The 56,981-nt window shown below is 71.6% G+C and carries 54 protein-coding genes (1 of these 54 running past the window's edge); 35 read left to right on the top strand and 19 right to left on the bottom strand.

From position 1 onward, the window contains the following. From DI005_RS19785 to DI005_RS19765, 5 genes are all read left to right on the top strand, one after another. Positions 1-81 carry the 3' portion of a hypothetical protein gene (locus DI005_RS19785; protein WP_112274411.1) on the top strand. 600 nt of this gene lie to the left of the window's left edge, so the window shows 81 of its 681 coding nt (coding positions 601-681); the start codon falls outside the window, past its left edge; the stop codon is at positions 79-81. Positions 82-126: 45 nt separating this feature from the next. Next, positions 127-1,680 carry a phosphatase PAP2 family protein gene (locus DI005_RS19780; RefSeq protein WP_113643067.1) on the top strand — a complete coding sequence of 518 codons (1,554 nt, stop codon included), beginning with the start codon at positions 127-129 and terminating at the stop codon, positions 1,678-1,680. Further along, on the top strand, positions 1,673-2,002 hold the full coding sequence (locus tag DI005_RS19775) for a hypothetical protein (protein ID WP_113643066.1): 330 nt from the start codon (positions 1,673-1,675) through the stop codon (positions 2,000-2,002). Before DI005_RS19780 ends, DI005_RS19775 begins: the two co-directional genes overlap by 8 nt. Next, positions 1,999-2,874 (top strand): RimK family alpha-L-glutamate ligase, encoded by an 876-nt coding sequence (locus DI005_RS19770; RefSeq protein ID WP_113643065.1) that lies wholly within the window; start codon positions 1,999-2,001, stop codon positions 2,872-2,874. The genes DI005_RS19775 and DI005_RS19770 overlap by 4 nt, the downstream gene beginning before the upstream one ends. Before the next feature lie 65 nt (positions 2,875-2,939). Next, complete coding sequence (locus DI005_RS19765) at positions 2,940-3,908, top strand: DUF6528 family protein (RefSeq protein ID WP_113643064.1); 969 nt, start codon at positions 2,940-2,942, stop codon at positions 3,906-3,908. A 61-nt stretch (positions 3,909-3,969) separates the two neighbouring features. Here DI005_RS19765 and DI005_RS19760 read toward each other — a convergent pair whose 3' ends face one another. The 5 genes from DI005_RS19760 to mptB all read right to left on the bottom strand — a co-directional run bounded on the left by DI005_RS19760 (position 3,970) and on the right by mptB (position 9,613). Next, positions 3,970-4,911 (bottom strand): acyl-CoA desaturase, encoded by a 942-nt coding sequence (locus DI005_RS19760; protein WP_113643063.1) that lies wholly within the window; start codon positions 4,909-4,911, stop codon positions 3,970-3,972. A 154-nt stretch (positions 4,912-5,065) separates the two neighbouring features. Continuing rightward, positions 5,066-6,040 (bottom strand): heme A synthase, encoded by a 975-nt coding sequence (locus DI005_RS19755; protein ID WP_113643062.1) that lies wholly within the window; start codon positions 6,038-6,040, stop codon positions 5,066-5,068. Positions 6,041-6,212: 172 nt separating this feature from the next. Then, complete coding sequence (locus DI005_RS19750; RefSeq protein WP_112274861.1) at positions 6,213-6,938, bottom strand: ABC transporter permease; 726 nt, start codon at positions 6,936-6,938, stop codon at positions 6,213-6,215. A 68-nt stretch (positions 6,939-7,006) separates the two neighbouring features. Beyond that, a complete protein-coding gene (locus DI005_RS19745; protein ID WP_113643061.1) occupies positions 7,007-7,930 on the bottom strand; it encodes an ABC transporter ATP-binding protein in 924 nt (307 codons plus the stop codon). 24 nt (positions 7,931-7,954) lie between these two features. Further along, on the bottom strand, positions 7,955-9,613 hold the full coding sequence (mptB, locus tag DI005_RS19740; RefSeq protein WP_113643089.1) for a polyprenol phosphomannose-dependent alpha 1,6 mannosyltransferase MptB: 1,659 nt from the start codon (positions 9,611-9,613) through the stop codon (positions 7,955-7,957). Between the two features lie 102 nt (positions 9,614-9,715). Here mptB and DI005_RS19735 point away from each other — a divergent pair, with 102 nt between their 5' ends. Genes DI005_RS19735 through DI005_RS19705 form a run of 7 tightly spaced genes read left to right on the top strand, consistent with a single transcriptional unit; the run spans position 9,716 to position 16,058 of the window. Beyond that, positions 9,716-10,468, top strand: a complete 753-nt coding sequence (locus DI005_RS19735; protein WP_199543013.1) for a metalloregulator ArsR/SmtB family transcription factor — start codon at positions 9,716-9,718, stop codon at positions 10,466-10,468. Further along, positions 10,465-11,913 (top strand): Fe-S cluster assembly protein SufB, encoded by a 1,449-nt coding sequence (gene sufB, locus DI005_RS19730; protein ID WP_113643060.1) that lies wholly within the window; start codon positions 10,465-10,467, stop codon positions 11,911-11,913. The genes DI005_RS19735 and sufB overlap by 4 nt, the downstream gene beginning before the upstream one ends. A gap of 1 nt (position 11,914) precedes the next feature. Beyond that, positions 11,915-13,090, top strand: a complete 1,176-nt coding sequence (gene sufD, locus DI005_RS19725; RefSeq protein WP_112274394.1) for a Fe-S cluster assembly protein SufD — start codon at positions 11,915-11,917, stop codon at positions 13,088-13,090. A gap of 34 nt (positions 13,091-13,124) precedes the next feature. Beyond that, positions 13,125-13,895 carry a Fe-S cluster assembly ATPase SufC gene (gene sufC / locus DI005_RS19720; protein ID WP_112274392.1) on the top strand — a complete coding sequence of 257 codons (771 nt, stop codon included), beginning with the start codon at positions 13,125-13,127 and terminating at the stop codon, positions 13,893-13,895. 40 nt (positions 13,896-13,935) lie between these two features. Then, positions 13,936-15,222 (top strand): cysteine desulfurase, encoded by a 1,287-nt coding sequence (locus DI005_RS19715; protein WP_113643059.1) that lies wholly within the window; start codon positions 13,936-13,938, stop codon positions 15,220-15,222. Further along, the gene (sufU, locus tag DI005_RS19710; protein WP_112274388.1) at positions 15,223-15,669 is read left to right on the top strand and encodes a Fe-S cluster assembly sulfur transfer protein SufU; all 447 of its coding nucleotides are present in this window, start codon (positions 15,223-15,225) and stop codon (positions 15,667-15,669) included. Continuing rightward, positions 15,666-16,058, top strand: a complete 393-nt coding sequence (locus DI005_RS19705) for a metal-sulfur cluster assembly factor (protein WP_110339409.1) — start codon at positions 15,666-15,668, stop codon at positions 16,056-16,058. The genes sufU and DI005_RS19705 overlap by 4 nt, the downstream gene beginning before the upstream one ends. 280 nt (positions 16,059-16,338) lie before the next feature. Here DI005_RS19705 and DI005_RS19700 read toward each other — a convergent pair whose 3' ends face one another. Then, positions 16,339-17,598: a sensor histidine kinase gene (locus DI005_RS19700; RefSeq protein ID WP_113643058.1), complete on the bottom strand. Its 1,260-nt coding sequence runs from the start codon at positions 17,596-17,598 to the stop codon at positions 16,339-16,341. Positions 17,599-17,714: 116 nt separating this feature from the next. Between DI005_RS19700 and DI005_RS19695 the strand changes: the two genes are divergently transcribed. The 6 genes from DI005_RS19695 to DI005_RS19670 all read left to right on the top strand — a co-directional run bounded on the left by DI005_RS19695 (position 17,715) and on the right by DI005_RS19670 (position 24,048). Continuing rightward, positions 17,715-18,959, top strand: coding sequence for a sensor histidine kinase (locus tag DI005_RS19695; protein ID WP_113643057.1), 1,245 nt, complete (start codon positions 17,715-17,717; stop codon positions 18,957-18,959). After that, positions 18,960-19,637: a response regulator transcription factor gene (locus DI005_RS19690; RefSeq protein WP_170200562.1), complete on the top strand. Its 678-nt coding sequence runs from the start codon at positions 18,960-18,962 to the stop codon at positions 19,635-19,637. A gap of 22 nt (positions 19,638-19,659) precedes the next feature. Beyond that, on the top strand, positions 19,660-21,225 hold the full coding sequence (locus DI005_RS19685; RefSeq protein ID WP_112274382.1) for a deoxyguanosinetriphosphate triphosphohydrolase family protein: 1,566 nt from the start codon (positions 19,660-19,662) through the stop codon (positions 21,223-21,225). Beyond that, a complete protein-coding gene (locus DI005_RS19680; protein WP_113643056.1) occupies positions 21,222-21,881 on the top strand; it encodes an acVLRF1 family peptidyl-tRNA hydrolase in 660 nt (219 codons plus the stop codon). Before DI005_RS19685 ends, DI005_RS19680 begins: the two co-directional genes overlap by 4 nt. A 137-nt stretch (positions 21,882-22,018) precedes the next feature. Next, the gene (locus tag DI005_RS19675; protein ID WP_112274378.1) at positions 22,019-23,647 is read left to right on the top strand and encodes an ABC-F family ATP-binding cassette domain-containing protein; all 1,629 of its coding nucleotides are present in this window, start codon (positions 22,019-22,021) and stop codon (positions 23,645-23,647) included. A gap of 185 nt (positions 23,648-23,832) precedes the next feature. Then, on the top strand, positions 23,833-24,048 hold the full coding sequence (locus tag DI005_RS19670) for a helix-turn-helix domain-containing protein (RefSeq protein WP_255565726.1): 216 nt from the start codon (positions 23,833-23,835) through the stop codon (positions 24,046-24,048). On the opposite strand, the gene DI005_RS19665 is transcribed toward DI005_RS19670, so the two are convergent. Continuing rightward, positions 24,035-25,357 (bottom strand): glycosyltransferase 87 family protein, encoded by a 1,323-nt coding sequence (locus tag DI005_RS19665; protein WP_113643055.1) that lies wholly within the window; start codon positions 25,355-25,357, stop codon positions 24,035-24,037. The genes DI005_RS19670 and DI005_RS19665 overlap by 14 nt on opposite strands. Positions 25,358-25,530: 173 nt before the next feature. Between DI005_RS19665 and DI005_RS19660 the strand changes: the two genes are divergently transcribed. The 5 genes from DI005_RS19660 (at position 25,531) to DI005_RS19640 (ending at position 31,052) form a co-directional block, all read left to right on the top strand. After that, complete coding sequence (locus DI005_RS19660; RefSeq protein WP_113643054.1) at positions 25,531-27,399, top strand: ABC transporter ATP-binding protein; 1,869 nt, start codon at positions 25,531-25,533, stop codon at positions 27,397-27,399. Positions 27,400-27,431: 32 nt separating this feature from the next. After that, on the top strand, positions 27,432-28,106 hold the full coding sequence (locus tag DI005_RS19655; RefSeq protein WP_113643087.1) for an alpha/beta hydrolase: 675 nt from the start codon (positions 27,432-27,434) through the stop codon (positions 28,104-28,106). A gap of 118 nt (positions 28,107-28,224) precedes the next feature. Continuing rightward, positions 28,225-29,403: an LCP family protein gene (locus tag DI005_RS19650; protein ID WP_113643053.1), complete on the top strand. Its 1,179-nt coding sequence runs from the start codon at positions 28,225-28,227 to the stop codon at positions 29,401-29,403. A 223-nt stretch (positions 29,404-29,626) separates the two neighbouring features. After that, on the top strand, positions 29,627-30,100 hold the full coding sequence (locus DI005_RS19645) for a carboxymuconolactone decarboxylase family protein (protein WP_113643052.1): 474 nt from the start codon (positions 29,627-29,629) through the stop codon (positions 30,098-30,100). A 28-nt stretch (positions 30,101-30,128) separates the two neighbouring features. Continuing rightward, on the top strand, positions 30,129-31,052 hold the full coding sequence (locus DI005_RS19640; protein ID WP_112274368.1) for an RNA polymerase sigma-70 factor: 924 nt from the start codon (positions 30,129-30,131) through the stop codon (positions 31,050-31,052). A 652-nt stretch (positions 31,053-31,704) separates the two neighbouring features. On the opposite strand, the gene DI005_RS19635 is transcribed toward DI005_RS19640, so the two are convergent. The 5 genes from DI005_RS19635 to DI005_RS19615 all read right to left on the bottom strand — a co-directional run bounded on the left by DI005_RS19635 (position 31,705) and on the right by DI005_RS19615 (position 37,653). Further along, entirely contained in the window at positions 31,705-32,154 is a 450-nt protein-coding gene (locus tag DI005_RS19635; RefSeq protein ID WP_112274366.1) for a peroxiredoxin, read from the bottom strand. 2 nt (positions 32,155-32,156) lie between these two features. Next, a complete protein-coding gene (locus DI005_RS19630; protein ID WP_113643086.1) occupies positions 32,157-34,025 on the bottom strand; it encodes a diguanylate cyclase domain-containing protein in 1,869 nt (622 codons plus the stop codon). A 171-nt stretch (positions 34,026-34,196) separates the two neighbouring features. Next, positions 34,197-35,648 carry a cytochrome P450 gene (locus DI005_RS19625; RefSeq protein ID WP_199543010.1) on the bottom strand — a complete coding sequence of 484 codons (1,452 nt, stop codon included), beginning with the start codon at positions 35,646-35,648 and terminating at the stop codon, positions 34,197-34,199. A gap of 90 nt (positions 35,649-35,738) precedes the next feature. Further along, on the bottom strand, positions 35,739-36,098 hold the full coding sequence (locus DI005_RS19620) for a hypothetical protein (RefSeq protein ID WP_255565725.1): 360 nt from the start codon (positions 36,096-36,098) through the stop codon (positions 35,739-35,741). A gap of 91 nt (positions 36,099-36,189) precedes the next feature. Continuing rightward, positions 36,190-37,653: an NAD(P)/FAD-dependent oxidoreductase gene (locus DI005_RS19615; protein ID WP_113643049.1), complete on the bottom strand. Its 1,464-nt coding sequence runs from the start codon at positions 37,651-37,653 to the stop codon at positions 36,190-36,192. Positions 37,654-37,726: 73 nt separating this feature from the next. Here DI005_RS19615 and DI005_RS19610 point away from each other — a divergent pair, with 73 nt between their 5' ends. Beyond that, entirely contained in the window at positions 37,727-38,818 is a 1,092-nt protein-coding gene (locus DI005_RS19610) for an AraC family transcriptional regulator (RefSeq protein ID WP_113643048.1), read from the top strand. Here DI005_RS19610 and DI005_RS19605 read toward each other — a convergent pair. Further along, the gene (locus DI005_RS19605) at positions 38,727-39,338 is read right to left on the bottom strand and encodes an acetoacetate decarboxylase family protein (protein WP_113643047.1); all 612 of its coding nucleotides are present in this window, start codon (positions 39,336-39,338) and stop codon (positions 38,727-38,729) included. The two genes, DI005_RS19610 and DI005_RS19605, sit on opposite strands and share 92 nt — an antisense overlap. 1 nt (position 39,339) lies before the next feature. After that, on the bottom strand, positions 39,340-40,191 hold the full coding sequence (locus DI005_RS19600; RefSeq protein WP_113643046.1) for an enoyl-CoA hydratase-related protein: 852 nt from the start codon (positions 40,189-40,191) through the stop codon (positions 39,340-39,342). A gap of 144 nt (positions 40,192-40,335) precedes the next feature. Here DI005_RS19600 and DI005_RS19595 point away from each other — a divergent pair, with 144 nt between their 5' ends. From DI005_RS19595 to DI005_RS19560, 8 genes are read left to right on the top strand one after another with little or no spacing between them, the layout of a single operon-like run. Then, positions 40,336-41,127: a TIGR03084 family metal-binding protein gene (locus DI005_RS19595; RefSeq protein ID WP_113643045.1), complete on the top strand. Its 792-nt coding sequence runs from the start codon at positions 40,336-40,338 to the stop codon at positions 41,125-41,127. Further along, entirely contained in the window at positions 41,124-42,809 is a 1,686-nt protein-coding gene (locus DI005_RS19590; protein WP_113643044.1) for an acyclic terpene utilization AtuA family protein, read from the top strand. The genes DI005_RS19595 and DI005_RS19590 overlap by 4 nt, the downstream gene beginning before the upstream one ends. Next, positions 42,806-43,954, top strand: coding sequence for an acyl-CoA dehydrogenase family protein (locus DI005_RS19585; RefSeq protein ID WP_113643043.1), 1,149 nt, complete (start codon positions 42,806-42,808; stop codon positions 43,952-43,954). Before DI005_RS19590 ends, DI005_RS19585 begins: the two co-directional genes overlap by 4 nt. Further along, entirely contained in the window at positions 43,951-45,558 is a 1,608-nt protein-coding gene (locus DI005_RS19580; RefSeq protein WP_112274345.1) for an acyl-CoA carboxylase subunit beta, read from the top strand. The genes DI005_RS19585 and DI005_RS19580 overlap by 4 nt, the downstream gene beginning before the upstream one ends. Before the next feature lie 4 nt (positions 45,559-45,562). Then, positions 45,563-47,578 carry a biotin carboxylase N-terminal domain-containing protein gene (locus DI005_RS19575; protein ID WP_113643042.1) on the top strand — a complete coding sequence of 672 codons (2,016 nt, stop codon included), beginning with the start codon at positions 45,563-45,565 and terminating at the stop codon, positions 47,576-47,578. 3 nt (positions 47,579-47,581) lie between these two features. Continuing rightward, positions 47,582-48,739 (top strand): acyl-CoA dehydrogenase family protein, encoded by a 1,158-nt coding sequence (locus DI005_RS19570; protein ID WP_112274342.1) that lies wholly within the window; start codon positions 47,582-47,584, stop codon positions 48,737-48,739. 16 nt (positions 48,740-48,755) lie between these two features. Next, positions 48,756-49,586 carry an NAD(P)-dependent oxidoreductase gene (locus tag DI005_RS19565; RefSeq protein ID WP_113643041.1) on the top strand — a complete coding sequence of 277 codons (831 nt, stop codon included), beginning with the start codon at positions 48,756-48,758 and terminating at the stop codon, positions 49,584-49,586. Beyond that, the gene (locus tag DI005_RS19560) at positions 49,583-50,206 is read left to right on the top strand and encodes a TetR/AcrR family transcriptional regulator (protein WP_112274338.1); all 624 of its coding nucleotides are present in this window, start codon (positions 49,583-49,585) and stop codon (positions 50,204-50,206) included. Before DI005_RS19565 ends, DI005_RS19560 begins: the two co-directional genes overlap by 4 nt. A gap of 39 nt (positions 50,207-50,245) precedes the next feature. On the opposite strand, the gene DI005_RS19555 is transcribed toward DI005_RS19560, so the two are convergent. Further along, a complete protein-coding gene (locus tag DI005_RS19555) occupies positions 50,246-50,722 on the bottom strand; it encodes a nucleoside deaminase (protein WP_113643085.1) in 477 nt (158 codons plus the stop codon). Positions 50,723-50,847: 125 nt separating this feature from the next. Next, complete coding sequence (locus DI005_RS19550; RefSeq protein WP_112274336.1) at positions 50,848-51,462, bottom strand: TetR/AcrR family transcriptional regulator; 615 nt, start codon at positions 51,460-51,462, stop codon at positions 50,848-50,850. A gap of 47 nt (positions 51,463-51,509) precedes the next feature. Between DI005_RS19550 and DI005_RS19545 the strand changes: the two genes are divergently transcribed. Genes DI005_RS19545 through cutA form a run of 3 tightly spaced genes read left to right on the top strand, consistent with a single transcriptional unit; the run spans position 51,510 to position 53,395 of the window. Next, the gene (locus DI005_RS19545) at positions 51,510-52,262 is read left to right on the top strand and encodes an SDR family oxidoreductase (RefSeq protein WP_112274335.1); all 753 of its coding nucleotides are present in this window, start codon (positions 51,510-51,512) and stop codon (positions 52,260-52,262) included. Beyond that, the gene (locus DI005_RS19540) at positions 52,259-53,044 is read left to right on the top strand and encodes an SDR family oxidoreductase (RefSeq protein WP_113643040.1); all 786 of its coding nucleotides are present in this window, start codon (positions 52,259-52,261) and stop codon (positions 53,042-53,044) included. The genes DI005_RS19545 and DI005_RS19540 overlap by 4 nt, the downstream gene beginning before the upstream one ends. A 27-nt stretch (positions 53,045-53,071) precedes the next feature. Next, the gene (gene cutA, locus DI005_RS19535) at positions 53,072-53,395 is read left to right on the top strand and encodes a divalent-cation tolerance protein CutA (protein ID WP_112274333.1); all 324 of its coding nucleotides are present in this window, start codon (positions 53,072-53,074) and stop codon (positions 53,393-53,395) included. 81 nt (positions 53,396-53,476) lie between these two features. On the opposite strand, the gene DI005_RS19530 is transcribed toward cutA, so the two are convergent. The 3 genes from DI005_RS19530 to DI005_RS19520 form a co-directional block, all read right to left on the bottom strand. Next, positions 53,477-54,595: an acyl-CoA dehydrogenase family protein gene (locus DI005_RS19530; RefSeq protein ID WP_113643039.1), complete on the bottom strand. Its 1,119-nt coding sequence runs from the start codon at positions 54,593-54,595 to the stop codon at positions 53,477-53,479. Beyond that, positions 54,592-55,785, bottom strand: a complete 1,194-nt coding sequence (locus DI005_RS19525) for an acyl-CoA dehydrogenase family protein (RefSeq protein WP_113643038.1) — start codon at positions 55,783-55,785, stop codon at positions 54,592-54,594. Before DI005_RS19525 ends, DI005_RS19530 begins: the two co-directional genes overlap by 4 nt. Further along, positions 55,785-56,981, bottom strand: a 1,197-nt coding sequence (locus DI005_RS19520) for an acyl-CoA dehydrogenase family protein (protein WP_113643037.1), incomplete at its 5' end; no start/stop codon positions are given. The genes DI005_RS19520 and DI005_RS19525, both read right to left, overlap by 1 nt.

The raw sequence follows: 56,981 nt of genomic DNA, 5'->3' as shown, positions 1-56,981 counted from the left end.
TGCGCGGGCCACGGCTGGCGCGCTCTGCGCAAGCTGCCCGGAGTCACTCTGAGACTCGGAGCGAAACCCGCCGTCGCGTGACCTTCGGCCCGCGCGCGCCCCTGGCCGGGCGTGATATATGGAATTGTGCTCACTGCGGGTTCGACCGGCAGTACGGGGCTGACGGACGGTAGGGCCGCCGGCTCGACGCGGCGAGCCCGGTGGTGGACGGAACTCCTGCTCGGTCTCGGGCTGTTCGGCGTCTACCTGCTCATCAAGTTCCTGCCGCTGCCCGCCAACCTCGAGCGGGCGCAGGCCAACGGCGAGGCGATCCTCGCGCTGGAGCGGTTCCTCGCACTGGACTTCGAGCTGCCCGTCAACCTCTGGCTCGCCGACCAGGGCTGGCTGCGCGTCGCCGCCAACTACGAGTACGCCTACACATACATCATCACCACGCTGATCCTGCTCGTGTGGGTGTTCGCGCGGCGTCCGGAGCACTACCGCTGGGTGCGCAACTCGTTCCTGTGGATGAACCTGCTCGCGCTCGGGGTGTTCTGGATCTTCCCGGTGGCGCCGCCGAGGATGCTGCCCGACGCCGGGTTCGTCGACACCGTCCGGCTCGGCCGCACGTGGGGTTCGTGGGGCTCGCCGATGGTGGACAACGCGAACCAGCTGGCCGCGATGCCGTCGCTGCACATCGGCTGGGCGCTGTGGGTGTCGGTGGTGCTGGCTCGCATCGCGGGCGGCTGGCTCGTGCAGGTCGTCAGCGCGGTGCACGTGCTGGTGACTTTCGTGGTGATCGTGGCGACCGGCAACCACTACTGGCTCGACGCCGTGGGCGGCGCCGTGGTGGTGTGGCTCGGCGTCGCGCTCACCGGCGTGGGCAGACGACAAGCGGACCGCCTCACGCCCGGGGAGGCACGGTTGCTGGCCACCGCGAACGGGGCGTGCGGCGCGCTGGCGCTGCTCGACACCTCGCGCGGCTCCCAGCCGGGGCCGGAGCAGGTGAAGGCACTGGTCGGGGCGCGGCTGGCCGACCGGCCCCGCCTGCGGCAGCGCCCGCCGCGCCCCGGCCGCCGGCGACCGCGCTGGCTGGAGCATCCGCGGCTGGACTGGGCGTGGCACGTGCCCGTGTTCGACCTGTCCCGGCCGGGTGGCACGGCCGCGCTGCACCGCCTCGTCGCGGACCTGGCCGCCGAGCCGCTGCCCGGCGACCGGCCGCTGTGGCGCGTGGCGGTGGTGACCGGGGTGGCCGACGACGTCGCCGCCGTGGTGACGCTCGTGCATCCCGCGCTCGCCGACGAGGCCGGTGCCGTGGAGCTGGCGTTCGATCTGCTCGGCGGCACGCCCGTGCCCGGATCGCGCGAGCGGAGGCCCACGTCGGCGCCGCCGCCTCCCAGCGGCCGGGCCTTCACCGCGCTGTGCCTCGACCCAGAGACGCGCCCGGGGGCCCTGTCGAGCGTGCTGGGGCGCACGGTACCGGTGCTGACAGGTCCGGCGGGCCAGCTGCGTTTCGGCGAGCTGCCGGTCACGGTGGTGGTTCCGGTGCCGCTGCCCGCCGACGGCGTCTCGGCGGTGGCCCTCGACCGCGGCGGCGTGCTGACCGTGGGGGCGCTCGCGGCGGACGGTGACATCGACCGCTTCGGCGCCAAGATCCGCGCGGAGCTGCCCGGGCTCCGCCTAGACTCACGGCGTGGCTGACACCGAGAGCACCGAGAAGACCGAGGCACCCGCGGCCCCCACGGGCCGCCAGCTGGCCGCGGCCCGCGCGTTCGTCGCGGCGCACGGCAAGCCGTCGAAGGCCGTGGTCGAGCGCATCGGCAGGGCGGGAGCCCGGGTCGTGCTCGTCGGCGCGGACGGCGCGCTCGGCGACGTGGTCGTGCCCAGCCCGGAGACCGGCGAGGCGCTGGTGGAGGCCGTCGAGGACCTCCAGGCCGCCACGTGGGACGCCGAGACGGTCAACGCCACGGTGATCGGTCCGGCGCACCGGCGGCGGATGGCGGTCTCGTTCCTCCGGCGGTGAGGGCGCGAGCGATCCTCGTCGGCTGCGCGGGCCTGCCCGAGGGCGACGGCGACGAGGCGGGCGCCCAGCAGGCGCTCGCCGAGGTCGGGGTCGGCACCCGGTGGGCCGTGTGGGACGACCCGGACGGGGACTTCACCGATGCCGACCTGGTGATCCTGCGCGCGACCTGGGACTACTCCGCGCGGCGGGACGCCTTTCTCGACTGGTGCGCGTCGGTCCCTTCGCTGCGCAACGACGTCGACGTGGTGCGGTGGAACACCGACAAGGCCTACCTGCTCGATCTCGAGAACGCCGGGATCCCGATCGTGCCGACCCGGCTCGTCGCGCCCGGCGCCGAGCCGGAGTGGCCGGAGACGGAGTTCGTGGTGAAGCCCTCCGTCGGCGCCGGCTCGCGGGGCGCCGCCCGGTTCGCCGCGGATGAACGGGAGCAGGCCGAGACGCACCTGCGCTCGCTGCACGCCGATGGCCGGTCGGTGCTGGTGCAGCCGTACCAGCGAACCGTGGACTCCGAGGGCGAGACGGCGCTCGTGTTCTTCGGCGGCGCGTACTCGCACGCCTTCACCAAGGGCGCGATGCTGACGGGCGCGGCGGTGGACGAGTCCGGACTGTTCGTGACCGAGAAGCTCGGCGTCACGCAGCCCGAGGCCGCCTACCGGGCGCTGGCGGAGGATGTGCTCGACGCCGTGGCCGGGTGGTTCGGCGCAGGACGGTCCGGGCTGCTGTACGCGCGGATCGACCTGGTGCGCACCGACGACGGCACGCCGGCGGTGCTGGAGGTGGAGCTGGCCGAGCCGAGCCTCGGCTTCGGCCAGGCGGGGCCGGGCGCCGCCGTGCGGTTCGCGTCCGCGGTGCGCCGCGACCTGCGCCGCTGAACTTCGCAAAAGATCTTCAGCTGGACGTCACCGCACGGTCAGCCGGCCACGCTTGGCTGTCGATCATGCGAAGACTCCGGAAAGCATGGCTGGCCCCGCTGCTCGCCGCTCTGACCGTGGCGGCGCCGCTGCCCGCCACGGCCGCCGAGGGAGGACGGGACGCGGGCTCCATCGGCTCGATCGTTCTGACCGAGCAGGCGTCGCGGCGGATCCTGGTGCTGCCCGCCGACCAGGACGCGTGGAATGCGCGGGAGTTCACGTGGTCCTGGGCGCCCAGCGCCGCGGGCGGCCTCGGTGACCTGGTCTCGGCGTGGACCAACCCCGACGAGGCGAAGCTCACCGAACGCGACGGCCGGCGGTACCTGATGACGACCGCGTCCGGCGGGTTCGCCGCGGTGGTGCCCTACCCCGAGGGCACCGGCGCCTACTGGGCGGCCGACGTGGGCGGGTCGAACAACCCGCACAGCATCGAGCTGCTGCCGGACGGCAACGTCGCCGTGGCCGCGAGCACGGGCGGCTGGCTGCGCGTCTACACCGCCTCACAGGGACCGAGATCCACGCACTACGCCGAGTACCCGCTCGTCGGCGGGCACGGCGCGGTGTGGGACGACCAGGCGAAGGTGCTGTGGGCGCTCGGCACGCACGAGCTGGTGGCCCTGCGCGTCGGCGGCACGCCCGCCGAGCCGGTGCTGACCCCCGAGCGCGTCTACCAGCTGCCCAGCAAGGGCGGTCACGACCTGCAGCCGGTGCCGGGGGAGCCGCGCCAGCTGTGGGTCACCACGGAGTCGGAGGTGCTGCGGTTCGACAAGGGCACGGGCCGGTTCTCGAAGCACTACCGGGGCGCCCGCTCGATCAGCGACGAGCACGTCAAGAGCGTGACCACGAACCCGCAGACGGGTCAGGTGCTCACGGTCTCGCCGCAGGAGGGCCACCTGTGCACGTGGTGCAGTGACACCGTGGACCTCGACCTGCCGCACGGGGACCTCACGCTGCACGGCGCCTGGATCTACAAGGCCCGCTGGTGGAACGACTGAGGTGGAAAGCGAACGGCCCGGCCCCTCTCGCGGGGACCGGGCCGTCGCCGTCTCGGGGTGATCAGGCGGCCACGCGCTTGGCGGCGATGCGCTCGGGCTTGGGCCAGCGCACGTTGTGGGCCCAGCCGAGCTTCTCGAAGATCCAGATGAGCCGGGCGGACACGTCGATCTGGCCGCGCAGCACGCCGTGGCGGGCGCAGGTCGGGTCGGCGTGGTGGGAGTTGTGCCACGACTCGCCCATCGACAGGATCGCGAGCGGCCAGAAGTTGGCGGCCCTGTCCCTGCTCATGAAGGGGCGCTCGCCGAACATGTGGCAGATCGAGTTCACCGACCAGGTCACGTGGTGCAGGAACGCGATGCGCACGAGCCCGGCCCAGAAGAACGCCGTCACGGCGCCCCACCACGTCCACGTGAGCAGGCCACCGAGCACGGCGGGCAGCGCGAGGCTCAGCGTGATCCACAGCCAGAAGTAGCGGTTGACCACGCGCAGGTCGTTGTCGGCCAGCAGGTCAGGGGCGAAGCGCTCGTAGTTGGTGACCTCACGCTTGAACATCCAGCCCATGTGGGCGTGCCAGAAGCCCCGGGCCAGCGCCATCGGCGACGAGCCGAACAGCCACGGCGAGTGCGGGTCGCCCTCGCGGTCGGCGAACGCGTGGTGCCTGCGGTGGCTGGCGACCCAGAAGATCACCGAGCCCTGCACGGCCATGCTCCCAGCGATGGCGAGCGCGACGCGCAGCGCGCGGTTGGTCTTGAACGCGCCGTGGGTGAAGTAGCGGTGGTAGCCGACGGTGACGCCGAGCGTCGCGACCGTGTAGAACACGGCCGCCAGCACCAGGTCGACCCAGCTCAGCCCCCAGCCCCACGCGAAGGGGACCGCGGCGACCAGAGCGACGAACGGAATCAGCAGGAATGCCTTCAGCACGATCATCTGGCCGGTGGTGCGCTCTTCGCCGGTGATCGGCTTCGGTTCGGATTTGGTTCCGGACACGCTTGCGGTGCTCATGGTTCGGTGCGACCTCGCATCGGATGAAAGGGTGTGGTGGGGAGCGGATTCGATCATTCGGACAAATACCCGGTCACGCTAGAGCGTAACGGCGTGGACCATCACACACGCGCCGTCGGGATGACGACCGTGTGACGGGCCGCGGACGCGCGCGTTAGCGGGAGCTCGCGGCGGTCGCCTCGGCCGGGGCGGGGGAGAAGCTGGTCACCGGGCCGCGGTCCCTGGCCGCGCACCACAGCGCCGCCGTGGCCACGATGACGGCGGCCGAGCCGAGGACGTGGAACGAGACCAGCGCCTCCGGTACGCCCAGCGCGTACTGGACGCTGCCGAGCGCGCCCTGGGCGAGCGCGACCACCCAGACCACGGTGTAGCGGCGCCAGAGCTGCTTCGGCGCGCCCGTGCGCAGCCACTGCAGGCCGAGCACGGCCAGCACGATCAGGTAGACCACCAGTAGGCTGCCGTGGACGAACGTGAGTGTCTCGATGGGCGCCTGCAATCGCGGGGTGTCGGGGTCGCCGCCGTGCGGGCCCGCGCCGGTGACCGTGGTGCCGGCGGCGAGGAGGCCCGCCATGGAGACGACGAGCGTCACGAGCAGTGCCCTGCCGCTCCCGGCGACGCGCCAGCGCGGCCGCTCGTCACCCTCGTTGAAGGCGTGCAGGAGGAGTGTGGCGAGCCACACCAGTACCGCCGAGGCGAGGAAGTGGATGGCGACCGTCCACCAGAGCAGGCCCGTGAGCACGGTCATGCCGCCGATGACGGCCTGAGCCACGACGCCGCCGGGCATGGTCCAGGCGAGCTTGACGAGGCGCTTGCGCTCGGGGTGGTCGATCTGGATGCGCCAGGCCGCGAGCACGCAGAGCGCGGCCACGATGCCGACCACACCGGTCAGCAGGCGGTTGCCGAACTCGATCCACTGCGTGAGCGTCTCGTACTCGGGGTGCTGGACGGGGAACATGCTCCCCTCGAAGCACTGCGGCCACGTCGGACAGCCGAGTCCGGATCCGGTGACCCGCACGACCGACCCGGTGACCCCGATGCCGCCCTGGGTGATGATGGCGGCTATCGCGAGGGCCCGCTGCACCGCCTTCGAGGGGTACGGCAGCCGGGCGACGAGGGAAGTCAGTTGCACGACAATAGATAGTAGAGCGGCGCGTAGCGCCTCCGTTTGGGTGGTGGTGGGGAAGTGGCTGGCCAGTAGAGCGGCGCGAAGCGCCTCCGTCTGACGGCCCCCAAGGCCACCTTTGGTGCGTTCAACGCACCAAAGGTGGCCTTGGGGGCCGTTATGTGGGCTTCTGGGGCAGTTACGTGAGCTTCGTGGTGCGGGTGGCGATGGCTCCGGCGGCGACGGCCCAGACGGCGAGCGTGGCCAGGGCGTCCCAGGCGAACATGCCGTCGACGAGCGCCGCGCGCAGGCCCTCCGCGAGGGCGCCCGAGGGCAGCAGGGCCACCAGGTCGCCGAGCACGCCGGGCAGCGACGACGGCGCCATCAGGATCCCGCCCGCGAGCAGCAGCACGAACCACACGATGTTGGCCAGCGCCAGCACCGCCTCCGCCCGCAGCGCCCCGCCGAGCAGCACGCCGAGCGCGCCGAAGGCGAGCGTGCCGAGCACGAGCAGCACGATCGCCGCACCGATGCCCGCGCCTGATGGCGACCAGCCGAGCAGTGCCGCGACGATCCCGAGCACCACCACCTGCAGCAACACCACGACCAGAGCGGCCACGAGCCGCCCGGCCACGAGCAGCCAGCGCGGCAGCGCGGTGGCGGAGAGGCGCTTGAGCACGCCGTAGCGGCGGTCGAAGCCGAGCGCGATGGCCTGGCCGGTGAACGCGGACGACAGCACTGCCAGCGCGAGAATCCTCGGCGTCACCCAGTCGACCCGGGACAGGGAGCCCAGCTCGCCGGTTGGCAGGAAGTCGAGCAGGCTCAGGCCCACCAGCAGCGCCAGCGGGATGAGCAGCGTGAGCAGGATCTGCTCGCCGTGGCGCAGCGTGAGGCTCGTCTCGATCCGCGCGTGGGTGAGCAGCATCCGGCCGTAACGGCCCGCGCCGGGGGCGGGCGTGAACGTGCCGGGCTCGAACCGGGTGCCTGTCGCCGTCACGTCCGCAGCTCCCGTCCGGTCAGCTCGAGGAAGACCTCCTCCAGGTCGCGCTTGCCGACGTGCAGCTCCTCGGCCAGCACGCCCTGCTGCGCGCACCAAGCGGTGACCGTGGACACGACCTGAGGGTTGACCAGCCCGGCCACCCGGTAGGCGCCGGGGGAGGACTCGCGCACCAGGTAGCCCTCCGGCAGCGCGGCGCTGAGCAGGTCGGTGTTGAGGCCGGGACGCGCCTTGAACCGCAGCTGGGCGTCCTCGGCGTGCTCCGCGGTCAGCGCGCTCGGCGAGCCCTGCGCGATCACGCGGCCGCCGTCGACGATCACCACCTCGTCGGCGAGCGTCTCCGCCTCCTCCATGAGGTGGGTGGTGAGCAGCACGCTCACGCCGTCGGCGCGCAGGGCGGCGAGCAGGTCCCACACCAGCCGCCGCGCCTGCGGGTCCATGCCCGCCGTCGGCTCGTCGAGAAACACCAGCTCGGGGCGGCCGACCAGCGCGCACGCGAGCGAGAGGCGCTGCTGCTGGCCGCCGGAGAGCCGCTTGAACGGCGTCCGCCGGGCGGAGGCGAGCCCGAGCACGTCGAGCAGCCAGGCGGGGTCGAGCGGGGTGGCCGCGCACGCGGCGACGAGCCTCAGCATCTCCTCGGCCCGCACGCCCGGGTAGGCGCCGCCGCCCTGCGGCATCACGCCGATGCGGGGGCGCAGCGCGGCGCCGTCGCGGGCGGGGTCGAGGCCGAGCACGCGCACGGTGCCGGCGTCGGGGCGCAGGAAGCCCTCACAGATCTCGACCGTGGTGGTCTTGCCCGCGCCGTTGGGGCCCAGCAGGGCGAGCAGGCCGGCCCTCGGCATCTTCAGATCGAGTCCGTCGACCGCCGTGACCGCCCCGAAGCGCTTCACCAGCCCGGTGATCTCGACGGCTGCACTCACAGATGTAAAGGGTACGGCGTGACCTCAGACGGCCTCGGGCCGCGTCTCGCCCATCCGCCGGGAGAACAGCAGCGGGGCGCTGCGCCACACGATCACGAGCGCGCCGAGAAGCACGATGCCGCCGGCGACGTAAGCCTGCGAGACGATGTACGAGCGTCCGTCGAACGTGCTGCCGGTCGGCGGGATCACCATGGCCAGCACGGCGCTCACCGCCGTGGCCGCCGCCCGGAACCGGGACGTGCCGGCCGAGGCCGCGAGCGGGATGACCGCCCACAGCAGCCACCACGGCTGCATCGCGACGTGCAGGGTCATGAACGCGCCCAGCGAGACGCCGAGGCCGATGATCGGGCGGTAGCGCCAGCGGAAGCTGTCCCACAGGAACTTGGCCGTGATCGACCCCGCAACCACGTAGCCGAGGATGCCGAGGATCGCGATGACGGCGGCGGTGTGGTTGCCGAGGCCGAGCATGATGCCGAGGATGCCGCCCAGCTGGCCGAGCTCGGCCACGGGCGAGATCCAGTTCCACACCATGCCGGGCGTGCCCAGCGCGCCGACCCAGCCGAAGCCGAGCCCGGTGCCGAAGCAGATCGCGGCCGTCACGGCGGCGCACACGACGGTCATCAGCGCCGCGGCCCACAGCAGGTCGGTGATCCTGCCGTACCAGCGTCTCGCGATCATCACGCCGAAGAACCCGAGCGCGACGATCGCGTGGATCTTGATCATGGCGGCGGCGGTGATCACGACGGCGCCGAGGACGATGCAGGCGAGCTCGCCCTTCGCGAACGGTGGCGGACTGTCGCCGGAGACGCGGATGGGCAGCCTGCGGATGCCCAGCTCGAGGCCGGCCAGCATCAGGCCGATGCCGAGCGCCTCGTTGTGCGCGCCGGCCACCAGGTGGAACAGCACGAGCGGGTTGGCCGCGCCGAGCCACAGCGCGGTGCTCGGCTGCACGCCGAAGCGCCGCGCGAGGCGGGGCAGCGCCCACACGATCAGGCCGAACCCCACGAGCGCGAGCCCGCGCATGAGCAGCACGCCGACGGCGACGTGGGTGCCGACCGCACCGGAGATCCAGCTGCCGATGTCGAGGAACAGCGGGCCGTAGGGCGCGGGCGTCTCGCGCCACATGTTCGACACGCCCGCCGTGAGCGGGTCGGCCACGCCGAGCGCCTGCGCGGGACCGAGTTCGTAGGGATCCATGCCGCGGTCGACGATCGCGCTCTGTGCGAGGTAGCTGTAGACGTCGCGGGAGAACAGCGGCGGGATGACCAGCAGCGGCACCGTCCACATCGCGAGCGTGCGGTACAGCTGCGCGGGGCTGGCGAGCCGCGTCCTGCCCGGCCTGGCGAAGCGGCCGAGCAGCAGCCAGCCGGCGACCATCATGCCCATGCCGGTGAAGGCGATCGCCAGCGACACGGTGGGGATGCGGGCGAAGAGCCGCAGCACCGGGATGTTCAGCACCGGGTTCAGGATCGGCGCGGCGCCCGCGCCGAGCGAGCCGAACGCGAGGAACAGCGCGCCGACGATGCCGAGCCGGTTGACGACCCGCAGCGCACGGTTCTCCTCGGCGTTCAGCGGCTCCGGGTCGCCGGGGTGGACCGGCGAGAGCGCAGGGGCCGCGGCGCCGGCGGCGCTGACGACCGCGAGGTCGCCGTCCGCCTGCTGTTGCGTACCGCCTTTGCCCAGAGCCACGAGCGAGAGCGTATCGACTGCCCCCTCGACGTGAGACCGGTCACTCGGATTTCGCGGGTCTTTGCTCCCCGCCGGGAAATACGACACACTTATGTTGTGAAAAAGCAGGACACCTTCGACCAGCACGATGGCGGCCAGTCATCGGCTGCCACCGGTGTTCCTGTCCAGGTGACGGCCGAGGGCCGGACCCGCAACGAGGTCGCCCGGCTGCTGCTTGAGCAGGGGCCGATGACAGCGGTGGCGGTGGCCGAGCAGCTCGGCATCAGCCCGACGGCGGTGCGTCGCCACCTCGACGTGCTGCTGGCCGACGCCGAGGCCGAGATCAGGGAAGCCCCCCGGCGAGGGCCGAGGGGCCGGGGTCGCCCGGCCAAGCTCTTCCTGCTGACCGAGCAGGGCAGGGCGCGGTTCGGGCATGCCTACGACGACCTGGCGGTCGCCGCGGTCCGGTTCCTCGCGGAGCACGCGGGGGACGACGCGGTACGGGCCTTCGCCGAGAGCCGCGTGGCGGCGCTCGTCGAGCCGTACCGGGACTCGGTCACCAGCGAGGCCGCGCCGGCGTCCAGGGCGGAGGCCCTGGCAACGGCGTTGACCAGGGAGGGTTACGCTGCGTCGACCCGGCAGGTCGGCGCGGGCGAACAGCTCTGCCAGCACCACTGTCCCGTCGCTCACGTCGCAGCCGAGTTCCCGCAGCTGTGCGAGGCCGAGACGGAGGCATTCGCCAAGCTGCTCGGCACGCACGTGCAGCGGCTGGCGACGATCGCACGCGGCGACGCCGCGTGCACCACGCACGTGCCCGCCGACAAGCCGGGTGACGAAGCACGATCTCCGAATGGAGGGACCACCGCATGACTGCCGCTGCCGAGCAGCGCAATCCCGCCACCACGCCGCTGAGCCAGGAAGAGACCATCGAGTCTCTCGGCAAGTACGCGTTCGGCTGGGCGGACCCGGACACCGCGGGCGCGAGCGCCCGACGCGGGCTCAACGAGGAGGTCGTCACCGACATCTCCGAGAAGAAGTCCGAGCCGGAGTGGATGCGCGAGACACGCCTGAAGGCTCTGAAGCTCTTCGAGCGCAAGCCCATGCCCAACTGGGGCGCGGACCTGTCGGGGATCGACTTCGACAACATCAAGTACTTCGTTCGCTCCACGGAGAAGCAGGCCACCAGCTGGGACGAGCTGCCGGAGGACATCAAGAACACGTACGACAAGCTCGGCATCCCGGAGGCGGAGAAGCAGCGCCTCATCGCCGGTGTCGCGGCACAGTACGAGTCCGAGGTGGTCTACCACCAGATTCGCGAGGACCTCGAGAAGCAGGGCGTGCAGTTCCTCGACACCGACACCGCGCTGCGTGAGCACCCGGAGCTGTTCAAGGAGTACTTCGGCTCGGTCATCCCGGCCGGTGACAACAAGTTCTCCGCGCTGAACACCGCCGTGTGGTCGGGTGGCTCCTTCATCTACGTGCCGCCGGGCGTGCACGTGGACATCCCGCTGCAGGCCTACTTCCGGATCAACACCGAGAACATGGGCCAGTTCGAGCGGACCCTGATCATCGTCGACGAGGGTGCCTACGTGCACTACGTCGAGGGCTGCACCGCGCCGATCTACCAGTCCGACTCGCTGCACTCCGCGGTGGTCGAGATCATCGTGAAGAAGGGCGGCCGCTGCCGCTACACGACGATCCAGAACTGGTCGAACAACGTCTACAACCTGGTCACCAAGCGCGCCAAGTGCGAAGAGGGCGCGACGATGGAGTGGATCGACGGGAACATCGGCTCCAAGGTGACCATGAAGTACCCGTCGGTGTTCCTGATGGGCGAGCACGCGAAGGGCGAGGTGCTCTCGGTCGCGTTCGCCGGTGAGGGCCAGCACCAGGACGCGGGCGCCAAGATGGAGCACCTCGCGCCGCACACGTCCTCGACGATCGTGTCGAAGTCGGTGGCGCGCGGCGGTGGCCGCACCTCCTACCGGGGTCTGGTCAAGGTCGCCAAGCGGGCGCACCACTCGCGCTCCAGCGTGGTCTGCGACGCGCTGCTGGTGGACACCATCTCGCGCTCGGACACCTACCCCTACGTCGACATCCGCAACGACGAGGTGTCGATGGGCCACGAGGCCACGGTGTCCAAGGTGAGCGAGGACCAGCTGTTCTACCTGATGTCGCGCGGCCTGTCCGAGGACGAGGCGATGGCGATGGTGGTGCGCGGGTTCGTCGAGCCGATCGCCAGGGAGCTCCCGATGGAGTACGCGCTCGAGCTGAACCGCCTGATCGAACTGCAGATGGAAGGAGCCGTCGGCTGACATGACGGTGACGAACGACGCGGCGCGCACGGCCGAGGCGGTGGAGGCTGCGACCGTCCCGGCCGCCTCCCGTGCCGAGCGGTTCGCCTCCTACGACGTCGAGGCATTCGAGGTCCCCGGCGGCCGCGAGGAGAACTGGCGCTTCACGCCGATGAAGCGGCTGCGGGGCCTGCACGACGGCTCCGCGGCCGCCACCGGCGAGGTCAAGGTCGACGCCGACGCCGCTCCCGAGGTGCGCGTCGAGACCGTCGCCCGCGACGACGAGCGCCTCGGCGAGGCAGGCGTGCCCAGCGACCGCATCGCGGCGCAGGCGTACTCGGAGTTCGAGTCCGCCACGCTCGTGACGGTGCCGAAGGAGACGGTGGCCTCCAAGCCGAGCCTGATCCGGCTGACCGGTCCCGGCGATGGCAAGACCGCCTACGGCCACGTCCAGGTGCGGGCGGAGGCGTTCGCGCAGGCCACGATCGTGCTCGACCACGTCGGCTCCGGCACCTACGCCGACAACGTGGAGTTCGTGATCGGCGACGGTGCGCAGCTCACCGTGCTGAGCGTGCAGGACTGGGCCGACGACGCGGTGCACGTCTCCGAGCAGCACCTGCGGCTCGGCCGGGACGCGCGGCTCAAGCACGTCGTGGTGACGCTGGGCGGCGACCTGGTGCGCGTGAGCCCCACGGCCACGTTCGCGGGTCCCGGCGGCGACGTCGAGATGCTCGGCCTGCACTTCGCCGACGCGGGCCAGCACCAGGAGCACCGGCTCTTCGTGGACCACGCGGTGCCGCACTGCAAGTCGAACGTGCTCTACAAGGGCGCACTGCAGGGCGACGACGCACACACCGTGTGGATCGGCGACGTGCTCATCCGCGCGGCCGCCGAGGGCACAGAGACGTTCGAGCTGAACCGCAACCTGGTGCTCACCCAGGGCGCGCGCGCCGACTCGGTGCCGAACCTGGAGATCGAGACCGGCGAGATCGCCGGTGCCGGTCACGCGAGCGCGACGGGAAGGTTCGACGACGAGCAGTTGTTCTACCTGCAGTCGCGGGGCATCGCGGAGGAGCAGGCGCGCAGGCTGGTCGTGCGCGGGTTCTTCCACGAGATCCTGATGAAGATCGACGTTCCCGAGGTGCGCGAGCGCCTCGAGGCCGCGATCGAGGCCGAGCTGCAGGCCGTCGGCGCCTGACCCACCCCCGAACTGACGAGAGAAAACGAGAAGCATGAGCTCACTGGAGATCAAGGATCTGCACGCCGAGGTCGTGACCGACGAGGGCAACAAGGAGATCCTCAAGGGCGTCAACCTGACGATCCGCTCGGGCGAGACCCACGCGATCATGGGCCCGAACGGTTCCGGCAAGTCGACCCTGTCGTACGCGATCGCCGGCCACCCGAAGTACGAGGTGACCTCCGGCGAGGTGCTGCTGGACGGCGAGAACGTGCTCGACATGAGCGTCGACGAGCGCGCCCGCGCCGGCCTCTTTCTTGCGATGCAGTACCCGGTGGAGGTGCCCGGCGTCTCGATGTCGAACTTCCTCCGCTCCGCCGCGACCGCGGTGCGCGGCGAGGCCCCGAAGCTGCGGCACTGGGTCAAGGAGGTCAAGGAGGAGATGGGCAAGCTCGACATCTCTTCCGAGTTCGCCGAGCGCAGCGTCAACGAGGGCTTCTCCGGCGGTGAGAAGAAGCGTCACGAGATCCTGCAGCTGGCGCTGCTCAAGCCGAAGATCGCCATCCTCGACGAGACCGACTCCGGCCTCGACGTCGACGCGCTGCGCGTGGTGTCCGACGCGGTCAACGAGTACAAGGCCAACAACGAGGTCGGCGTCATGCTGATCACTCACTACACCCGGATCCTCAAGCACATCCACCCGGACTTCGTGCACGTGTTCGCCGGTGGCCGGATCGTCGAGTCGGGCGGCAAGGAGCTCGCCGACGCGCTGGAGGAGAGCGGCTACGTGAAGTACATCGGCAAGGCCGAGCCCGCCAAGGTGTGATCCTCACGTTCCCGACTGGCCCCAGAGAGGAGTTGGCGCGATGACCACCACCACGGCCAACACCACGCCTTTGGACGTCGCCGCCGTGCGCGCCGACTTCCCGATCCTGTCCCGCACGGTCCGTGACGGGAAACCGTTGGTGTACCTGGACTCCGGGGCCACGTCGCAGCGGCCGGTGCAGGTGCTCGACGCGGAGCGGCGGTTCCTGGAGACGTGCAACGCCGCCGTTCACCGTGGCGCGCACCAGCTCGCGGAGGAGGCGACCGACGCCTACGAGGGCGCCCGCGCGAAGATCGCCGACTTCGTCGGCGCGACGCCGGGCGAACTCGTGTTCACCAAGAACGCCACCGAGGGCATCAATCTGGTCGCCTACGCGATGAGCAACGCCGCGACGGCGGATGACGGGGCCGAACGGTTCGTCGTCGGTCCGGGTGACGAGATCGTGGTCACCGAGATGGAGCACCACGCGAACCTCGTGCCGTGGCAGCAGCTGTGCCAGCGCACCGGGGCGACGTTGCGCTGGTTCCCCGTCACGGCGGAGGGCAGGCTCGACCTCTCGGGCATCGACGAGCTGATCACCGAGCGCACGAAGGTCGTCGCCTTCGCGCATCAGTCCAATGTGCTCGGCACGGTCAACCCGGTGGACGCGCTGGTGCGCAAGGCCCGCGAGGTCGGTGCGCTGGTGCTGCTGGACGCCTGCCAGTCCGTGCCGCACTTCCCGGTGAACTTCCGAGAGCTGGACGTCGACTTCGCGGTGTTCTCCGGGCACAAGATGCTGGCGCCGTCGGGCATCGGCGTGCTCTACGGGCGCCGGGAGCTGCTCGAGGCGATGCCGCCGTTCCTCACGGGCGGGTCGATGATCGAGCTGGTGCGCATGGAGGGCTCCACGTTCGCGCCGCCGCCGCAGAAGTTCGAGGCGGGCGTGCCGATGACCTCTCAGGCGGTGGGGCTCGGCGCGGCGGTCGACTACCTGAACGCGATCGGCATGGACCGGGTCGCCGCGCACGAGCACCAGCTCGTCGAGCGGGCGCTGAACGGGCTCAAGGAGATCCCCGGCGTGCGGATCATCGGCCCACCGGACACGGTGGACCGGGGCGCGACGGTGGCGTTCGTGGTCGACGGCGTGCACCCGCACGACGCCGGCCAGGTGCTCGACAGCCTGGGCATCGCGGTGCGGGTGGGGCACCACTGCGCGTGGCCGCTACACCGCTCGTGCGGCATCCCCGCCACGGTCCGCGCCACGTTCTACCTCTACAACGAACTGTCCGAAGTGGATGCCCTGGTGAACGGTGTCCGTGAGGCGCAGCGTTTCTTCGGGGTGGCGTAAGTGAACCTTGAGGGCATGTACCAGGAGATCATCCTGGACCACTACAAGAACCCGCACGGCCGCGGCCTGCGGGAGCCGTACGACGCCGAGTCGTTCCAGGTCAACCCGACCTGCGGCGACGAGGTGACGTTGCGGCTCAAGGTGACCGACGGCAAGGTCGCCGACGTCTCCTACGAGGGGCAGGGCTGTTCCATCAGCCAGGCGTCGACGTCGGTGCTCACCGATCTGGTCACCGGCCACACGATCGACGAGGCTCTGTCCACGATGGACGCTTTCGTCGAACTGATGCAGGGGCGTGGCAGTGTCGAGCCGGACGAGGACGTGCTCGAGGACGGCGTCGCGTTCGCCGGTGTCGCGAAGTACCCTGCGAGAGTGAAGTGCGCGTTGCTCGGCTGGATGGCGTTCAAGGACGCACTGGCCCGGACGTCGAACGAGGTGGAAGCATGACCGAGACGCCCGAACACCGCGAGGGCCGGACCGCTGCGGATCTGCCGGAGCAGACCCAGCCTTCTGCCGCCGAGGTGGCCAGGATCGAGGACATCGAGGAGGCCATGCGCGACGTGGTCGACCCCGAGCTCGGTATCAACGTCGTCGACCTCGGCCTCGTCTACGACATCCGCGTGGAGCCGGACAACACGGCCACCATCGACATGACGCTGACCTCCGCGGCGTGCCCGCTGACCGACGTGATCGAGGACCAGACCGCGTCCGTGCTCACCGGTCCCAGCCTGGTGAAGGACTTCCGGATCAACTGGGTCTGGATGCCGCCGTGGGGCCCGGAGAAGATCACCGAGGACGGCCGCGAGCAACTGCGAGCCCTGGGCTTCACGGTCTGACCGACCGCGAGTCCCCCGCTCCTGACCGCGAGTCCCCCGTTCGGGACCGGGAGTTCCGCGTTCGGGACCGCGAGTTCCGCGTTCGGGACCACGAGTTGCCCGTTCGGGACCGCCCGAGCGGGCAACTCGCGAGCCGGAGCGGGCAACTCGCGCGCCGGAGCGGGGGACTCGCGCGCCGGAGCGGGGGACTCGCGAGCCGGAACGCGCAACTCGGCCTCGGGAACGCGCAACTCGGCGTCCTGGGCGTGCGACTCGCGGCCGGGAGTGCACGACTCGCGTGTTACGGCACGCTCGCCATCGGCTCCGGCTCCGGCTCCGGCTCCGGCTTCGGCTCCGGTTTCGGTTCCGGCTCTGGGGCGGGGAGCCTCGCCGACAGGGCCCAGCCGGTGCCCTCGGGTCCCACGCGCAGCGTTCCGCCGAGCAGCTCGACGCGTTCACGCATGCCGATCAGACCGTGGCCCGAGTGCTGGGCGGAGCCCGAGTGCTGGGCGGAGACGGTGCCGGAGGGGTCACCCTCGCCGTCGTCGGCGATGTCCAGCCGCACGCCGTCGCGGGCGAGCTCGGCGGTCAGCCACACCCGGGCGGAGGAGCCAGCGTGCTTGGCGACGTTGGCCAGCCCTTCCTGCACCAGGCGCAGCACCGCGAGCGCCTTCACGGCGTCGAGCCCCGCGAGCGCGGGGTCCACCGTGGCGTCGATGCGCAGTCCCACCTGACGGCACCGGTCGATCACCGCGGCGACGGCGGCGGGCAGCTCCGCGGGATCCACGAGGTCTCCGCCCGCCGTGTCCGTCGCCTCGGGGTCACGCAGGACCGCGACGAGCCGCCGCAGATCCGTGAGCGCGCCGGAGCCGGTGGCGTGGACGTCGTCGAGGACCTGCCGCATCTGCTCGTCGCTCTCACCGAGCAGATGCCGCGCGACCCCTGTCCGCAGCACGATCGACGCGACGTGGTGGGCGACGAGGTCGTGCAGCTCGCGGGCGATCGCGGTCCGCTCGGCGACGCGCACCATCTGCGACTCCGTGCGGCGCAGGCGTTCCTGCTCCGCCGCACGCTCCTCAGCCTGCCTCGCGCGCGCGTTCATCCCGCCGATGTAGGCGCCCAGCACGAGCGGTCCCACCACCACGACGGCCGTCTGGAACACGATCTCGGCCGGGGAGCGCAGCGGGTTGGTCAGCCCGATGAGGAAGTACACGGCCGACAGCACCGTGGCCCCGGCCGGCAGCACCCAGCCGGTCCGCCGCATGGCCAGCTCCAGCAGGGCGAAGCTCGCCAGCACCTTGAGGGGAATCATGTTGTCGATGCCGAGGAGCTCGCCGGTGGCGAGCATGGCCGCCTGCGCGAGCGCGCTGGCCAGCGGGCTGCGCGGCGAGAACCAGGCCGCGGCGAGGGCACCGGACAGCAGCGCCCAGCCGGAGGGGTCCGGCAGTTTGTCGGGCGGGGCGAGCAGCAGCAGGTACCCCACGGCGATCGCGGCCAGCAGCGAGACCCGCACCGGGGTGAGCTTGCGGTCGAAGAGTCGTTCGATGAGCGAGGCGAGCATCGGCGGGTCCCGGTTTTCTCGTTGGGCGGCGCACACAGGCTAACCGTGAGGGCCGCCTTGTGGATCTCCCGCTGAGGAGGGAGGCGCGTTCTCTCAGCTTTTGCGAGGATCGCCTGGTGATACGGCGGATCCTCGGCCCGGTGACGAGCCGCTCGACGTACCGCCGGTGGGTGTTCCTGGTCCTCGGCGGGGCGTTGTCGGCCCCGTACGTGCTGTTCGGCGCGGTGGTGGTGCCCTCGGTCCTGCCGCTGTCGACCGACGACCTGGCGAGCGCGTTCCTCCTCGGCGGGGCCGGGGCGCTGGTGGTGCTCGCCGCGACGTCGCTGCTGCCGCCGGTGCGCGCGCTGGAACTGGCCGCCATCCGTGAGCTGCTGGACGATCCGGTGCCCGAGGCGGCCTCCGGACCCGTGAGCGGGCGAGCCCGCGTGCGAGCGGGTGCGATGTTCGTGGCGCACGTGCTGGTGGGCGCGCTGATCAGCCTGGCGAGCCTGATGCTGCCCGCGTTCCTCGGGCTCGCGTTCGCCGCGCCGTTCACCGGGAGCTTCGGTGCTGGCACCGACGGGCCGCTGCTGGTGCCCCGCGGCTGGGCGAGCGCGTGGCTCCCGGCGGCCTTCCTGCTCGCGATGCTGCTGCTCTTCCACGCCGTCGCGGGCGCGGGCGCGCTGCTCACCCGCGCGGCCCGTGCCTGGCTCGGGCCGTCCGCCGCCGAGCGCGTGGCCCTGCTCGAACGACGCACCGAGCGGCTGGCCGAGCGCAACCGGCTCGCCCGCGAACTGCACGACTCCGTCGGGCACGCCCTCAGCGTCGTGTCGCTGCAGGCGGGGGCAGCGCGGCGCACGCTGCGCCGCGACCCGGACACGGCGGAGCGGGCGCTCGAGGCGATCGAGGAGTCCGCCCGCGCCGCGCTCGACGACCTCGACCACGTGCTCGGCCTCCTACGGGAGGAGCGGGCGGGACGGGCGCCGCAGGCCGGGCTCGCCGAGCTGCCCGCCCTGCTGTCGGCGACGAGGGCGGCGGGGGTCGAGGTGGACAGCGAGGTGCGCGCCGAGGCCGCCGCGGTCGCGCCGGTGGTGTCGCGCGAGGCGTACCGGATCCTGCAGGAGTGCCTTACGAACGTTCTGCGGCACGCGGGCAAGGTGCCGGTCACGCTCAGGGTGGCCGAGGCCGACGGCGGGCTCGAGCTCACCGTGCGCAACCCCGTCGGCGCCGCGCGTGACTCGGCGCGCAACGGTGGCGGCAGCGGGCTGCGCGGCATCGCGGAGCGGGTCGACGTGCTCGGCGGGCGGTTGCGCGCTGGGAGACAGGGACGAGACTGGGAGGTCGGCGTGTGGCTGCCTGCCGGGGGACGAGGGGGCGAGTGAGTGGACGACAACCGCATCGGGGTGTTGCTCGTGGACGACGAGCAGCTCGTTCGCACGGGACTACGGGCCATCCTGGAGTCCGAGCCGGACCTGGCGGTGGTCGGCGAGGCCGCCGACGGCGCGGAGGTGCCCGGGCTGGTGGCGCGGCACCGGCCGGACGTGGTGCTGATGGACGTGCGGATGCCGTCGGTGGACGGGATCAGGGCGACCGAGCACCTGCTGTCCACAGCGGACCGTCCGCCGAAGATCGTGGTGGTGACGACGTTCGAGAACGACGACTACGTCTACGACGCGCTGCGGGCGGGCGCGAGCGGTTTCCTGCTCAAGCGCGCGCGGCCGGAGGAGATCCTGTCGGCGGTGCGCACCGTAGTCGCCGGTGACTCGCTGCTGTTCCCGGCAGCGATCCGCAGGCTCGCGGCCAGGAACGCGCGGGGTGCGGGGCGGGACGGTCTGCGCGGGGCGAACCTCACCGAACGTGAGTCCGAGGTGCTGCGCCTCATGGCGTCCGGTTTGTCCAATGTGGAGATCGCGGAGCGGTTGTTCCTCGGGTTGCAGACCGTGAAGACCCACGTCGGCAACGTGCTCGCCAAGCTCGGCGCCCGCGACCGCACCCAGGCCGTGATCGAGGCCTACGAGTCCGGGTTCGTCTCGCCGAGCGACGGCGTCCGCCGGTCTTGATCGCTCCCGTACGGTTATGCGCATGGAAGCAGAGCCGGACCCCCGGGCACGGCGCCGGGACGAGCCCGCCGAGGCAGGCGGGTTCGCCGACCTGATCAGCAGCCCGTTCCGGCTCGACCGGGACCGGATCGCCGCGTCGCCGTTCTTCGCCCGCCTCGGCGGCGTCACGCAGGTCGTGAGCGCGGGCGGGTCGGGCCTGCTGCACAACCGGCTCACCCACAGCCTCAAGGTCGCGCAGGTCGCGAGGGCTATCGCCGAGCGCATCACCGCGCACGGTGACACGGGCGGGATCGTCGCCAAGCTGGGCGGCTGCGACCCCGATGTCGCCGAGGCCGCCGCGCTGGGCCACGACCTCGGGCACCCGCCGTTCGGCCACCTCGGGGAGCAGGTGCTCGACCGCATCGCGCGGCACCGCTACGGCCTGCCCGACGGGTTCGAGGGCAACGCGCAGACGTTCCGGATCGTCACCAAGACCGAGGTGGGCGGGCCAACGCCGCAGGGGCTGAACCTGACGGCCGCGGTGCGGGCCGCGCTGCTGAAGTACCCGTGGGCGCGCCTGCACTACCCGGACCCGCACCCCGCCGACCTGAGCACCCCGCCGAGGGGAGCCGCGGAGCCGGACGACGCGCCGGGCACGGGCTCGGCGAAGTTCTCCGCGTACTCCACCGAGCTGGACGACCTCGAGCACTCGCGCACGCCGTTCTCGGGGCGCGTGGAGCGCTGGCAGCAGACGGTGGAGGCCTCGGTGATGGACCTCGCCGATGACATCGCCTACGCCATCCACGACATCCAGGACTTCCACCGCATCGGGGTGCTCCAGCACGCCGCCGTCGCCACCGAGCTGGGCCAGTGGCTCTCGCGCGCGGGCGAGCTGGCCGAGCTGCCCTCGGCCGCGCTGCGCGACGAGCACCGCAACCCCGGCCGGTCACTGGAGTACGTGCGGCGCCGGATGCACGCCAAGGACGCGTGGGTGGTGGACGACGACGCGTTCGCGCACGCCGTGGCGCGGGTGCGGGCCGAGCTGGTTGACGACCTGCTCGCGATCCCGTTCGACGGCTCGATCGAGGCCGAGCAGGCGATGGCGACATTCTCCGCGCGCTGGACGGCCCGGCTCGTGGAGGGCGTGCTCGTCACCCCGTCGCCGCCCACCCGCACGGGGCACGTGACCCTGCGGCCCGCACAGTGGCACGAGGTGCAGGTGCTGAAGTTCGTGCACCGGCGGTTCGTGCTGCAACGGCCCGATCTCGCCCTGCACCAGCGCGGGCAGGCCAGCATGCTCACCAACCTGGTCGACGCGCTCGACGCGTGGCTCACCGACCGCGACGAGGCGCGCCGCCTGCCGCGCAGGCTGCACGACCTGGTCGCGCTCGCGCACCTGGAGTACACGGCGCTGGCCGAGCGGTCACCGGAGCTGCTCGTGGGCGCGACGGGCGAGCCCGTGCGCGGCAGCGACGCCGTGCGGGCCCTCGCGCGCGGGCGTGCTGTGGTGGACTTCGTGGCGTCGCTGACCGACCGGCAGGCGGCGAGCATGCTCGACGCGATCTCGGGGCACGCCACGCAGCCGTGGTCGGAGTCGTTCGTCCTGTGAGCGCGCGGCAGGTGCGGGGCGGCGGCAGGGCCGTCGAGGTGGAGCCCGCGCGGCTCGCCGGGTGGTTCGAGCGCTTCGCCGCCCGCAACGACGGCGTCGTGAGCACCCGGCTCGGCTCCGGCGAGGTGGTGGTGACCGGCGGCAACGGCACCACCGCGACCGTGGCGGTGCCGTTCCCGCCGCTTCCGGCCGAGGGCGAGCGGGAGGGGCTCGCGGTGGGGCCGCTCGTCGACCACGTGCGCGCGCCCCGGCGGCTCGGGCTGCTGCTCGTGCGGCTCGGAGGGCACAGCGTGGGCGTCGCCGAGCAGGGCAAGGTGCTCGTGTCGCGCACCGACCGGCATCTCGTGCACGGCCGCAGCGCCGCGGGCGGCTGGTCGCAGCAGCGGTTCGCCCGCCGTCGCGAGGGGCAGGCGCGGCAGGCGTTGCGTTCGGCCGCCGACGACGCCGGGGCGGTGCTGCTGCCGAGGTTGTCCGAATTGGACGCGGTGGTGCTCGGCGGGGACCGCAGGGCGCTGGACGAGCTGCGGGCCGATCGCCGGCTCGAGCCGCTGTTCGCGCTGGCCGTCCCCCGGGTGCTCGACATCGGCGAGCCGCGCCGCTCGGTGCTTGACGACGCGGCCGTGCGTGCGCTCGCGGTGGAGATCGTCCTGCGGTGAGGCCGGTCACCGCCGGGGAAAATCGCTCGACCCCGGCCCGTACACTGGCAGTCGTGGTCGTTCGCCTGGAGTAGCCGTCCCGCCCTGCGCGGGTATCGCATGCTGTCCAGTTCCGCTTCCAGGTCACGGAGATTCCCTTGATCACGGCCACCGGCCTCGAACTGCGCGCGGGTTCGCGCGTGCTCCTCGCCGACACCACCCTGCGTATCCAGCCCGGCGACCGCATCGGTCTCGTCGGCCGCAACGGCGCGGGCAAGACCACGACCCTCAAGGTTCTCGCCGGTGAGGGCGAGCCCTACTCGGGCATCGTCCAGCACGGCGCCGAGCTCGGCTACCTGCCGCAGGACCCGCGCGAGGGCGATCTGTCGGTCACCGCGAAGGACCGCGTGCTCTCCGCGCGTGGCCTCGACACGCTCGTGCGCGACATGGAGAAGGCGCAGACCGCCATGTCGGAGCTGGTCGACGACAACGAGCGCGACAGGGCGGTGCGCCGCTACGGCAGGCTCGAGGAGCGGTTCGCCGCGCTGGGCGGGTACGCGGCCGAGAGCGAGGCCGCGCGGATCTGCGCGAACCTCGGCCTGGAGGAGCGGGTCCTGGGGCAGCCGCTGCGGACGCTGTCCGGTGGCCAGCGCAGGCGCGTGGAGCTGTCCCGCATCCTGTTCGCGGCCTCCGAGGCGGGCGCCGGGGGCAAATCGGGCACGATCCTGTTGCTCGACGAGCCGACCAACCACCTCGACGCCGACTCGATCAGCTGGCTGCGCGGCTTCCTCAAGTCCCACGACGGCGGTCTCGTGGTGATCAGCCACGACGTCGAGCTGCTCGACGAGGTCGTCAACAAGGTCTGGTTCCTCGACGCGACGCGCGGGGAGCTGGACAACTACAACATGAACTGGAAGCGCTACCTCGAGGCGCGGGCCACCGACGAGAAGCGCCGCCGCCGCGAGCGGGCCAACGCCGAGAAGAAGGCGGCCGCGCTGCAACAGCAGGCCGCCAAGCTGGGCGCCAAGGCCACCAAGGCCGTGGCGGCGAAGAACATGGCGCGCCGGGCTGAGCAGATGCTCGCGAACCTGGACGACGAGCGCCAGGCCGACAAGGTCGCGCGTATCAAGTTCCCCGCACCGGCCCCGTGCGGGAAGACCCCGCTCACGGCGGAGGACCTTTCGAAGTCGTACGGCTCGCTGGAGATCTTCACCGGCGTGGACCTCGCGATCGACCGCGGCTCGAAGGTGGTCGTGCTCGGGCTCAACGGCGCGGGCAAGACCACGCTGCTGCGCCTGCTCGGCGGCATGGAGACGCCTGACACCGGCCGTGTCGTCGCGGGCCACGGGCTGCGGCTCGGCTACTACGCGCAGGAGCACGAGACGCTCGACCACGACGCGACCGTGTGGGAGAACACCCGGCACCTCGCGCCCGACACGGGTGCACAGGAGCTGCGGAACCTGCTCGGCTCGTTTCTGTTCTCCGGTGAGCAGCTCGACCAGCCCGCGGGCACGCTGTCGGGTGGCGAGAAGACCCGGCTGGCGCTGGCCGGGCTGGTGTCGAGCGCGGCGAACGTGCTGCTGCTCGACGAGCCCACCAACAACCTGGACCCGGCGAGCCGCGAGCAGGTGCTCGACGCGCTGCGCAGCTACACCGGTGCGGTGGTGCTCGTGACCCACGACCCGGGCGCCGTGGAGGCGCTGGAACCCGAACGCGTGATCCTGTTGCCGGATGGCACGGAGGATCATTGGTCGGCCGATTATCTCGAACTCGTGCAGCTCGCCTGAGTTGACTCGACGCCAAATACGCGGCCAAGTCGTTAGTTGATGTTCGACAAACACTGAATCGGCCCAATATCTTCGCGGTTTCGGAAGGTTTTTGGCCCGTCGTCTGGCATTCCGCCGCTCAGTGTTCGATCATTGCGGCGGCAGGGGTCGAATGTGGCCCGAAACACCATACGGGTGGAAGGTGGATCGACGTGGCAGACCTGAAGAAGGGTGCGCGCATCACCGGAAACACACGCGACAAGTTGGCCGCTGACCTGAAGAAGAAATACGAGAAGGGGGCGAGCATTCGCTCGCTGGCGGAGTCAACCGGACGTTCCTACGGTTTCGTGCACCGGGTCCTCTCGGAATCCGGCGTGCAGCTCCGCGGCCGCGGCGGCGCCACTCGCGTCAAGAAGAAGTAAGGGGAGCCGACTCCGGCGTGGTGCCTGAGCCCGGCGTCGCGGCGACGCGGGAGGCCGACCCCTGGCTCGGGAAGCACAACATCGCGCCAAGCAGGACAACCGGATACACCAGATAACCGAATCGGGTGGCCGGCGTGAGCATCGTGAAGGTGCCCAGGCCGACCGCGATGCGAAGCAGTGCATCCGCACCGGCGACGGGCGGTCGCCGGATGAGCCACCACATGATCGCCAGTGCCGCGGCAGCCAGCAGCACGAACGCGAGCACCTTGCCGACCGGGCCGGTTCCGGCGATGAGGTGCCCCGGCAGCGGGCTCGCGGCTGGTGAGGTGACCGCTCCGAGCCCGGCCGGGAACCGGATCACGTGCTCGGCGAACGCGTCCGGATGCACGAGGTACACCGGCACGTTCACCACCGCGCACACGGCGAGCAGCACCAGCACGAAGCGGGCCAGCGCGCGACGGCCGAGCCGCGCGAGCACGAGCACCCCCAGCACGACCGCGGCGGGCAGCACGATGAGCTTCGCACTCGTGACGAGCGCCAGCACGGTGCCCGACAGTGCGGGCCGGTCCGTCGCGGCCAGCGCGGCACCCAGCACGAGCAGTCCGACGATCGCGAGGTCGGGGCCTGCCGTGGCGAAGGTCAGCGCGGTGAGCGGGAACACCGCGACGAGCTGCGCCGCGCGGACCGGGATCCCCGGCCTGCCCAGCAGGCGCCACGCACCCCACGCGCAGAGCACCGCCGTGAGGGCGAAGTACAGGCGCGCGTCCGTGAGCACGTCGGTGACCGGCGTGCCTCCCGCGAGCGCCCTCGGCAGGCCGAACACCGTCATCACCGGGCCGTACGGCGTGTAGTCGTTCACCGCGGGCGGGCGGCCGAGCGCGGTGACGTCGGTGTAGGGCGTGCCTCCCGCGAGGAGCAGGCTCGCCGACCGTTCGATGACCCACACCTCGGGCTGCGCGCTCCACGACCACGGGGTGTCGAGCCAGTCGACACCGGTGAGCCTGCGCACGAGCAGGAACACCAGCGGCGCGAGCATGCCCACCACCGCGACAGCGCCGACGCCGACCCAGCGCGACCGCCAGCGGCCGCCCTCGCGGCCAGGAGTGAGGCGCAGCCAGCACGTGTGCGCGAGCGCGAGCGCGTAGCCGGCGATGGCGAAGTTCGCCCAGATCCGGAAGCCGTAGTGCTTGTCGGTCAGCGCGAGCGCGACGGCGTAGCCCGCGGCGACGAGGTAGAGGACGAGGTCCAGTCCCAGCGGCCGCTCCTCCCAGCTCCGCCGCAGCCACTGCTGAACCCGGTGACTCCCCATGGCAGCAGGTTAGGCGATGCGCGGAGACTGTCGGACCTCACGGGCAGAATTGGTCCGCGGGATCGGGAAGGATCGCGTGGTACCTGGTGTTGTCCAGGACATATCGGAAGTGGATCTCGAGTAATGTCGAGGTATTGCGCGCTCAGGGGCGAGCGGGGAGGGGCCGGTGGGACATGGACAACACGTGGACGTTGCTGAGCGGCGCGATGAGATCGGCGGACGCGCCGAGCGGTCTGCGCAGGGGGACGGTACGGAGGGTCGCGCGCTTCGCCCGCCCGCACTGGGCACGCCTGGGGGTCTTCCTCGCCCTGACCGTGGTCTCCGCGGTGCTCGCGGTGAGCACACCACTGCTCGCGGGCCGTGTCGTCGACGCGATCGTCGGCGGGGGAGCGGCCGCCACGGTGATCTGGCTGGCCGTCGCGATCGCCGGACTCGCCATCGCCGACGCCGGGCTCGGGCTCGCCGAGCGCTGGCAGTCGGCGCGCATCGGTGAGGGACTGATCTTCGACCTGCGCCGGGCCGTGTTCGAGCACGTCCAGCGCATGCCGATCGCGTTCTTCACCCGCACCCGCACCGGCGCGCTGGTGAGCAGGCTGAACAACGACGTCATCGGGGCGCAGCGCACCTTCACGGCGACACTGTCCGGCCTGGTCACCAACGTGATCCAGCTGCTGTTGTCGCTGGCCGTGATGGTCACGCTGTCCTGGCAGGTCACGCTGCTGGCGCTGGTGCTCCTGCCGGTGTTCGTGCTGCCCGCGCGGCGCATCGGCAGGCGGATGGCCGACCTGCAGCGCGAGTCGTCCGAGCTCAACGCGTCCATGACCACGCAGATGACGGAGCGGTTCTCGGCGCCGGGGGCCACGCTCGTGAAGCTGTTCGGCAGGCCGCACGCCGAGGCCGCCGAGTTCGGTTCCCGTGCGGGCCGTGTCCGCGACATCGGTGTGCGGACGGCGATGCTCACGCGCTGGTTCATGACGAGCCTTACGCTGGTCTCGGCGCTGGCGCAGGCGCTGGTCTACGGCCTCGGCGGCTGGCTCGCGCTGCGCGGCGACCTCGCGCCAGGCACGGTCGTCGCGCTGGCCCTGCTGCTGACCAGGCTGTACTCGCCGCTGACCGCGCTCGCCAACGTGCGGGTGGACGTGATGACCGCCCTCGTGTCGTTCGAGCGGGTCTTCGAGGTGCTCGACCTCGACCCGATGATCAAGGAGAAGCCGGACGCGCGGGCCGTTCCGCCCGGGGGCGTCTCGGTGGAGCTCGACGAGGTGCGCTTCGCCTACCCCTCCGCCGACCGCTACTCGCTGGCCTCGCTGGAGGAGGTGTCCACACTGGACAACCGTGGTGGCGAGGAGGTACTGCACGGCGTGAGCCTGAGGGCGGAGCCGGGCCAGATGGTGGCCCTCGTGGGCTCCTCCGGCGCGGGCAAGTCCACCATCGCGTCGCTGGTGCCGCGGCTCTATGACGCCGACTCCGGCTCGGTGCGGCTGTCCGGTGTGGACGTGCGCGACCTCACGTTCGCGTCGCTGCGCGAGACGGTGGGCGTGGTGACGCAGGACGGCCACCTGTTCCACGACACCATCCGCGCCAACCTCGCCTACGCGGCCCCGGACGCCTCGGACGCCGAGATCTGGCACGCACTCGACCGCGCGCGGCTGGCCGATCTGGTGCGCTCGCTGCCGGACGGGCTCGACACGATCATCGGCGAGCGCGGCTACCGGCTCTCCGGAGGGGAGCGCCAGCGGCTCACCATCGCGCGGCTGCTGCTCGCGCAGCCGAGGGTCGTGGTGCTCGACGAGGCGACCGCGCATCTCGACTCGGAGTCAGAGGCGGCGGTCGGCGAGGCGCTCACCGACGCGCTCGACGGGCGCACCGCGATCGTGATCGCCCACCGGCTGTCCACCATCCGGGCCGCCGACCGCATCATGGTGGTGGAGGCGGGCCGGGTCGTCGAGCAGGGCACCCACGAGCAGCTGCTCGCCGCCGGAGGACGCTACGCGGAGCTGTACCACACGCAGTTCCGGCAGGAGACGCCCACAGCGGCGTGAGGAGGTCGTGGGTGATCGACGACGAACCGGCGATGGCCGTCCGGCGCTCGCCGGTTCCCGCCCGCGCGGTGGCGCTCGTGCTGCACGGTGGGGCCGAGCACGGCGCCGGCGCCGTGCGGCCGTGGGGGCTCGCCTACCTGCGGATGGTGCCCTTCGCCCGCGCGCTGCGCGCGGCGGGCGCGCGGCACGGGCTGGAGGTGCGGCTGCTGCGCAACCGCATGCGTGGGTGGAACGAGCCCGCGCTCGACCCGGTGCGCGACGCCCGCTGGGCGCTGGAGCGCGTCCACGCCGAGAGCCCCGGCCTGCCGGTGGTGCTGGTGGGCCACTCGATGGGCGGCCGGGTGGCCCTGCGCGTCGCCGACGACCCGGCCGTGACCGGGGTGTGCGCGCTCGCGCCGTGGACCCCGCAGGACGAGCCCGTGGAGTCCGTGCGTGATCGCACGGTCGTGCTCGCGCACGGCACGCGCGACGCCGTGACCAGCCCGGAGGCCTCGCACACCTACGCCAGGCGGGCCCAGGCGACCGCGCGCAGGCTCGCGCGCTTCGAGGTGGCGGAGGAGGGGCACGCGATGGTGCGAAGGCCGGCGTTGTGGCAGCGGCTCGTGGTGGGTTTCACCGCCGACGTGCTGGGATTCCCGGCGGGGGACGGCCTGCCCGCCTCTGCCTGGGACCGGCCCGTGGACGCGCGCCTGCGCATACCCCTGTAGCGGCCGTCCGCGGCGTGTCGCGCACAACCCGTCCGGGGGACCATGCGTCCATGGATCGGGGGCATGAGGTTTAGTAGGGCCCGCACGGACGCGGCACGACACCGATCGGGAGACGGCGATGACGTACGGCGGACACTACGGCGGACAGCAGCCACCCGGCGGCAACCGCCGGCCGCCCCGCGGTCCCAGGGAGCACCAGAGCGCCCAGATGCTGCCCGTGCCGGGCAGCGACCGGGCCCGTCAGGGGCCGCCGCCCCGCCCTCGGCACCAGCCGACGCGCGTGGCGCCCGTGCCCGGCCACCAGCCGCCCCCGGGCGGCGAAGGGCCGAGGCCGCCGCGTCCGCCGCGGCGCAGGCGCTGGACGTTCGGCCGGGTGCTGATGGCGCTGGTGCTGGTGTTCGTGCTGTTCATCGGCGCCGTGTGGCTCTACCTCGAGTTCTCCATCAACCGCATCGACGCCCTGCCCGACTACGAGGGCAGGCCGGCCGCAGCGTCGGGCACGAACTGGCTCATCGTCGGCTCCGACTCGCGGGCGGGCCTCGATGCCGACCAGCAGGCGCAGCTCGTCACCGGTGACACCGGCGGTCAGCGCACCGACACGATCATGATCGCCCACATCCCGGACAACGACACCGCGCCGACGCTGCTGAGCCTGCCGCGCGACTCGCAGGTCGAGATCCCCGGCCACGGCACCAACAAGATCAACGCGGCGTTCTCGTTCGGTGGTGCACCACTGCTCGCGCAGACGGTCGAGCAGGCCACCGGGCTGCGAATCGACCACTACGCCGAGATCGGCTTCGGTGGGTTCGCCAACCTCGTCGACGCCATGGGCGGGGTCGAGATGGACATCCCCGCGGAGATGCGCGACACCAAGACCGGCATCGTCATCCCCGCGGGCAAGCAGACCCTCGACGGCGCGCAGGCGCTTGGCTTCGTGCGCATGCGGTACAGCTCGGCGACGCCGAGGTCGGACCTCGACCGCGTGGCCAACCAGCGGCAGTTCATCGGCGCGATGGCGAGCCAGATGGCGAGCCCGTCGACACTGCTGAACCCGTTCGACGTGTTCCCGCTGCTCGCGGAGGCGCCGGACGCGCTGACCATGGACACCGGCGACCATCTGCACAACCTGCTCGGCCTGGCGTGGGCGATGCGCGGGATCTCCGGCGGCGGCGTGGTGACCACCACCATGCCCACCACGGACAGCTCGGCGCAGTACTGGGACGAGGAGAAGTCGCAGGTTCTCTTCGACGCGTTCCGCAACGACACCCCGGTCCCAGACAGCGTGATCGTCAACTAGCCGCTTGATCGGCCCCCAAGGCCACCTTTGTTGCGTTGAACGCAACAAAGGTGGCCTTGGGGGCCGATCTGTCGCAACGCGGACGAGACGATCCGCTGGCCGATGGTGATCGAGGCCGAGCTCGGCGGCTGAGGGAGACCCACGTCACGTCCGGCGACGTCACAGGAGAGCCGGGCTACCTCGTCTCGGGGGTTGTAGCCAACGACGACCCTGGAGGAACACCATGGACGCGCGACTGAACTTCTTCACCAGCCCCACCGCGGGCAAGGTCCTCAAGCAGTTCATGTCGGTGGGCAAGACGCTCAGGGAATCGGCCCTGCCTGCCGCTACGCAGGAGCTGGTGTCGCTGCGCGTGAGCCAGATCAACGGCTGCGCCGTCTGCCTCGACATGCACACCAAGGAGGCCGCCGCCGCGGGCGAGACGCCCGTGCGGCTGGGCCTGGTCGCGGCGTGGCGCGAGGCCACGGTCTTCACCGAGGCCGAGCGGGCCGCGCTGGAGCTGGCGGAGGAGGGGACCAGGGTCGCGGACGGTGCGGGCGGCGTCAGCGACGAGGTGTGGGAGCGCGCCGCCAAGCACTACGACGACGAGCAGCTCACCGCACTGGTGCTCCTGGTGGGCTTCATGAACACGGCCAACCGCATGAACATCATCACCCAGCAGCCCGCTGGCGACTACGTTCCGGGCCAGCTTCACTGAACGGCACCGCCGAAGGGAGGAGATCCGGGTGAGCAAGGTCGAGGAGTTCGAGGATCTGCGGCCGCTGCTGTTCTCGATCGCGTACCGCATCCTGGGCAGTGTCAGCGAGGCCGAGGACGCGGTGCAGGAGACGTGGCTGCGGTTCGACGCCTCGGCGACCCGGCCCGAGTCGGTCAAGGCGTTCCTGTCGGCCACGGTCACCCGGATCTCGATCGACGTGCTGCGCTCCGCGCGGGTGCGGCGGGAGGCCTACGTCGGCCCGTGGTTCCCCGAGCCGCTGCTCGACGACCCCTACCAGGACCCGGGCCGGGCGGCGGAGCTGGCCGACTCGGTGTCGATGGCGGCGCTGTTGCTGCTGGAGCGGCTCAGCCCGCTGGAGCGGGCGGTCTTCGTGCTGCGGGAGGTGTTCGCGTTCGGTTTCGGCGACATCGCCACTGCGGTGGGACGGTCGGAGGCGGCCTGCCGGCAGCTGCTGGTGCGGGCGCGGCGGCACATGGATGCCGGACGCCCCCGGTTCGAGGCGGACCGGAAGGAACGGCGGGAGCTGGCGACGCGGTTCTTCGACGCGCTGGCGGGCGGTGACGTGGACGCGCTGCGCAGTCTGCTGGCCGCCGACGTGCAGCTGGTCGGGGACGGCGGCGGCAAGGCCCCGCAGCTGGCCAGGGCCGTCGTGGGCGCGGACAAGGTGGCCAGGTTGCTGGGCGGGGTGTTCCCCTGGCTGTTCCAGGTCGACGTGTCGTTCGAGCCGCACGAGGTCAACGGCCAGCCCGGCGCGATCTTCCGCGACCGCGGAGGGCGGATCCTCCACACCCTGGTCCTCGACGTGCTCGACGGGCGGATCCAGACCATCCGCTCGGTGATCAACCCGGACAAGCTCGGGCACCTCGGCCCGGTCGCCGACGCCTGGGCCGTCGACCGCGAGGTGAGGCAGGCCCGCGGCCCGCAGGCCTGACCGCCCCGCTCAGCACGCCGGCGTGGCAGGCTCGTCCGCGCCGGTGTCGAGGTAGGCGGCGCAGACGTGGTGGTCCGGCCCGAGGCGGTTCCAGGCGCTGGTCCCGCTCGGTGATCACGTGGCCGATGGCGGTGCCGCGAACCAGCCCTTCGCGCGTGGCGAAGACAGGGCAGTGCCGGTGTACCGGACGCCGCTGTCGTCGGCATCCACAGTGGACATATCGGCCGACCAGCCGAGTGGGAGAGCGGGTTCGGCAGCCGGGGCAGGGCACCGGCGCGGTCTCCACAAGGGACGTACAGGGCAGTTGCAAACAGGCTGCTCGGGCCATTCCGGTCGGGTACGCATCGCCGCGCAGCCTGCTGGTGAGCGGACGGTTCCCGCCACAGGGCGAGTGCGCTCGCGAAGAAGCGGCGGGAGCGGTCGTGCGGGCCGAGCGAGCGGTGCGGCTCGCCGAGGCTTTGGTGGGCGTACCCCGCGCGGTCACGCGCGACCAGCTCCCCGGCCGCCTCGGGCCAGGTAGGCCGGTGGGTGAACGCTGGGGCGTCAGGCTTGACCGCGGCACGCCGCCATCGCGGCGATCGCCAGCGGCCATCCGAGACCCGGTTCCCTGGGGGTGGCCTCGAATGGCCTGCTGCCGTGCCGGCCGCGCCGCTCAGCGGGAGCGCAGGACCTCGAGCGCCTTGTCGGCGTGCACGGCCATGCGCAGCTCGCTCTTGATCACGGCGAGCACCCTGCGGTCGGTGTCGATCACGAACGTGTGGCGCCTGGTCAGCAGCGGGCCGAACCTGCGCCGGACTCCGAACCGCGTCGCCACGGCGCCGTCGGCGTCGGAGAGCAGCGGGAAGTCGAAGTCGTGCCTGTTGGTGAACTCGAGCTGCTTGTCGACCGGGTCGGGGCTGATCCCGATCCGGTGCGCGCCGGCGTCGGTGAACTCGGCGGCGAGGTCGCGGAACTGGCAGCTCTCGGCGGTGCAACCCGGCGTCATGGCCGCCGGGTAGAAGAACAGCACCACGGGACCGGTCTCCAGGAACTCCGAGAGAGTGCGTGGCTTGCCGTTCTCGTCGGGCAGCGTGAAGTCCGGCGCGAGATCTCCCTGCTTCATGGTCACGAGCCTACGGGCCGGGGACCGCGCTGCTCGATGAGCGAGGTGATCTCGTCGGCGTTCGCCGCGCGGCCGAACAGCTCGCCGCGCCCGGCGACGATGCCGAGCTCCCGCAGCCTGTGCGCGTGCTCGACGGTGTGCACGCCCTCGGCGCCGATGCGCTTGACGCCCAGCGCCGCTGCCCGCTCGAGCAGCGCGGTGAGGTGCTTGCGGGCGGTGTCGGCCTCGGGGCCCTCCACCGCGAGCGCGTCGACGAGCGGTCCGGCCAGGATGAGGAAGCCGACCGGCAGCTGATGCCTGTGGATCAGCTCCAGGTCTGCGCCCGCCGACACGGCGAGCGTGATCTTGACGTCCAGGTCGGCCAGCACGGCCAGTGCCTCCAGCACCTCCCCGCGCGGATCGGACAGCGCGGCGGCGTCGGTGCAGATGCGCAGCTTGTGCGGCGGCAGGCCCGTCGACTCGAGCTGGTCCCTGATGATGCCGACGAGGTTCGGGTCGATCGCGAACCGCAGCGGCAGGCGGACGCAGAGGTCGGGCGTGGCAGGGAAGGCGGCGTGCCAGGCGGCCGCGTCCGCCATCGACCGGGTGAGCAGCCACCGGCCGAGGCCCGGCGTCATGCCGGTGGTGTCGGCGAGCGGGAAGAACTCGTCGGGCCCGAGCACGCCGTGCTCGGGGTGGTTCCAGCGCAGAACCGCGTTGACGACGGCGATCTCGTCGCTGCCGTCGAGCTTGACGGTCGGCTGGTACTCCAGCTCGAACTCGCCGTTCTCCAGCGCGCCGCCGATCACGGCGCCGATGCCGTATCGGCGCCGGTCGCGGCTGTCGAGCTCCTCCTCGAAGAGCATCCACTGCGCGCGCCCGTTCTCCTTCGCGCGGTGCAGCGTGATCTCGGCGGCGCGGTGCAGGTCCTCCTGCGTGCGGCCGTGGGCGTCCTGCACGACGATCCCGACGCTGACGCTGACCCCGATGCCCTTGCCGTCCACGTAGACCGGCTCCGCGAGCTCGGCCATCGCCTCCTCGACGAGGTCGATCACGGCGGCGCTCGTGAGCGCGCCGCGCATCAGCACGGCGAAGCCGTCGCCGGAGAGGCGGGCGAGGAACACGCCGGGGCCCGTGAACGTGGCCTCGAGCTTGCGGGCGACGTGGCGCAGCACCTCGTCACCGGCGCCGGGACCGAGGCCGTCGTTGACGACCTTGAAGCCGTCGACGTCGAGATAGACGAGCGCGATCTGGTCGTCGTCGGGCGTGGCCAGCGTGGCCTCGAGCTTGTTGACGAAGCTGCGGTGGTTGGGCAGGCCGGTGAGCGGGTCCTGCACGTTCTGCTTGCGCAGCGCCTCGCGCAGCAGGCTCAGCTCGCTGACGTCCTCGACCAGCAGCACGGGGTAGATCGTGCCGGGGGTGTCGCCGGGCAGGCCCGCGATGGTGACTTGTGTCCGCAGTGGACCGTCCTCGGCGTGCTCCAGCTCCACGGGCTCACGGTGCCGGGACTTGCGCAGCGAGCGCAGGTCCTCCAGCCCGGCGAGCACCGCCTCGGTGTCCTTGGGCGTGGCGCAGAGGTCGGTGACCGGCTTGCCTGCGAGGTCCTCGGGCCGGTGGCCCAGCAGGTGGGTGAGCGCGGGGTTGGCGTCGAGGACCTTGCCCTCCTGGTCGGCCAGCAGCACCCCGACGGGTGTGGTCGAGTACAGGTCGGCGAAGCGCTGGATCGCCGCTTCCTTGGCGGTGTCGGCCTGTGCGTAGGCTTCCTCGGCCACCGACATGAGGATGCGTTCGAGCTCGCCGGCGGACAGGGCTACCCCGTTCGTGTCGGCAAGTTGTGCCGCCCAGCGGCGGGCGATGTCCACCAACCCTGGTGTGCCACCAGGCTTCGGCACCTTGCACCTCTCCACACAAGCGTCGAAGGCCAGCTCGGTGCCGGTGTGGGCTGGCGCGCAGCGCACCCGGGCCCCGAGTCGGCCGAGAGCCTTGCAACAGCATCATGCGGCCAGCGGTGTGTCTACCGGCTGTCCGAGTGGTTCTCTTGGCTAAATGATCACTCTTCGTAGTCAGATGCGCTGGAGGTGGATGGGCAGCCCGTCGACCGGCACGGGCAGCGAGACGTAGTCCCAGCGGACCTGGTAGCCGCGCGGGACGCTCCACCGGTACCGGCGCAGCATCTCGTGCAGCAGCGCCTTGACCTCGTAGGTCCCGAAGTGCAGGCCGATGCACTTGTGGGCGCCGCCGCCGAAGGGCATCCACGCGAAGCGGTGGGACTTGTCCTCCCTGCGCTCGGCGTTGAACCGCTCGGGGTCGAACGTGTGCGGGTCGGTCCAGTGGTTCGGGTCGAAGTGATTGACGCTGGGCGATACCCCGACGAGCGTGCCCTCGGGCAGGTAGTAGCCGAGCACCTCGGTGTCCTTGACCGTCTTGCGCGACATGCTCGGCACCGGGGCGACGAGCCGCAGAGCCTCCTTGATCACCAGGTCCAGTGTGTCCAGCCGGTCGAGCGCCTCGGTGCCGGGCAGCTCGTCGCCGAGCGCGAGCGACTCCTCGCGGGCCCGCTCCTGCCACTCCGGGTGCTTGGCGAGGTAGTACGCGGCGGCCGTGCTCGTGATCGTTGACGTGTCGTGCGCCGCCATCATGAGGAAGATCATGTGGTTGATCACGTCGGCGTCGGTGAAGCGCTCGCCGTCGTCGGTTGTGGCGTGGCAGAGCGCGGAGAACAGGTCGGTGCCCTCGCCCGCCCGCTTGGCCGGCAGGTTGCTCGCGAAGTAACGCTCCAGCAACCGCCTGCCCCTGAGTCCCGCGCGCCAGCGGCCGCCGGGCACGGGCCGGCGGACCACGGCCGTCGCGGCGCGCACGCACGCGACGAACGCGCGGTTGATCTTGAGTGCGTCGGCGCCGCTGGGCATGTCCATGAACACGCGGGTGGCGACGTCGAGGGTCAGTTGCTTGAGCGCCCAGTAGAGGCGGGGGTTCGGGGTGCCCGCCCACGAGGCGACGCCCTCGCGCAGGGTGGGACCCATGCTCTCGACGTAGCCGACGAGACGGTCGCGGGTGAAGGCCTCCTGCATGATCCGGCGGTGGGTGTGGTGCTCGCCGAAGTCGAGCAGCATCAGGCCGCGGTTGAAGAAGCGCTCGATGAAGAAGCGCCAGCCCTCCTGGCTGAACGCCTTGTCCTTGTTGACGAGCGCGACCTGCGTGGCGTCCGGGCCGGTGAGCGACACGATGCGCCTGCCGAACGCGCCCGACCACCACACGGGCCCGTAGCGCTCGTAGCGCTGCAGGCCGTAGGGCACGCCGTAGCGCATCATGCGGACGGTGTGCCCGAGCAGCGGTGGCCCTGGGTCGCCGGGAATGGCCTTGAGCCCGCTGCCTGCGGGCGGGGCGGCGAACTCGCTCGACGGCCACTGCCTGCGCAGCACGCGGTTGTCGACCGCGCGGGGCAGTGGCACGGCTGTGAGCGGCGGGATCCGCTCGCGAAGCGTCTCGGTCATCCTGTCGACGGCTGTCACCATGGCGACCATCTCCTCGTTGAGCCGGTTCCACGGTCCCGCACTATTGGCATCCTGACAAGAGCGTTCCGCCGGTCGGGTGCCAGAGCTTGCTCAGGTCTCGTCGTCCAGCAGCGGGCGCAGGACCTCGACGAGCTCGGTCGCGTCGTCCGCGGCACCGCACTCCAGCTCGATCTCCCGGCCGGAGGGGCCGCGCATCGTGAGGGTGACCCTGTCCAGCGCATGGTGGCGGGAGAGCCAGGTGAGCAGGGAGGTCACGAACGCGCTCGCCGTGTCACCGCAGAGCACGACCACGACGGCATCCGGAACGCCGCTCGGCTCGCCGTCCCAGTCCGGCTGCTCGCGCAGCGACACGCAGCCGTGGAACTCGTCCTCGGCACTCATCCAGAAGGCGAGTGACCGCAGTTGCTCAGGGGAATCGGCAACACTGACGGCAACTGTTGCGGACGACACGGAAAGCTCCCCCGCGGGTGGTGGGAAAGGCGCAGGCTAACAGCGCCCCAGCGGGTGCCACCAGCACAGCGGGCCGCGTCTTTTTCAGGTCCTATCCGGCGGCCCCGACGCGGAAGTCGGCGAGGTTCACCTTGCGGGTGCGCCTGCGGTACTCGTGCGTGCGCCCTGGCCAGTTGGACACCACGCGGCCGTGCTCGTTGCGGTACCAGCTGCTGCAGCGGGTCCACACCGATTGCGCCAGCCGCGTCTGCACCTCCGTGTCCCACTCCTGCTCGGCCACGGGGCGCACGTCGAGGTAGCGGCCGGGGTGCTCGGTCAGGATGCGCACCGCGTCGCGGACATACCGTGCCTGGCTCTCCAGCATGTAGATGATCGAGCCGCCGCCGAGGTTGGTGTTGGGCCCGTAGATGAGGAACATGTTGGGAAAACCCGGCACGGTGATGCCCAGGTGCGCGCGGGCGCCCTCGCTCCAGACGTCGGACAGGACCCGGTCGTCCAGCCCGCTGATCTTCATCGGCGCGAGCAGCTCCAGCGCTGCGAAGCCGGTGCCGTAGATGATCACGTCCACCTCGTGCTCTACGCCGTCGGCCGTGCGCACGCCCCGCGGCGTCACCTCGATCACCTTCTCGGTCACGAGATCCACATTGGACTTGGTCAGCGCGGGGAGGTAGTCGTTGCTGAACAGCACGCGCTTGCAGCCGAGCGCGTAGTCGGGCGTGAGCTTGCGGCGCAGCTCGGGATCGGCGATCTTCTCGCGCAGGTGCTTGGTCGTCTGGCGCTCGAACAGCGGCGTGAAGAACCGCCATTTCGACAGGCACTGCTGTGCGAACTCCGCGTACAGCCAGAAGCTCAGCCGGTCCAGTGTCTGCAGGACCGGCAGGGCCCGGAAGGCCCGGTGGTGCCAGGGTTTGTAGGGGTGGTCGCGTTTGGGCAGGATGTACTGCGCCGAGCGCTGGAACACCGTGAGGTGGGCGGCGGCGGGCTGGATCTCTGGCACGAACTGGATCGCGCTCGCCCCGGTGCCGATCACGGCGATCCGCTTGCCGGCCAGCTCGGCGTCGTGGTCCCACTCGGCTGAGTGGAACGAGGTGCCCTGGAAGTCGTCGATGCCGGGGATCGGCGGGAAGGCGGGACGCGAGAGCTGCCCGGTGGCCGGGACGAACGCCCGTGCGACGTACTCCTCTCCCGGCGCGGTGCGCACGTGCCACTCGCCGGTGCTCCGGTCGAACTCGGCGGAGGTCACCTCCTGGCCGAAGCGGATGTGCTGCAGCACGCCGAACCGGCGCGCGGTGCGCTCGAGGTAGGCGTGGATGTCGGGCTGGGCGGCGTAGCGCCGGGGCCACCGCGGGTTGCGCGCGTAGGAGTAGGAGTACAGCGGCGACGGGACGTCGCAGCCGGAGCCGGGGTAGGTGTTCTCCCGCCAGACCCCGCCCAGGTCCTCGGCCTTCTCCAGTACGACGAAGTCGTGGAACCCGGAGCGGCGCAGCTCGATCGCCGTGGCGACACCGCCGAACCCGGCCCCGACGATCAGCGCGGTCGTGCGGGTGGTGGTCATGCGGGGAAGAGTAGGGCGGGCGTCCGGCCGGCCCCAGCGGAAGCGGGGACAAGTTGTTGATATTTTCGGACACATGATCGGGTGGGACTTCCCGCGCGGGGTGACGAGCGCGGCGCTGCTGGCCGAGTTCGCGGGCGAGCTCGGCGTGCCCCGCGGCGAGGTGCTGCGCGGCACCGGCCTCGACGAGACGATCATCCACGACCCGCTCGCCCAGGTCGAGGCGCACCAGGAGCTGGCGGTGGTGCGCAACCTCATCCGGCGCTGTCCCGGCCGCGACGTCGCGTTGCTCGGCCTTGCCGCGGGGCAGCGCTACCACGCCACGTCGTACGGGATCTGGGGCTACGCCGTCACGAGCAGCCGCACGGTGCGCGACGCGGTGGAGCTCGCCCTGCGCTACATCGAGCTGACCTACGTGTTCTGCGTGCCCGAGCTGCGGGTCGACGGTGAGTCCGCGCATCTGCACTGCCGCGACGACGACGTGCCCGCCGACGTCCGGTCGTTCCTGCTGGCCAGGGACATCGCCGCGATCTTCACCCTCGTGAAGGAACAGGTCGGCGCGCCGTTGCGGGCCCACCGGGTCGCGCTCCGGCTGGCGGAACCGCCCGACGCCGGGCCGTACCGCGCGCTGCTGGGCTTGGAGCCGGAGTTCGGGCACGACCACACGCGTGTGTCGTTCGGCCGGGCGCTGCTCGACCAGCCGATGCCGCAGGCCAACGAGCACACGGCGGCGCTGTGCGAGCGCCAGTGCAGGGAGCTACTCGCCCGCCGCCGCGCGCGCACGGGTGTCGCCCGGCTGGTGCGTGACCGGTTGCTCGCCGTCGACGGACTGCGGGCCGACATGGAGCAGGTGGCCGCCGCGCTCGCGATGACCGTGCGCACGCTGCGGCGCAAACTCGCCGCCGAGGGCACGACGTACCGCGCGCTACTCGACGAGGTGCGCGAGGCCTACGCCGAGGAGCTGCTGGCGACGCAGGTGCTGTCGGTGGAGCAGATCGCCTACCGGCTCGGCTACAGCGAGGCGTCGAGCTTCATCCACGCGTTCACCCGCTGGAAGGGTGTGAGCCCCAGGGAGTTCAGGCGCCGAAACGGATCCGGAAGTCGCCCAGGTGCGCACTCACCAGCGGACGGCGGCCCGCCAGGTAGCCCAGCGGGCCGTTCGGATTGATGTTCCAGCCCGCCGAGGCCGCGTGCGGGCGGCCCTTCGAGCGGACGTCGCTCACGAGCGCCTTGCCGCCGACCTCCTGGGCGATCCCGAAGTTCGCGGGCAGGCGCACGGGAGGGCCCGGCCTCGGCGAGAACGCCGCCGTGGCGATCCAGTCGCCGCCGGTGCTCGCCGACGCGGTGAACCCCCTGCCGTAGGAGAACTCCAGCGTCGCCAGGTCCTTCGGGATGCCCCACAGCTCCCGGCCGCCCCTGAGCGACACCTCGCTGTCGACCCAGATCTCGGTGATGCTGCCCGTGGCCCGCAGTCCGTTGCGAACGGCCACAGTGGACAGCAGCTCGCGATAGGAAAGCTCGCCGGGTGGCTGGTAGTCGATCCACGCGGTGAACACCACGGTCCTGCCCGCGACCGTGATCGGGTCGACCACGCCGGGTACCCGGGGCAGGTCGGCCAGCGGGACCGCCCACACCGAAAGGTAGGCGTTGCCCGCGAGGTTCCACGGCTCGGGCGGGTACTCCGGCATGTCAGTTCTCCTGGCGCCAGGGCAGGAAGTCCGGTTGGTCCGCCCCGGCGCGCAGACGGAACTCCGGTGGCCGTTTCTGCAGGAAGGACAGTACGCCCTCGACGGCGTCGGGGTTACTGGTGATGCTGCCGATGAGCTTGGAGTCGAGCTCGTGCACCGGCAGCGGTGAGTCCATTCCGGACATCCGGTACAGCAGCTGCCGGGTGACCGCGACCGAGACCGGTGCGGTGCTGGCGACGAGCTCGGCCGCGAGCGCGTACGCCGCGTCGAGCAGCTCGCCCGGCTCGTGCAGGCTGTGCACCAGCCCCGCGGTGTGCGCCTCCTCGGCGCCGAACACCCGGCCGCTGACCATCCAGTCGACGGCCCGGCCGAGGCCGACGAGCCGGGGCAGGTACCACGCCGACGCGCCCTCGGGGTAGATGCCCCTGCGGGTGAAGACGAACCCGAAGCGGGCGTCGGTAGCGGCGAGCCGGTAGTCGGCGGAGAGCGTGATGGTGATGCCGCCGCCGATCGCGGCGCCGTGGATCGCCGCGATCACTGGCTTGTCCATCGCGAAGATCCGTTTCGAGCAGCGGCCCGCAGGCTCCTGCCACTCCGGTCCCGGTCCGGTCTCGGCGTCGAAGTCGAAGCCGCCCTGCGACAGGTCGGCGCCGACGCAGAAGTCCTTGCCCTCGCCGGTGAGCACGACGACGCGCACCTCCTCGTCGGCGTCGGCCCGGTCGAGCGCGGCGGCCAGCTCGTCGGCCATGCGCACGGTGTAGCCGTTGCGCGCCTGCGGCCGGTTCAGTGCGACCGTGGCGATCCGGTCGGCGACCCGGTACGTGATCTCGGTGTACTCGCTGTCGTCACCCACGAAGGTCTCCTGGCGTCGTCGTTGAGACGACCGTATTGCACGCCGACCTTACTGGCAACTTGCCAACAAGAAAACAATCACGCGTGCTTGATTTCCGCTCCGGCCGGTGCCACTCTGGCCGCAGACAGCTCGAGGAGGTGCTGCGTGGCGGATCTCGAGGCGATCCTTGCCGACCTGGACGCGGAGAGCCGGGAAGTGGACGGACTCGTCGCCGGGTTGCCGGAGCCGGACTGGGCAAGGCCGACGCCGGCCGAGGGGTGGACGATCGCGCACCAGATCGCCCACCTGCACTGGACGGACCAGCGGGCGTTGCTCGCCGCCCGCGAGCCGGACGACTTCGGCGAGGAGCTGAAGCGGGCGCTCGCGGCAGGTGAAACCTACGTCGACGAGGGTGCCGCGGAGCTCGCCACCACCCCGCCCGGCGAGCTGCTGGAGCGCTGGCGGCGCGGCAGGGCCGAGTTGCACGCGGCGCTCGCCGCCGTGCCACCGGGGGAGAAACTGCCGTGGTACGGCCCGCCCATGAGCGCCCCGTCGATGGCGACCGGGCGGATGATGGAGACCTGGGCGCACGGACAGGACGTCGCCGACGCTCTTGGCGTCGAGCGCGCGCCAACGGCCCGCCTGTGGCACATCGCCAGGTTCGGCGTGCGGACGCGGGACTTCGCGTTCGCGCTGCACTCGCTCGCCGCGCCGACGGAGGAGTTCCGCGTCGAGCTGACCGCGCCGGACGGGAGCCTGTGGACGTTCGGCCCCGAGGACGCCGCGCAGCGCGTCACCGGCAGCGCCCTCGGCTTCTGCTTGATCGTCACCCAGCGGCGACATCCGGCCGACACCGACGTGCGCGCCGAGGGCGAGTCCGCTCAGGAGTGGCTCGGACTGGCGCAGGCGTTCGCGGGCCCGCCGGGGAAAGGCCGGGAACCGGGGCAGTTCGCATGATCCGGATCGGCAACGCGTCGGGCTTCTACGGCGACCGCTTCTCCGCGGTACGCGAGATGCTCACCGGCGGGCCCCTCGACGTGCTCACCGGCGACTACCTCGCCGAGCTGACCATGCTGATCCTCGGGCGCGACCGCCTCAAGGACCCGGCGCGTGGCTACGCCAAGACGTTCCTGCGCCAGCTGGAGGAGAACCTGGGGCTGGCCAAGGACAACGGCGTCAGGATCGTCACCAACGCGGGCGGGCTCAACCCCGCCGGGCTCGCCGACGCGGTGCGGGAGCTGGCCGGGCGGCTCGGCATCGACGTCCGGGTCGCCCATGTCGAGGGTGACGACCTGCTACCGAGGGCGGGGGAACTGGGCTTCGGGGAGCCGTTGACGGCGAACGCCTACCTCGGTGCATGGGGCATCGCCGAATGCCTGAAGGCGGGTGCGGACGTGGTGGTTACGGGCCGGGTCACCGACGCGTCGGTGATCGTCGGCCCCGCCGCGGCGCACCACGGCTGGGCCCGCGACGACTACGACGCCCTCGCGGGGGCCGTCGCGGCCGGGCACGTGATCGAGTGCGGTGCGCAGGCCACCGGCGGCAACTACGCGTTCTTCACCGAGCACTCGGTCGGCGTGCCGGGGTTCCCGATCGCCGAGATCCACGCCGACGGCTCCAGCGTGATCACGAAGCACGAGGGCACGGGCGGCGTGGTCACCACGGGCACGGTCACGGCGCAGCTGCTGTACGAGATCGCCGGTGGCCGCTACGCCGGCCCCGACGTGACCGCGCGGTTCGACTCCCTGGAACTGAGCCAGGAAGGTCCCGGCCGCGTGCGCGTCAGCGGCGTGCGCGGCGAGCCGCCACCGCCGACGCTCAAGGTCTGCCTCAACCGGCTCGGCGGGTTTCGCAACGAGGTGACGTTCGTGCTCACCGGCCTGGACGTCGAGGCCAAGGCGGCGCTCGTGCGCGAGCAGCTGGAGACCGCGCTGAAGGAACGGCCGCCGCGCGAGGTGCGCTGGACGCTGGGCCGCACCGACCACGAGGACGCCGACACCGAGGAGGCGGCGAGCGCGCTGCTGCACTGTGCGGTCAGGGACCCCGATCCGAAGGTCGCCGGGCGGGCGTTCAGCGGCGCCGCCATCGAGCTGGCGCTCGCGAGCTACCCCGGCTTCCACGTCACCGCGCCGCCCGGAGACGCATCGCCCTACGGCGTCTACACCGACGCGTATGTGGACGCGCGCGAGGTGCCGCACGTCGCCGTACTCCCTGACGGCACCAGGGTGGACATCGCCCCGGCGGAGCGGACCCTCGAACTGTCCCCTGTGGACGATCCCGGGCTGCCGGAGCCGTTGCCGGAAGGGCCCGTGCGCCGCGCCCCGCTCGGCCTGGTCGCGGGCGCGCGCAGCGGCGACAAGGGCGGCAACGCGAACGTCGGCGTGTGGGTGCGCTCGGAACGCGAATGGCGCTGGCTGGCCCACACCCTGACCGTCGGGGAGCTGCGGCGGCTGCTGCCCGAGGCCGCCGGCCTGCCGGTGCAGCGCTACCTGCTGCCCAACCTCCACGCCGTGAACTTCGTGATCGAGGGTCTGCTCGGCGAGGGCGTCGCGGCGCAGGCGCGCTTCGACCCGCAGGCCAAGGCGCTCGGCGAGTGGCTGCGGAGCCGCCATGTCGACATCCCGGAGGAGCTGCTGTGACCGACCCCTTCGCGACCCCGGAGCGAGTGGCCCTGCGCAAGACGGTGCGCCGCTTCATGGAGGCCGAGGTGCTGCCCCACCTCGCCGAGTGGGAACGCGCCGGTGAACTGCCGAGGGACCTGCACCGCAAGGCGGGCGAGCTCGGCCTGCTCGGCATCGCCTTCCCGGAGAGCGTGGGCGGCGAGGGCGGCGACTATCTCGACGCCCTCACGGTCACCGAGGAGATCCACTACGCCGGCGGCTCGGGCGGGCTCATCGCCGCGCTGTTCACGTGCGGCATCGCGGTTCCTCACCTCGCGGCGGCAGGGGATCCCGCGCAGATCGACAAGTGGGTCCGGCCGACGCTGAAGGGAGAGCTGATCGGCTCCCTCGCGGTCACCGAGCCGGACGGCGGGTCCGATGTCGCCGGGGTGCGCACCACCGCGTCGCGCGAGGGAGACCACTACGTCGTCAACGGCGCCAAGACGTTCATCACCTCGGGCTGCCGGGCCGACTTCGTCACCACCGTGGTGCGCACGGGCGAGCCGGGCGCGCACGGGCTGTCGCTGCTGGTCGTCGAGCGCGGTACGCCCGGCTTCACGGTGACCCGCAAGCTGGAGAAGATGGGCTGGCACTGCTCCGACACCGCCGAGCTGTCCTACGTGGACGTCAAGGTGCCCGTCGCGAACCTGGTGGGCGCGGAGAACAGCGGTTTCGCGCAGGTCGCCACCCAGTTCGTGACCGAGCGGCTCTCGCTCGCGGTGCAGGCCTACGCCACGGCGCAGCGGGCGCTGGACCTGACGCTGGAGTGGTGCCGGCTGCGGGAGACGTTCGGCAGGCCGCTGATCTCGCGGCAGCTCGTTCAGCACAAGCTCGTCGACATGGCGCGCAAGGTCGACGTCGCGCGCACCTACGTCCGGCACGTGGCTCAGCGGCACGTGGCGGGCGAGGAGGTGATCGCCGAGGCGTGCTTCGCCAAGAACACGGCGGTCGAGACGGGTGAGTGGGTGGTCAACGAGGCGGTGCAGCTGCACGGTGGGCTCGGTTACCTGAGCGAGTCCGAGGTGGAGCGGCACTACCGCGACATGCGGATCCTCGGCATCGGCGGCGGCACCAACGAGATACTGGCCGGGCTCGCGGCGAAGCGATTGGGGTACACGGCGTGACGGCACTGCGGTCCACACTGGACACCTCCGGCGCGGAGTTCGCCGGATACCGCGACGCGATGCTCGCCAAACTGGCCGAGCTGGAGGCCGAGCACGCCAAGGCCATCGAGGGCGGCGGTGAGAAGTACACCGCACGCCACCACAAGCGCGGCAAGCTGCTCGTGCGCGAGCGCATCGAGCTGCTGCTCGACGAGGACTCGCCGTTCCTGGAGCTGTCCCCGCTGGCGGGCTGGGGCAGCGACTTCAAGGTCGGCGCGAGCGTGGTCACCGGCATCGGCGTGGTCGAGGGCGTCGAGTGCGTGATCATCGGCAACGATCCCACGGTGCGGGGTGGCGCGAGCAACCCATGGACCGTGCGCAAGATCTTCCGCGCCTCCGACATCGCGCTGGAGAACCGGCTGCCGGTGATCAACCTCGTGGAGTCGGGTGGCGCCGACCTGCCGACGCAGAAGGAGATCTTCATTCCCGGCGGCAGGCTGTTCCGCGACCTCACTCGGCTTTCGGCCGCCGGGATCCCCACGATCGCGCTCGTCTTCGGCAACTCGACCGCTGGCGGCGCATACGTGCCCGGCATGTCCGACCACGTCGTGATGATCGAGGAACGGTCAAAGGTTTTCCTCGGCGGGCCGCCCCTGGTGAAGATGGCCACCGGCGAGGAGTCGGACGACGAGTCGCTCGGCGGGGCGGCGATGCACGCCCGCAGCTCGGGCCTCGCCGACTACCTCGCCCGCGACGAGCCCGACGCCATCCGTATCGGGCGGCGCATCGTGGCGCGGCTCAACTGGCGCAAGCGCGGCCCGGCACCAGGCCCGGTGACCGCGCCCCGCTACGACGAGGAGGAGCTGCTGGGTGTCGTGCCCGACGGGCTGAAGGTGCCGTTCGACCCGAGGGACGTGCTCGCCCGCGTGGTCGACGGCTCCGAGTTCGACGAGTTCAAACCGTTGTACGGCAACAGTCTCGTCACCGGCTGGGCGCGCGTGCACGGCTACCCGGTGGGCGTGCTCGCCAACGCGCGCGGGATCCTGTTCAGCGAGGAGTCGCAGAAGGCGGCGCAGTTCATCCAGCTCGCCAACCAGACCGACACGCCGCTGCTGTTCCTGCACAACACCACCGGCTACATGGTGGGCAAGGACTACGAGCAGGGCGGAATCATCAAGCACGGCGCGATGATGATCAACGCGGTGTCCAACAGCAAGGTGCCGCACATCTCGCTGCTCATCGGCGCCTCCTACGGCGCGGGGCACTACGGCATGTGCGGGCGGGCCTACGATCCCCGGTTCCTCTTCGCGTGGCCCAGCGCGAAGTCGGCGGTGATGGGCCCGCAGCAGCTCGCCGGTGTGCTCTCCATCGTGGCCAGGGCTGCGAGCGAGGCGCGCGGGCAGGCCTACGACGAGGAGGGCGACGCCGCGATGCGCGCCGCGGTCGAGGCGCAGGTGGAGGCCGAGTCGCTGCCGATGTTCCTCTCCGGCCGCCTCTACGACGACGGCGTGATCGACCCGAGGGACACGCGGACCGTGCTGGGCCTGTGCCTCTCGGCCATCCACAACAACCCCGTCCAGGGTGCCCGGTTCGACGGCACCGGCTTCGGCGTCTTCCGGATGTGAGCTGATGATCGAGAACGTGCTGGTCGCCAACCGGGGCGAGATCGCCCTGCGGATCTTCCGCTCGTGCCGCGACGCCGGGATCGGCACCGTCGCCGTCTACTCCGACGCCGACGCGGCCGCGCCCCACGTCGCCGCCGCCGACGCCGCGATCCGCCTGCCCGGCGACGCGCCCTCGGACACCTACCTGCGCGGTGACCTCGTGGTGAGGGCCGCGCTCGACGCCGGGGCCGACGCCGTGCACCCCGGATACGGTTTCCTGGCCGAGAACGCCGCGTTCGCGCGTGCGGTGACCGAGGCCGGACTGGTGTGGATCGGACCGCCACCGGAGGCCATCGAGACGATGGGCTCCAAAGTGGAGTCCAAGCGGCTCATGGCCGCCGCGGGCGTGCCGGTGCTGGCCGAGCTGCACCCCTCGGAGGTCACCGAAGCCGACCTGCCGGTGCTCGTCAAGGCGTCGGCCGGGGGCGGCGGACGGGGCATGCGTGTGGTGCGAGAGCTCGCCGGCCTCGACGACGCCGTGCGTGGCGCGAGCGCGGAGGCGGCCTCCGCGTTCGGCGACCCGACAGTCTTCTGCGAGCGGTACCTCGAGACCGGGCGGCACATCGAGGTACAGGTCATGGCCGACACGCACGGTACCGTGTGGACGGTCGGCGAGCGCGAGTGCTCGATCCAGCGTCGGCACCAGAAGGTGGTGGAGGAGGCGCCGTCCCCGCTCGTGGACGCCGCGATGCGGGAGCGCCTCTTCGACGCCGCGGCGAAGGCCGCGAAGGCCGTCGGCTACGTCGGCGCGGGAACCGTCGAGTTCCTCGCTCTGCCCAGCGGGACACCCGCACCCGAGCAGGACGACGCGCGATTCTTCTTCCTGGAGATGAACACCCGCCTGCAGGTGGAGCACCCGGTCACCGAGTGCACCACGGGGCTCGACCTGGTGGACCTCCAGCTGCGGATCGCCGAGGGCGCACGACTGGACTCGGAACCTCCACAATGGAACGGACACGCGATCGAGGTCCGGCTCTACGCCGAGGATCCCGCCGCGGACTGGCAGCCGCAGAGTGGAGTGCTGCACGCCTTCGACGTGCCCGGTGTGGTCACCGAGTTCTCCGTCCCCGGCCGCCACGGCATCCGGCTCGACAGCGGTGTCGCCGACGGCTCGGTGGTGGGCGTGCACTACGACCCGATGCTCGCGAAGGTCATCGCCTACGGTCCCGACCGGGCAACGGCCGCCCGCGCCCTCGCGGGTGCGCTGGCGCGGGCGCGGATCCACGGCCTGCGCACCAACCGCGACCTGCTCGTCAACGTGCTGCGGCATCCCGCGTTCCTGGCGGGGGAGACCGACACCGCGTTCTTCGACCGGCACGGGCTGCCCACGCTCGCGGCGCCCCTTGCGGACGGCGAGGCCGTACGGCTTTCGGCGCTGGCGGCGGCGCTCGCCGACGCCGCGGCGAACCGCGAGCGTGCGACGGTGCTGGGCGGACTGCCCAGCGGCTGGCGCAACGTCGGGGGGCTGCCGCAGCGCAAGACCTACACCGTGGCCGGGGAGGAGCACGAGGTGCGCTACACCCTCGGCCGCGACGGCCTGCGCGCCGAGGGCTTCGAGGGTGTGGTGCTCGCCGAGGCCGCGCCGGAGCGCGTGGTGCTCGCCGAGGCCGCGCCGGAGCGCGTGGTGCTGGAGACCGGCGGCGTGCGGCGGGTGTTCAGCGTCGCCCGGTATCCGGGGCTGGTCGCGGTGGACTCGCCGCTGGGCTCGGTGAGCCTCACGCCGGTGCCCCGGTTCACCGACCCGGACGCCGAGGTCGCCGCGGGCTCGCTGCTCGCCCCGATGCCCGGCACGGTCGTGCGGATCGCGGTCGAAAAGGGGGAGACGGTGCGGGCGGGCACGCCGCTGCTGTGGCTGGAGGCCATGAAGATGGAGCACCGCGTCGCCGCGCCCACGGACGGCGTGGTGACGGAACTGCCCGTGGTGGTCGGCCAGCAGGTCGAGCCCGGCACGGTGCTCGCGGTCGTGAACACGGAGGAGTGAGGCATGGAGTTCGTCGAGCCGGTCGAGCGGCAGGAGCTGCGCAAGGCCGTCGCTGACCTGGCGCGCAGCTACGGTCACGAGTACTACGCGGAGAAGGCGCGAGGCGGTGGGCACACCACCGAGCTGTGGGACGAGGCGGGCAGGCTCGGCTACCTCGGCGTGTCCGTGCCCGAGGAGTACGGCGGCGGAGGCGCGGGTATCGGCGACCTCGCCGCCGTGTGTGAGGAGTTCTGCGCCGCCGGTACGCCGATGCTGCTCATGGTGGTGTCGCCCGCGATCTGCGCGACGGTGATCGCCCGCTACGGCACCGACGAGCAGAAGAAGCAGTGGCTGCCCGGCTTCGCGAACGGCAGCGTGCGCATGGCCTTCGGCATCACCGAGCCCGACGCCGGGTCGAACTCGCACCGGATCACCACCACCGCACGGCGCGACGGCTCCGACTGGATCCTCAGTGGACGGAAGGTGTTCATCTCCGGTGTCGACGAGGCCGACGCCGTGCTGATCGTCGGCCGCACGGAGGACGCGAAGACGGGACGGCTCAAGCCCGCGCTCTACATCGTGCCCACCGACACGCCGGGCTTCGAGTACAAGCAGATCCCGATGGACCTCGTCTCGGCCGACAAGCAGTTCGGCCTGTTCCTCGACGACGTGCGGCTGCCCGCCGAGGCGCTGGTCGGCTCCGAGGACGCGGCCATCGCGCAGCTGTTCGCCGGGCTCAATCCCGAGCGCATCATGGGCGCGTCGTTCTCGGTGGGCATCGCAAGGTATGCGCTCGCCAAGGGCGTGGCCTACGCGAAGGAGCGCAGCGTCTTCGGCGTGCCGATCGGCTCACACCAGGGTCTCGCGCACCCGCTCGCGCAGGTGAAGATCGAGCTGGAGCTGGCCAAGCTCATGACGCAGAAGGCCGCGGCGCTCTACGACTCGGGTGACGACTTCGGGGCGGGCGAGGCCGCCAACATGGCCAAGTACGCGGGCGCGGAGGTGGCCATCAGGGCCGTCGACCAGGCCGTGCAGGTGCACGGCGGCAACGGGCTGGCGACCGAGTACGGCCTCGGCACTCTGCTCGGTGCCGTGCGCGTCGGCCGGATCGCCCCGGTGAGCCGCGAGATGGTGCTGAACTTCGTCGCCCAGCACAGCCTCGGCCTGCCCAAGTCCTACTGAAACGGAGACCACAGCCATGACACTGGCGGGAAAGACGCTGATCATGTCCGGCGGCAGCCGCGGCATCGGCGAGGCCATCGCTGTGCGCGCCGCGCGCGACGGCGCGAACGTCGCGCTGATCGCCAAGACCACCGAGCCACACCCGAAGCTGCCCGGCACCATCTACACGGCGGCCAGGGCGATCGAGGAGGCAGGCGGCAAGGCGCTGCCGATCGTCGGTGACGTGCGCGACGAGGACGCCGTCGCATCGGCCGTGGCGAAGACCGCCGAGCAGTTCGGCGGCATCGACATCGTCGTCAACAACGCGAGCGCGATCGACCTGACGCCCTCGGAGCACATCCCGATGAAGCGCTACGACCTGATGCAGGACATCAACGCGCGCGGGTCGTTCGTGCTGTCGCGCACCGCCATCCCGCACCTGCGCCAATCGGCCAACCCGCACATCCTCACCCTCTCGCCGCCCATCCGGCTCGAGGAGAAGTGGTTCCAGGCCGGGCACCTGGCGTACAGCATCGCGAAGTACTCGATGAGCCTCGTGACCGTCGGCCTCGCCGCGGAGCTGAAGGAGGACGGCATCGCGGCGAACTCGCTGTGGCCGAGGACGACGATCGACACGGCCGCGATCCGCAACGTCGTCGGCGCCGAGCTGGCCAACCGGTCGCGGACGGCGGAGATCATGGCGGACGCGGCGTACGCGGTGCTGACCAAGCCGAGCCGGGAGGTCACCGGGCGGTTCCTCATCGACGACGAGGTGCTGGCCGCCGAGGGCGTCACGGACCTGTCGAAGTACCGGATCGGGGAGCGGGAAGAGGATCTCCAGCTCGACTTCTGGGTTGATCCGGCTTGACCCGCGACACTCCTGTCCTGCGGGAGCCGAGGCAGGAGCGCAGCCGGACCACGCGGCGGCGGCTGATCGACGCCGCCGTCGAGTGCCTGGCCGAGCTCGGCTGGCACGGCACCACCATGTCCGTCGTTGCCGAGCGCGCGGGCGTCTCGCGCGGCGCGGCCCAGCACCACTTCCCGACGCGGGAGGACCTGGTGGTCGCCGCGGTCGACTATCTCGCCGACGAGCAGATCGACGAACTGCGCGAGCGCGCGGCGGCGCTGCCTGCGGGCCCGTCGCGCGCGCTGCCCGTGGCGGGGATGCTGCTGGACCTCTACACCGGCGAGAAGTTCCGCGCGGCACTGCACCTCTGGGTCGCCGCGTCCACCGACGAGGCGCTCCGCGCGGTGCTGGTGCCGCTGCAGGCGAAGGTCGGCCGCGAGGCGCACCGGGTGGCCGTGGAGCTGCTGGGCGCGGACGAGTCGCGGGTGGGTGTGCGGGAGACGGTGCAGGCGACGCTGGACCTCGCGCGCGGCCTCGGGCTGGCGAACCTGCTCGCCGACGACACCGCGCGCAGGCGGCAGATCACGCGGCAGTGGGCGAAGATGCTGGAGCCGGTGGCCGGTGCCGGCCGTCCGCAGTGAAGGCCACCATGCCTGCGTTCAACGCAGGCATGGTGGCCTTCACTGCAGGGGGGTCTCGGAGGGCGGCTCGGTGCCGATGTCCTCGAACCACAGGTCGGGGCGGCGCTCGATGAACCGGGTCATCATCGCGACGCACTCGGGGTCCTCGAGCAGGGTGATGCCGACGCCGTGCTCGGCGAGCCAGTCGTGCCCGCCGGAGAACGTCTTCGCCTCGCCGATCACGACGTGGGAGATGCCGAACTGGCGCACGAGGCCGCTGCAGTACCAGCAGGGCGACAGCGTCGTGACCATGACCGTGTCGCGGTAGTGGGGGCGGCGCCCTGCCGCGCGGAAGGCGCTGGTCTCCGCGTGCATCGAGGGGTCGTCGTCCTGGACGCGCCGGTTGTGTCCCCGCCCGAGCAGCTCGCCGGTGACGGTGAACAGGGCGGCGCCGATGGGCACCCCGCCCTCGGCCTCGCCCGTGCGGGCCTCCTCCCGTGCCACGGCGAGCAGGGCGGCGGGGTCGAACGCGGTCATGATCTCCACTCTCGGGCAGCGCGCCTGCCGTCGGCAAGCATTCTCGGGTTCGCAGCGGGCGGTGGCGGGACAGGTGAGCGAGCGCTTAGTATGTCGCCGTGGCCGACGTAGTCCTGGTGACGCGGTCAGCTCCGCGCGGCACCGAGCATGCGCAACGCGAGCTGGCCGTACTCCTTGCCGAGCACCTCCGGCGTCTTGCGCGAACGGTCGGAGTACCAGCGCGCCACGTCGATGCCGAGCGACAGCAGGGCGCGCGCCGCCGTGCCGGGATCGGCGACCGTGAAGGCCCCCTCCTCGACGCCCCTGGCCACGAGGTCGCGCACGATGCGCTCGATGTCGCGGCGCAGGTTCGCCACGATCTCGTACTCCCGCTCGGGCAGGGCGCCCAGTTCGTACTGCACGACCCTGGCCACCGTGTGCCGCCGCGCGTGCCACGCCACGAACCGCTCGACGATCTCGCGCATGGCCTCCACCGGCGAGTCGGTGCTCTCGGCGGCCTCCTGCACCACGGCGAGCGCCTGCTCGTGCCCGCTGCGGCTGATCGCGAAGAGCAGCGCGGCCTTGGAGGGAAAGTGCACGTACAGCGCGGCGGGGCTCATGCCCGCGCTGCCCGCGATGTCGCGCGTGGTGGTGGCGTGGTAGCCGCGCTGGGCGAACGACTCGACGCCGGCCAGCATCAGCCTGCGTGCTGTTTCCGGTTGGACATCCGGCCACAACTCGGCCGACAACGACATCGTCATGCAGGGATTGTAAGCGAGCGCTTAGCGCGGATTGGAGAACGGCACCGGTGAACTCGCTGAAGGATCGCGTCGCCATTGTGACAGGGGCGAGCAGGGGCATCGGCCTCGGCATCGCCAAGGAGCTGGTCGAGCGCGGTGCGAAGGTGTGCATCACGGCACGCAATCCCGATCCGCTCGCCGAGGCGGTGGAGGAGCTGGGCGGCGCCGCCGTCGCCATCGGCGTGCCCGGCAAGGCCGACGACCCGGCGCACCAGGACGACGCCATCGCCAGGACGATCGAGACGTTCGGCGGCCTCGACTTCCTCGTCAACAACACCGGCATCAACCCGATCTACGGGCCGATCCTCGACGTCGACACCGACGCCGCGGCCAAGCTGTTCGGCGTCAACGTGCTCTCGCCGCTGGCCTGGACCCGCAAGGCCCGTGACGCGTGGATGGGCGAGCACGGCGGGTCGGTCGTCAACGTCGCCTCGATCGCCGGGCTGCGCACCTCACCCGGCATCGGCATGTACGGCGTCACCAAGGCCGCGCTCATCCGGCTCACCATGGAGCTCGCGGGCGAGCTGGCGCCCCGCATCAGGGTCAACGCCGTCGCGCCCGCGATCGTGAAGACCAAGTTCGCCACCGCCCTGTACGAGAACCGCGAGGAGGAGGTGGCCTCGGCCTACCCGATGAAGCGGCTCGGGGTGCCCGCCGACATCGCGGGCGCCGTCGGCTTCCTGCTCTCGGACCAGGCGAGCTGGCTGACCGGCCAGACGCTCGTGCTCGACGGCGGCGTGACGCTGGGCGGCGGCCTGTGAGCGTGGAACTCGACGGCGCCGGGGTGGTGATCACCGGCGGTGGCGGCGGCATCGGCGCCGCGCTCGCCAGGAAGCTGGCGGGGCAGGGCTCCCGGCTCGTACTCGCCGACCTCGACGGCGACGCCGTGCGCGCGGTGGCGGAGGAGGTCGGCGGCACGGCCGTGGTGGGCGACGCGGCGAGCGAGGAGGGCGTGCGGCGGCTCGTGGCCGAGGCGCGCGCCGCGCTCGGCGAGGTGGACCTCTTCTGCGCCAACGCTGGCGTGGCCGTGCACGGCGGGCCGGAGACCACCGAGGACGGCTGGGCGCTGTCGTGGGAGGTCAACGTGATGGCGCACGTGCGCGCCGCGCGGGAGCTGCTGCCGGGATGGCTGGAGCGGGGACGAGGGCACTTCCTCGCGACCGTCTCGGCGGCCGGGCTGCTCACCAGCCTCGGCTCGGCGCCGTACTCGGTCACCAAGCACGGCGCGCTCGCGTTCGCCGAGTGGCTGTCGGTGACCTACCGGCACCGCGGCATCACGGTGCAGGCGATCTGCCCGCAGGGAGTGCGCACGAAGATGCTCGCCGACACCGGCAAGGAGGGCGAGTTCATCATGGGCGCGTCCGCGATCGAGCCGGAGGACGTGGCCGACACCTGCCTGGAGGGCCTTCGCGACGGGCGGTTCCTGATCCTGCCGCACCCCGAGATCGCCGACTACTACGCCGCGCGAGCCACCCAGAACGAACGCTGGCTCGGCGGTATGAACAAGCTGCAGCGCAAGGTGGAGCAGGCGGTCCAGCCCTGATCCCGGGTGGAGCCCTAGGGTGTCGGCATGGCTACCGAGCACGTCATCGTCGCGACCACCACGGACTCCGAGGACGCCGCGCACGCGCTCGCGGCGGCGGCCGTCGAGACGAGGACCGGCGCGTGCGCGCAGATCGTCGGGCCCATCACGAGCGTCTACCGCTGGGAGGGCGCCGTGGAGACCGCCAGTGAGTGGCGGGTCGAGGTGAAGACGGCCGCCGACCGCGCCGGCGCACTCGTCGAGGAGCTGAAGGCGCGGCACACCTACGACGTGCCCGAGGTGATCGTTACCCCGATCACCGGCGGGCACACCGGCTACCTCGACTGGCTGGTCACGGAGACCCGCGCCTGACCACCCGCGCCTAGCCACCCGCAGTGAAGGCCACCTTGCCTGCGTTCAACGCAGGCAAGGTGGCCTTCACTGCGGTCGGGTCTAGCCGGGGAGGTCCACCAGGGTCGCCAGGGTGGAGCGGTGCCTGCCCGCGGTGCCCAGGGCGATCTGGTCGGCCTTGGCGCGCTTGAGGTACAGGTGTGCGGGGTGCTCCCACGTCATGCCGATGCCGCCGTGCAGCTGCACGCACTCCTCGGCCGCGTGCACCGCGACCGTCGAGCAGTACGACTGGGCGACCGCCACGGCCACGCCGGTGTCGTCGCTGCCGGAGGCGAGCGCGTCGGCCGCGTAGCGCGCCGCCGCCCGCGCGGCCACCAGCTCCAGCCACACGTCCGCGAGCCGGTGCTTGAGAGCCTGGAACGAGCCGACCGGGCGGCCGAACTGGTACCGGCCCCCGACGTAGGCGACGGTCGTCTCCAGGCACCACTCCGCGACGCCGAGCTGCTCGGACGCGAGCAAACCCGCGCCGGTCAGCAGCGCGCGCTCCAGCGCGGCGGGAGCTCCGTTCGCTCCGGCGAGCAACGTCGCCTCCGCGTCCGTGAGCGTCACGTCGGCGATCCGGCGCGTGAGGTCCAGCGGCACCGGTTCGGTCACGGAAGCCGCCGCGGCCGCCACCGCGTAGAGCCCCGGCCCGTCCGGTCCGCTCGCCGGTACCACGAACACGTCGGCCGCGGAGCCGTCGGCCACCGACCGCACGGTGCCCGTCAGCCGTCCGTCGGCGTCGGCGGCGACGGCCGAAGGGAACGCGGTGCCCGGCGCGGTGGAGAGTGGCACCGCCAGCGCACCCGTGGCCTCGCCGGAGGCCAGCCTGCGCAGCAGCGCCGCGACCGGCTCGTGAGTGGTGTCGGCGCCCAGCAGCGCGGCCGTGGCGAGCACGGCGCTGCCGAGGAACGGCACCGGCGCGACGCTGCGACCCAGCTCCTCCAGCACCAGCGCGGTCTCCCGCGCCGACGCGCCCTGGCCGCCGAGTTCCTCCGGCACCGGCAGCCCGGCCAGGCCCAGCTCCACGGACAGCGTGCGCCACAGCTTCGCGTCGTAGGGTTCCGCGCTCTCGACCCTGGCCAGCAGCGCGGAAGGCTCGCAGCGGTCGGTGAGCAGGTCGCGCACGCTCGCGCGCAGGTCGGTCTCGACGTCGGAGTACAGCAGGTCCGGGTTGCTCATCGGGGCAGGTCCTTCCAGGCGACGTCCTTGTCGGCGCGAGGTTCCGACGGCAGTCCGAGCACCCGCTCGGCGATGATGTTGCGCAGGATCTCCGAGGTGCCGCCCTCGATGGAGTTGCCCTTCGCGCGCAGGTAGCGGTACCCGGCTTCGCGGCCGGTGAAGTCGACGAGCTCGGGCCTGCGCATCGTCCAGTCGTCGTAGCGCAGCCCCTCGTCGCCGAGCAGCTCCACCTCCAGCCCGGACAGCGCCTGAGACAGCCGCGCGAACGCGAGCTTCATCCCGGAGCCCTCCGGGCCCGGCGAGCCGACCGCGAGCTGCTGGCGCAGCCGCGTCCCGGCGAGCCGGAACGCCTCCGTCTCCACCCACAGCGTCAGCAGCCGGTCGTGCAGCTCCGCAGTGCGCAGCTCGGGCCGCTCCCGCCACGTCGCCGCGACCTTGCCGAGCATCCCGCCCTCGCGTGGCATCGCGTTGCCGCCGATGGCCACCCGCTCGTTCATCAGCGTCGTCTGCGCCACCCGCCAGCCCTCGCCGACGGCGCCGAGCCGGTGCGCGTCGGGGATCCGCACGTCGGTGAGGAACACCTCGTTGAACTCGGCCTCGCCGGTGATCTGGCGCAGCGGGCGCACCTCCACGCCCGGATGCGTCATATCGCACACGAAGTAGGTCATGCCCGCGTGCTTGGGGACATCGGGATCGGTGCGGGTCACCAGGATCGCCCACCGCGCGGTGTGGGCGCTGGAGGTCCACACCTTCTGCCCGTTCACCACCCACTCGTCACCATCGCGCACGGCGCGCGTGCCGAGCGCGGCGAGGTCCGATCCGGCACCCGGTTCGGAGAAGAGCTGGCACCACACCTCCTCGCCGGTCCACAGTGGACGCAGGAAGCGGCGCTTCAGCTCGTCGGAGCCGTAGCTCAGCACCGTGGGCGCGGCCATGCCGAGCCCGATGCCGATGCGGCGCGGGTTGTTGTCCGGCGCGCCCGCCGCGGCCAGCTCGGCGTCCACGACGGACTGCAGTTCGCGGGGCGCGTTGAGCCCGCCGAGTCCCTCGGGGTAGTGCACCCACGCCAGTCCGGCGTCGAACCGGGCGCGCAGGAACTCCAGCCGGTCCGTGGTCGCGGGGTCGTGTGCGGCGAGCAGCGCGGCGACGCGCTCCCGGAGTTCCTTGGCGTCTACAGCGGACTCACTCATCACAGGTACCTCTTCAGTTCGCGGCGGGCGAGTGAGCGTTTGTGGACTTCGTCGGGTCCGTCGGCCAGGCGGAGCATGCGGGCGGCTGCCCAGAGTTCGGCGAGGGGGAAGTCCTGTGAGACGCCGCCGGCGCCGTGGGTTTGGATGGCTTTGTCGAGGATCCATTCGACGGAGGTGGGGGTGGCGATCTTGATGGTCTGGATCTCGGTGTGGGCGCCTTTGTTGCCCTGGGTGTCCATGAGCCAGGCGGTCTTGAGCACGAGCAGTCGTAGCTGTTCCACGCGTACGCGTGCCTCGGCGATCCATTCCTGGATCACGCCTTGCTGGGCGAGGGTTTTGCCGAAGGCTTCGCGGGCGGTGGCTCTGCGGCACATCAGTTCGATGGCGCGTTCGGCCATGCCGATCAGGCGCATGCAGTGGTGGATGCGGCCGGGGCCGAGGCGGGCCTGGGCGATGGCGAAGCCGCTGCCTTCTTCGGCGATCAGGTTGTCGGCGGGTACGCGGGCGTTGTCGAAGACGACCTCGGCGTGGCCGCCGTGGTCGCCGTCGGTGTAGCCGAACACGTGCATGCCGCGTTTGATGTGCACGCCGGGGGTGTCCCTGGGCACCAGGATCATGCTCTGCTGCCGATGTGGTTCGGCGTCGGGGTCGGTTTTGCCCATCACGATGAAGATCCGGCAGTTCGGGTTCATCGCGCCGGAGATGTACCATTTGCGCCCGTTGATCACGTAGTCGGTGCCGTCGCGGCGGATGCGGGTGGCGATGTTGCGCGCGTCGGAGGAGGCGACGTCGGGTTCGGTCATCGCGAACGCCGAGCGGATCTCCCCGTCCAGCAACGGTTGCAGCCACTGTTCGCGCTGCTTTTCGTTGCCGAACATGGCGAGCACTTCCATGTTGCCGGTGTCCGGGGCGGCGCAGTTGAGCGCGGTCGGGGCGAGCGAGGGGCTGCGGCCGGTGATCTCGGCCAGCGGCGCGTACTGCAGGTTGGTCAGCCCCGCGCCGTGTTCCCCGGGCAGGAAGAAGTTCCACAGCCCGCGCTTGCGTGCCTCGGCCTTGAGCTCCTCGACCACCGGCACGCTGGTCCACGGGTTCTCGCGTTCGGCGAGCTGCTCGTGGAACACCGGCTCGGCGGGGTAGACGTGCTCGTCCATGAACGCCAGCAGCTTCTCCCGCAGCTCTTCCGTCGTGGCGTCGAA

The organism is Prauserella sp. PE36 (assembly GCF_003311655.1).
Lineage (GTDB): Bacteria > Actinomycetota > Actinomycetes > Mycobacteriales > Pseudonocardiaceae > Prauserella_A > Prauserella_A endophytica.
Note: the sequence above shows the minus strand (reverse complement) of the source record. Positions and strands in the feature narration are given on the sequence as shown.

What these genes read in the sequence shown, in the direction of transcription:
- DI005_RS19565 (WP_113643041.1), top strand. Translation starts at nt 48,756, where the DNA reads ATGACACTGGCGGGAAAGACGCTGATCATGTCCGGCGGCAGCCGCGGC.
- DI005_RS19650 (WP_113643053.1), top strand. Translation starts at nt 28,225, where the DNA reads ATGACGTACGGCGGACACTACGGCGGACAGCAGCCACCCGGCGGCAAC.
- DI005_RS19645 (WP_113643052.1), top strand. Translation starts at nt 29,627, where the DNA reads ATGGACGCGCGACTGAACTTCTTCACCAGCCCCACCGCGGGCAAGGTC.
- sufD (WP_112274394.1), top strand. Translation starts at nt 11,915, where the DNA reads ATGACGGTGACGAACGACGCGGCGCGCACGGCCGAGGCGGTGGAGGCT.
- DI005_RS19555 (WP_113643085.1), bottom strand. Translation starts at nt 50,722, where the DNA reads ATGACCGCGTTCGACCCCGCCGCCCTGCTCGCCGTGGCACGGGAGGAG.
- DI005_RS19605 (WP_113643047.1), bottom strand. Translation starts at nt 39,338, where the DNA reads ATGCCGGAGTACCCGCCCGAGCCGTGGAACCTCGCGGGCAACGCCTAC.
- DI005_RS19665 (WP_113643055.1), bottom strand. Translation starts at nt 25,357, where the DNA reads ATGGGGAGTCACCGGGTTCAGCAGTGGCTGCGGCGGAGCTGGGAGGAG.
- DI005_RS19715 (WP_113643059.1), top strand. Translation starts at nt 13,936, where the DNA reads ATGACCACCACCACGGCCAACACCACGCCTTTGGACGTCGCCGCCGTG.
- DI005_RS19530 (WP_113643039.1), bottom strand. Translation starts at nt 54,595, where the DNA reads ATGAGCAACCCGGACCTGCTGTACTCCGACGTCGAGACCGACCTGCGC.
- DI005_RS19705 (WP_110339409.1), top strand. Translation starts at nt 15,666, where the DNA reads ATGACCGAGACGCCCGAACACCGCGAGGGCCGGACCGCTGCGGATCTG.
- DI005_RS19610 (WP_113643048.1), top strand. Translation starts at nt 37,727, where the DNA reads ATGATCGGGTGGGACTTCCCGCGCGGGGTGACGAGCGCGGCGCTGCTG.
- DI005_RS19550 (WP_112274336.1), bottom strand. Translation starts at nt 51,462, where the DNA reads ATGACGATGTCGTTGTCGGCCGAGTTGTGGCCGGATGTCCAACCGGAA.
- DI005_RS19660 (WP_113643054.1), top strand. Translation starts at nt 25,531, where the DNA reads ATGGACAACACGTGGACGTTGCTGAGCGGCGCGATGAGATCGGCGGAC.
- DI005_RS19575 (WP_113643042.1), top strand. Translation starts at nt 45,563, where the DNA reads ATGATCGAGAACGTGCTGGTCGCCAACCGGGGCGAGATCGCCCTGCGG.
- DI005_RS19685 (WP_112274382.1), top strand. Translation starts at nt 19,660, where the DNA reads ATGGAAGCAGAGCCGGACCCCCGGGCACGGCGCCGGGACGAGCCCGCC.
- DI005_RS19590 (WP_113643044.1), top strand. Translation starts at nt 41,124, where the DNA reads ATGATCCGGATCGGCAACGCGTCGGGCTTCTACGGCGACCGCTTCTCC.
- DI005_RS19615 (WP_113643049.1), bottom strand. Translation starts at nt 37,653, where the DNA reads ATGACCACCACCCGCACGACCGCGCTGATCGTCGGGGCCGGGTTCGGC.
- DI005_RS19655 (WP_113643087.1), top strand. Translation starts at nt 27,432, where the DNA reads ATGGCCGTCCGGCGCTCGCCGGTTCCCGCCCGCGCGGTGGCGCTCGTG.
- DI005_RS19760 (WP_113643063.1), bottom strand. Translation starts at nt 4,911, where the DNA reads ATGAGCACCGCAAGCGTGTCCGGAACCAAATCCGAACCGAAGCCGATC.
- DI005_RS19750 (WP_112274861.1), bottom strand. Translation starts at nt 6,938, where the DNA reads ATGCTGCTCACCCACGCGCGGATCGAGACGAGCCTCACGCTGCGCCAC.
- sufC (WP_112274392.1), top strand. Translation starts at nt 13,125, where the DNA reads ATGAGCTCACTGGAGATCAAGGATCTGCACGCCGAGGTCGTGACCGAC.
- DI005_RS19525 (WP_113643038.1), bottom strand. Translation starts at nt 55,785, where the DNA reads ATGAGTGAGTCCGCTGTAGACGCCAAGGAACTCCGGGAGCGCGTCGCC.
- DI005_RS19635 (WP_112274366.1), bottom strand. Translation starts at nt 32,154, where the DNA reads ATGAAGCAGGGAGATCTCGCGCCGGACTTCACGCTGCCCGACGAGAAC.
- DI005_RS19700 (WP_113643058.1), bottom strand. Translation starts at nt 17,598, where the DNA reads ATGCTCGCCTCGCTCATCGAACGACTCTTCGACCGCAAGCTCACCCCG.
- DI005_RS19570 (WP_112274342.1), top strand. Translation starts at nt 47,582, where the DNA reads ATGGAGTTCGTCGAGCCGGTCGAGCGGCAGGAGCTGCGCAAGGCCGTC.
- sufB (WP_113643060.1), top strand. Translation starts at nt 10,465, where the DNA reads ATGACTGCCGCTGCCGAGCAGCGCAATCCCGCCACCACGCCGCTGAGC.
- DI005_RS19765 (WP_113643064.1), top strand. Translation starts at nt 2,940, where the DNA reads ATGCGAAGACTCCGGAAAGCATGGCTGGCCCCGCTGCTCGCCGCTCTG.
- cutA (WP_112274333.1), top strand. Translation starts at nt 53,072, where the DNA reads ATGGCTACCGAGCACGTCATCGTCGCGACCACCACGGACTCCGAGGAC.
- DI005_RS19625 (WP_199543010.1), bottom strand. Translation starts at nt 35,648, where the DNA reads ATGGTGACAGCCGTCGACAGGATGACCGAGACGCTTCGCGAGCGGATC.